This window comes from Hydrogenophaga sp. (assembly GCF_041913525.1).
Taxonomy (GTDB): domain Bacteria; phylum Pseudomonadota; class Gammaproteobacteria; order Burkholderiales; family Burkholderiaceae_C; genus Hydrogenophaga.
The window spans coordinates 56,024-113,694 of record NZ_JAYSFD010000005.1 but is presented as its reverse complement, the minus strand read 5'-3'; the positions used below and the strand labels follow the sequence as shown (position 1 = coordinate 113,694).

Genomic DNA, 57,671 nt, shown 5'->3' with positions numbered 1-57,671 from the left:
AAGTCGGACGACGACACCCGCGCGCGCATCGTCAACAGCACCCTGAAAGACCTGGCCGACCAGTCGGGCAGCCTGGTGGTGCAGGCGATCAAGTCGGGTGAGCGCACGTCGGTCGCCACGGGCATTTCGGCCAGCCTCTCCAAGGGCAGCACCAGCAACTGGTCGGTGGCGGGCTCGGCCTCGGTCACCACCAGCACCGACGACACCCGCGCCTTGCTGGAGAACACCGACGTCACCGGCGACGTGGCCACCCCCACGGCCATGGGCGTGCAGGTGGTGGCTTACGACCGCAGCGTGATGGGTGCCGGCGGCGGCGCGCTGTCGGTCTCCAACGGCAAGGGCGCGGCCGGCGTGGGCGCGGCCATTTCGGTGGTCAACGCCAAGGGCACCACCCAGGCCCTGGTGTACGACGGCTCCGTCCAGCAGGCGCATGACCTGGCCGTGCTGGCCCTGTCGGCGCAAAAGGTGGTGGGCGTGGCGGCGGTGGGCGGCGTGCAGACCGATGCCTCGTCCAAGGGCCAGCTCATGGGCTCTTTTGTCTACAACCACATCGGCAACACGCTCACGGCCGGTGTGCGGGGTGGCACCACGGTGAACCTCACGGGCGATCTGGCGCTGCAGGCCGGCGGTGCCCCCACCCAGGCCACGCTCGATGCCCTGGCAGCGGGCGCGACGCGCGCCTCGGCGGTCACCGACTACGAGATGGCCTCCACCAGCAACGGCTACACCAGCGAGTTCAAGAACGCGGTGGGTGGCGAGAGCATCGTGGGCGTGGCCGGCACGCTGAGCGTGACGCTGGGCAACAGCGCCACCAGTGCCGGCCTGTCTTATGTGCACAACGACATTCAGACCACCTACGACGCCGAGTTGAACGCCGACATCACGGCCACCGGCCAGGTGAGCGCGACGGCGCTCAGCCGCGCCGACATCGTGGGTGTGTCGGCCGGCGTGGGCGCCACCAAGGGCAAGTTCTCGGGCATGGGCTCGGCCTCGGTGAACCTGATCGGCCAGCGCACGCAGGCCCAGGTGACCGGCGGCAAGGTGAAGGCCGCCGGTCTGGCCCTGCAGTCCGACACGAAGGGCAACAGCTTCGCCCTGGCGGGCAACCTGAGCTTCGCCGTGGGCGGCGGCAATGGCAAAGCTGGCGGGGCGGCCGTGGCCGTCACCCAGACGGGCACGCGCACCTACGAATCGAACGGCAGCACCCTGGGCACCCGCGCGGCCGGCAACACGGCCAGCATCGAGTCCGCCACCGTCGACGTGGGCACTGGCACGGTGCAGCTGCAGGCCAACAACACCAGCAACACCCAGTCGGTGGCCGCCGCGGGCGTGGCGGCCGACGGCAACGTCGGCTTTGCCGGCACCGTCACGGCCAACGAGCTGGGCGACAACACCTCGGCCATCATCGACAACTCGCTGGTCACCGCCGGCACGGTGACGGTGCGCGCCGGCGAGGCCGCCGCGGGCCGCACCGCCAGCATCCAGTCGCTGGCGGGTGGCCTGTCGGCCTCCAAGGGCTATTCGGGTGCCCTGGCCTTTGGCGTGAACACCATCAACACGGTGCGCTCGGCCCAGATCACCGGCAGCAACCTGGTCGTGTCCAACGCGGTCACGGTGCAGGCCAATGCCGAGGGCTCGATCAAGACCATCTCGGCCACGCTGGCCGGTGGCCAGACCTATGCCGGCGCTGGCTCGTTCAGCGTGAACACGCTCAACGCCGACATCTATGCGCTGTACGACAGCACCAGCGACACGGGCGGCCAGAACAGCCTGCGCGGCACGGCCAGCAGCGTGAAGGTGCTGGCCAGCGGCACGGGCAAGATCGAATCCTTTGCCGGCGCCGTCTCGGGCGCGGGCACGGGCGCCATCGGCGGCGCGCTGGCCGTCAACCGCATGGGCGAGGGCAATGCGCGCCACCGCGTGCGCGCGTCTTTGCAAGACATTCAGCTGCTGGCCCCGGCCAGCGTGGAGGTGGACGCCTCGCTCACCAGCGCCATCGGCTCGGTGGCGGTGTCGGGCAGCGGCGCGGGCACGGTGGCCGCCAACGGCAGCGTCACCACCAACACCATCGAGGCGGAGGTGCAGGCGCAAATGCTGCAGGCCCACCAGACGGCCAACAGCGGCACCGTGACGGTGCGCGCCACCAACGACGCCGACATTTCTTCTCTGGCCGGCAGCGTCAGCGGTGCCGGCGAGACGGCCGTGGGCGTGGCGATTGCCACCAACTCGATTGGCGGGGAAGTGTCGTCCACCGTGACCGACAGCACCCTGGCCGGCTCGGGCGCGGTGGTGGTGGACGCCATCTCCTCGGGCACCAGCAAGGCGGCCGCAGCGGGCATGGCCGGCGGCGGCACGGCGGGCGTTTCGGCCTCGAACACCACCAACGCCGTCACCTCCACCGTGCTGGCGCAGATGACCCGGGTGACGCAGACGGCGGCCTCGGCCTCGGTGCGGGTGCAGGCGCTGGACAGCTCCACCATCCAGTCCTTCGCGGGCTCGGTTGGCGTGGGCTCGTCGGCCGGCGGTGGCGCGGCCTTTGCGCTGAACTTCCTGGGCCGCACCGCGCTGGACGAAGACAGCAGCAAGGTGGTGAAGGCCGAGGTGATCAACAGCTCGCTGCGCTCCAGCGGGGCGGTGCAGGTCAAGGGCCTGTCCACCTCGGTGATCGAGTCCATCGCCCTGGGCGTGGGCGGCAGCGGCACCACGGCGGGCTCGGGTTCGAGCACCACCAACTTGCTGGAAGACGAGATCACGGCCAGCTGGTCGGGCGGCTCGCTCAATGGCAGCGCCACCTCGCTGCTGGTGAAGGCCGATGACCTGGCCTCGGTCAGCTCGCTGGCGGGCAATGTGTCGGCCGGTGGCACGGCGGCTTTTGGCGCGGCGATTGCGGTCAACCAGGTGGGCAGCGTGGTGAAGGCCAACCTCTCGGGCATGACGCTGGCCAGCACGGGCACCGCCGTGACGGTGGACGCCGACCTGCGCGGCGAGATCGAGTCGGTGGCCGCCTCGGGCGGCGCCGGCGGCACGGGGGCCGCCACGGGCAGCTTCACCACCAACGAACTCACCGCCAGCGTCAAGGCCCAGGCCCTGAACGTCACCCAGAGCACCAACGGTGGGGCTTTCGCGGTGAGCGCCGACAACGACGCCGACATCCTCTCGGTGGCCGGCACCGTCAGCGGTGGCGGCACCGCAGCGGCCGGCGTGGCCGTGTCGGTGAACGAAATGGGCGGCGACGTGACGGCCAAGGTGGCCGACAGCACCTTGCGCGCCACGGGCGCGGTGACGGTGGACGCCACGTCTTCGGGTCTGGTGAAGTCGGTGGCCGCCGGTGTGGCCGGCGGTGGCACGGCGGCCCTGGCCGGCTCGAACACGACCAACGCCATCACCTCCACCGTGCTGGCGCAGATGAGCGCTGTCACGCAGTCGGCGGCCTCGTCGTCGCTGCGGGTGCAGGCGCTGGACAGCTCCACCATCCAGTCGTTCGCCGGCACGGTGACGGGTGGCGGCACGGCTTCCGGTGGCGCGGCCTTTGCGCTGAACTTCCTGGGCCGCACGGGCGACAACGCCGACAGCAGCAAGGTGGTGAAGGCCGAAGTGCTCAACAGCTCGCTCAACACCAGCGGCGCGGTGCAGGTCAAGGCGCTGTCGACCTCGACCATCGAGTCGATGGCGCTGGCCGTGGGCGGCGGCGGTTCGGCGGCCGTGACCGGCTCGAACACCACCAACCTGCTGGAAGACGAGATCGCGGCGACCTGGACGGGGGGCTCATTGAATGGGAGCGCCACGTCGCTGACGGTGCAGGCAGACGACGCGGCCACCGTGCGCACCCTGGCCGGCAATGTGTCGGGCGCTGGGGCGGCGGCCTTTGGCGCAGCCATTGCGGTGAACCAGGTGGGCAGCCTGGCGCACGCCACGCTGTCGGGCATCACGCTGGGCAGCACCGGCACGGCGGTGTCGGTGGACGCCGACCTGCGCGGCGAGATCCGGTCGGTGGCCGCCTCGGGGGCGGCCGCGGGGGGCGCGTCGGTGAACGGCAGCTTCACCACCAACGAGGTCAACGCCAGCGTGAAGGCGCAGGCGCTGAACCTCACGCAGAGCGCCAACGGCGCGGCCTTTGGCGTCACCGCCGACAACGACGCCGACATCTTCTCGCTGGCCGGCACCATCAGCGGCTCGGGGACGGCCGCGGCCGGCGTGGCGGTGGCGGTGAACGAGATTGGCGGGGACGTGACGGCCAAGCTGGCCGACAGCACGCTGCGCGCCACCGGCGCAGTGGCGGTGCAGGCCACCTCGTCAGGGGCCATCCAGTCGGTGGCCGCTGGCCTGGCGGGCGGTGGTTCGGCGGCCCTGGCGGGCTCCAACACCACCAACGCCATCACCTCCACCGTGCTGGCGCAGGTGGACGGCGTGGAGTTGGCGGTGAACGCGGCCTCGGTGCTGGTGCAGGCGCGTGACCTGTCTACCATCCAATCGTTCGCGGGCACGGTCACGGGGGGCGGCACCGCCAGCGGTGGCGCGGCCCTGGCGCTGAACTTCCTGGGTCGCACCGCTGACGACGCTGACAGCAGCAAGGTGGTGCGGGCCGAGGTACTGGACAGCCTGTTGCGCAGCAGCGGCGGTGCCCAGGTGAGCGCTTATTCCACCTCGACCATCGAGTCGGTGGGTGTGGCGGCGGGCGCCAGTGGTACGGCGGCCATCAACGGCTCCAATGCCACCAACGTGCTGGAAGACGAGATCAGCGCCTTGTGGGACGCCACCAGCCTGCTGGGGGGCGGCACCGTGACGGTGAGCGCCCGCCAAGCGGCCGAGATCGATTCCATGGCTGGCAACGTGTCGGGTGCCTTGGGCGCCGCGGTGGGCGCAGCCCTGGCGGTGAACCGCATCGGCTCTCGCACCACGGCCGATATGGTCGGCATCACGCTGGCCAATTTCTTCCTGGGCCAGGGTTACGGCACGCTCACCGCCGATGACGTGCTGCTCACGGCCGAGAGCGACAACCAGATCAACACCGTGGCCGTGGGCATGAGCGCATCGGCCGTGGCTGGCGTGCAGGGCTCGGTGGCAGTGAGCGTGATCGAGTCGCAGACCCACGCCACGATGGGCGGCGACAACTACGTCACCAATGTGATCGCCAACGACTCGGTGGCCGTGACGGCCAACAGCCGCGACCGCATTCGCTCACTGGCCGGTGCGGTGAGCCTGGGCGCGCTGGGGGTGGGCGCGGCCGGCGGCGTGGTGACCAACATCGTCACCAGCTCCACCACCGCGGGCATCATGGGCGCGGACAGCCACGTCAATGCCTTGGGCAAGGGCAGTGGCCTCACGGTGCGCGACGCCACGCTGGACAGCGCGCCCAACCTCATGAGCATCACCGAGTTGTCCGACTCGGTGCTGGGCGACGCCCAGTTTGACACGCGCACCGTCAAGGGCCTGGCGGTGCAGGCCACCGCCATCCAGCAGATCGGCGCGCTGACGGCAGTGGCCGGCGGTGGTGCCGCAGGGGCGGCTGGCGCGTCCATCAACGTGGACAAGATTGGCGGCACCACGCGCGCCTACATCGACAGCGCGCGCTTTGTGAACGACTGGACGACCAGCGCCGGGGCCGAGCAGGCGACCGACGTGATGGCCGCCAACCACGCCATGATCGCCAGCTCCGCCACGGCGCTGGCCATTGGCGGCACGGGGGTGTCGGGTGCCATGGGCACCGAGATCGTGGAGCGCAGCACCAAGGCCGAGGTGGTCGACGGCGCCCGGGTGTACGCGCAGGACGCGGCCTCGGTGAAGGCCGTTTCCACCAACGCGGTGGCGCAGATTGCCGCTGGCGCAGCCGGTGGCGAGCTGTACGGCGTGGCCGGCAGTGGCGACGTGGTGCTGCTCAAGGGCCTGACGCTGGCGCAGGTGGACAACTCGGCCGTTCGGGCCAACAGCGTGTCGGTGGTGGCCGATGGCACCAACGCCTCCAACCTGGTGGCCGGCTCGGCCAGCCGGGGCGGGGCGCTGCTGGGCTCAGGCGTTGGCCTGAGCTTCACGGTGAACGTCTCGGGCTCCACCGTGCGGGCGCTGGTCAACAACTCGACCGTGCGCGCCGATGGCGCGGTGGTGGTGGACGCGGACAACCGCACCACCTCGCTCTCGGCCAGTTCCTCGGCCGCCGTGGGCGGCTCCACCGGGGTGGCCGTGGGCGCTTCGGTGAGCGTGATGGAAGGCGCCACCGAGGCCGCTGTCACCGGCACCAGCACCATTGGCCGGCGCACGCTGGCCACCGGCGTGGTGGCCTCGGCGGGCGACGCACCCTTCACCCTCAACCTGGCCTCGCCCTACGACCTGGTGGACAGCACCGACCAGTCGGCGGTGCGCCTGGTGCTGAGCGACCTCAACGGGCAAGTCAGTTCGACCACCGCCGTGGTCACCCTGACCGATGGCGAAAACACCGTGACCGCGGTGCGCCAGTCCGATGGCAGCTACCTGGCCAACGCCTCCACGCTGAACGACGGTGTGCTGATGGCCCAGGTGGTCATCGCAGAGGGCGGCGTGAACAAGGTGGCCACCACCACGCTGAGCAAGTCCACCGGCATCAATGCCTCGGACACGGCCCCGGTGGCGGCCAGCCTGCCGGCGGCGCAGACGCGCATTGGCACGCTCTCCAGCTTCTCCAAGGTGGACGCGCGCAACCAGGACGCGGTGGTGTTCGTGCTCAAGGCAGACACCGGCCCCACGGCCAACAACGCCGCCAGCGTGATCGTCTCCGACGGCACGCGCCAGGTGACGGCGGTGCTGAACTCAGACGGCTCGTACACCGCCGACGTGAGCTCGCTGGGCGACGGCCTGCTCACGGCGGTGGTGTCGGTGCCGGGCACCACGGCGGCCCAGACCGCCCGCGTGACCTTCCAGAAGGAATCGGGCGCGGGGTCGCTGTCGGTCACGGCCGATGAAACCGTGACCCTGAACCACAACGCCGGCCAGGTGGGCGTGGGTGGGCTTAATGGCGTGGGCACCTCGGCCAACGTGGTCGTGGGCAAGAGCACGGTGGACGCGAAGGTGAGCGCCACCAGCGTGCGCGTGTCTGGCGCCTTGACAGTGGCGGCCGAGCGCTCGGCCGACATCGACATGATCACCGCCACCGCCGGCGGTGGCGGCAACGTGGGCGTGAGCGGGGCGGTGGGCGTGCTGCTGTTCGGCAGCGCCCCCGACAGCAACGCCAGCACCGAACTCAATGGCAATGGCGGCACCCTGAGCCAGGTGAGCGGGGCCACCAAGGCCGACCGCGCCCAGGGCACCGGCAGCGGCTTGAGCGCGGCCGAGACAAGTTCGCTCAACAGCGGCGGGCGCTACGACACCCAGGCCGCCTTCACCGGCGCCACGGGTGGGCACCGCACCTCGGCCACCGTTTCGTCACCCGCCATCGTGGCGGGCTCGCTGGCGGTGCGCAGCCTGGACCGCACGGCGGTGGACAACAACGCCGGTGCCGTGGGCGTGGGCGGCGCGGCAGGTGTGAGCGCGGGCGTGGCGGTGACGCTGCTGGGCGGCGCGAACAACGCGGCCGTGTCTTCCAGCGACCTGATCGTGGCCGATGGCGTGTCCATCGAATCGGGCATGCGCACGCCCACCAGCGGCAAGCCGGCCATCGAGAGCCGGGCCATTGCCGGCTCGGGCGGCTTTGTGGGCGTGGGGGCTGCCGTGTCGGTGGCGACCAACGCCACGGCCAGCAGCGCCTCGCTGTCTGGCGGCCTGCAGGCTGGGGGCGCGGTGAATGTGCGCGCCCTGGACCAGACCACCTTGCTCAGCGAGGCCTACGGCGCCTCGGTGGGTGCGCTGGCGGTGGGCGCGGTGGTGGCCACCGCCGAGCAGACCGGCAGCGTGACCACCTCGCTGGGCGGCACGCTCGGCGGCCAAGGCTTCAGCGCCACGGCCGAGCGCGACGCCAGCACCGTGGCCAAGGCCCGTGGCGGTGTGGCCGGGGTGGTGGCGGGATCGGGCGCGGCGGCCACGGCCACCGACGCCGGCACCGTGACCCTGAACCTGGCCAGCGGCACTGCGGTGGACGCGGGCAGCGGCAGCCTGAATTTGCTGGCCAAGTCCAACCCGTCTGCCCAGACCGAAGCCTTTGGGGTGTCGGTGGCGGCCGGTGCGGCCGTGGGCGTGTCGGTGGCGCTGTCCGAGGTGCAGACCGAGGTGAAGGTGCTGGCCGCCGGGCCGGTGAGCCTGAGCGGCGATGACTTGCTGGTCAGCGCGGTGCTGGGCAGCGGCAACGGCTCGGTCACGGCCGATGCCACCGCAGGCGGCGGCGGCCTGTTGCTGGGCCTGCAGGGCGCGGGGGCCAGCGCCACCAATGAGGGTCTTGCCATGGTGAGCCTGGGCAGCGTGACCCTGGCGGCCACCGGGGACGTGGGCATTTCGGCCAACGACGCCATGACCGCCAGCGCCGCTTCCACCGGCGTGGGCGTGGGCTTCGTGGGCGCCGGTGTGGCCGTGGCCACCACCCAGAGCACGTCCACCGTGACCAACCAGATCACCGCACTGGGCGGCCGCGTGGCGGGCAACCTGACGGTGAGTGCCCGTGGCGACGAGGTGGTGGACGCCGACGCCGTGGCCGGCACAGGTGGCGTGGTGGCCGGCGCGGGCGCCGAGGCCACGGTGACCCACCAGCAGGACGTGAGCGCGGTGGCCGGCACGGCCGCTGCGGGCCTGAGCGTGGCGGGCGCCACCACCATCAGCGCCGACCGCAAGGTGCGCTACGACAGCCAGACCGAAACCGCCAACGCTTCGGCCTTTGGCGGCTCGGGTGCGGTGACCAGCGCCAGCCTCACCGGCTCGACCCTGGCCAAGCTCAGCAACAACGCCAAGCTCACCGGCGCGCAGTTGCGCCTGCTGGCCACCAACGACGTGGAGCGCCGCGACCTGACGGCCGAGAGCGCGCGCGGCGGTGGCGGTGGCGTGATTTCGGGTGCGGGCGCCGACGCCAACACCGTGATCAACGGCACGGCCACGGCTGCGCTGGGCGACGACGTGACCCTGGTGCTGGGCGGCAGCACCACCGGCCTGCTGGAGCTGCGGGCCTACAACCAGTTGCGCGGCTCTTCGGTGGGCCGCCTGGACGTGGGCGGCGCGATCCCGATTGCCCTGGTGGACACCGAGATCCGCTCCACCGCCAACGCCAACGCCACCGTGGGCGCGCGCAACGACATTGAGGTGGCGGGCGAGGTGCACGTGAACGCGATGTCTTACGTGGACATCGAGGCCAACACCATCACCAAGACCTATGGCGCGGCGGCCGGTGCCCAGGGCGATGCCCTGGCCCACGCCACGGTGAACAACAACGTGACCGTGGGCGCGGATTCCGTGCTGGTGGCCGAGGGCGCGGTGTCGCTGCTGGCTGGCCAGGACCGCGACTACTGGCGCAACAAGAGCTTCGTGACCGCGCGAGCCGACCTGTTCAACCACGCGGCGGTGCCGGTGTCGATCAACCCCGACGCGGACGCGCAGCTCACGCTGAACAACAACGTGACCGTGCTGGGCGACGCGGTGCGCTCGGGCAGCACCATCCAGCTGGGTGGCATCGAAGGCACCTACGTGGTGGAGGGCAAGGGCAAGGTCTCCGACTGGACGCGCGACGTGGGCCAGCTGATGGGCATCAGCAGCGAATACGGCAGCACCAGCAAGACGCTCAACGCCAACACCTACCTCAGCGGTGAGTTCGAGGCGGGCTACGGCAACAAGCAGGTCATCGTGATCAAGCCCAACGGCCAGCTCGACACCACTCAGGCGCTGGGCAACATCCGCTACACCATTGGCTCTGAAGACCTGGCCGCCACCGGCGTGGCCTACCTGGACACGCTGTACGCCCAGCTCAAGAACTACGGCGACAACAACCCTGACGTCGACAACGAGGTGGAAACCTTCGTGAAGGCCGAGATTGCCTTCTACCTGGAAACCCTGGTGCGCGAGGGCTTTGCCACCCGCGAGGTGAACCCCGACACGGGCCAGACCCAGGTGGTGGCGCTGGAAAGCGTACCCGGCACCTTCCTGACGGTGCAGAACGTGCGCGCGGGCAGCGGCAACGTGGAGCTGTTCGGCAACAACGTGACCGGCAACGCCAACATCGTGGCGCGCGCCGACTCGGAGATCCGCATCGAGAACCAGAGCCCGATGAACATTCGGGTGAAGGACCTGATCGTCGACAGCTCGGGCGGCTTTGCCAAGTACAACGGCGTCTACCTGACCCAGAGCAATGGCTCTGACATCGCCACCTACAACCGCGACAGCAAGACCGGTGTGGCCTTCACGGTGGACAGCATCGACACCCGTGGGGGGGCCGCGACCGAGCAGCTGCCCAAGCTGCAGGTGATCAACAGCTACGTGCCCACCACGCAATCGACCGACGCGGTGCTGGTCACCGCGTCCAATGGCAGCCAGATCGACCTGCGCCAGGACCAGCTGCGCGCGCCGGAGATCCGCGTCAATGGCCTGCTGTACAACAAGCTCGGGCCCATCACCCTGTCCAACACCGCGGGCAGCATTTCGGTGACGCAGGAAGACCCGCTGTACGTGCCCCGCCTCGATGGCCTGGAGGTGCAGGTCAACGCGGGCAAGAACTTCGTGCTGTCGTCGCCCAGCGTGAGCCAGTCTATTGGGGGCTCGCCCGAGAACCTGTACGCGGTGGCCTACACCAACGACCAGCAGACCAAGCTCGACACGATGGGGGTGGTGCGCTGCGGTACCGCGCGTGCCGGCGTGGTCGGTTCCTTGAGCTACGACTCGAACTGCGTGAAGAACGGCTCGGGTGGCATTTACGCCACTGGCGGCATTTTCCTGGGCGCGCGCTACCTCAACGTGAACGGCACCATCCAGTCGGGCCAGGCCGATTACAAGGTCACGCTGACCAACGCGAAGGTGAACACCATCATCAGCGACTGGGAAAAGCAGTGGACGGCCAACCGCGGCACCTACCAGGCGCAGGGCCGTTCGTCGCTGGTGCAGGTGGCGGGCCGTCGGCCCACCGACAACGAGACCGAGATCCAGAAGCAGTTCGCCAACGGCACCATCACCCAGACCAGGCGCGACGAGCTGCTCGCGGAGATGGCCAACCGCCGCCTGGAGCCCATCGTCTATTACGACGCCGAGACCGACCGCCTGAAGGTGGCGGCCACCAACGTCACCGGCGGCCTGGTGGAGGTGGTGGGTTCCATCATCAACACCGGCGGCGGCGTGATTCGCGCGCTGGACGGCTACGCCCGCTTCGACATCGACAACCAGACCGGCTACGCCATGGACCTGCTGGGCCTGGACACCGGCGGTGATGCCGGCGTGGTGCGCATCACCGACCTGGGCCGCCCGGTGTACAACGGCGGCAACATCGTGGGCTATGAGGTCACCAGTTACCAGCGCGACGCCAACGGCGCGTTCAAGGCCACCACCACCGCCGGGCGCGGCGGCTCGGTGATCCGCACCAGCAATTCCACGCTGACCACACCCAACGCGTCGCGCCCCGAGCTTCGCGCCACCTTCAGCTACTCGCCGGTGACCAACAGCACCTACGTGTGGTCGGCTGGCTACGAGTACGGGCAGGAGAAGCGCTACTGGTACCAGAAGTCGTCGGCCCTGTGGGGCGCCATCAACCTGGGCACCATCACCTGGAACAGCGTCGACGTCATCAACAAGACGTCTTCTGCCATGCCCGAGGGCATCTACGTGACGACCGCCAACGCGCCGGCGCAGAAGTTCTCGATGGACATGCAGACCTACGCCACCAGCGGCGAGAAGGAGATCTATTACCGCAAGTGGAAGAAGTGCGGCTTCCTGTGTTTCAAGAAGACCTACTACGTGGACTACCGCACCGAGGTGGGCCAGCGCGATGTGTTCACCCAGCGCGTGCGCGCCGACAACCCCATCGCCATTGAACTGGTGGGCTACAACTCGGGCCTGATCGACATCACCAGCCTGGGCGACATCGGCATCTCGGGCGCCATCAAGAACGACAGCGGCCTGGTGAGCATTGACTCGGCCAACGGTGCGATCACGCAGTTCAGCGGCGGCACGTCCATCACGGGCGACGACCTGCGCTTCTACGCCGCCAAGGGCATTGGCGCCGAGGGCGCACCGGTGAACGTGATCACCGGCACCGGCTCGTTCACCGCGCAATCCGACAGCGGCAACGTGGCCTTCCAGAGCCTGGGCGGCGCCATGCGCATCAACCAGGTGTCCACCACCGGCAAGGTGTGGCTGCTGGGCGACCAGGACATCGTGGGCGTCAACCCCAACGCGGTGCACGTCTCGGGCAGCCGCATTGAACTGTCGGCCCCGCGCGGTGGCATCGGCGCCTTCAACGCCGACGGCAGCGTGAAATCGACGCTGAACATCCAGACCGAAGACTCGGCCGGTGGCGGCATCACCGCCCACGCCTCGGGTGGCATTGCGCTGAAGCAAGGCACGGGCAACCTGTGGGTGAACCAGGTGGCCTCCAGCGGTGGCGATGTGTACATCCAGACCGCCGGCGACCTGATCGACAACAACCGCAACGAGTCGCGCGACGTCCGCACCGAGCAAGAGCTGCTGGCCCTGTGGAACGCGGCCGCCTTGCAGGGCACGGGCGCGCAGAACAGCGTGGACCTGACCCTGCGCAACACGCGTTCGCAGTACCGCCAGTACTGGAGCCTGCGCAACGCCAGCGCCACGGCCATCAACCCCAGCACGGGGGCGGTCACGTCCTACACCGCCGACCCGGTGGACCCGTCTTACAAGTTCGAGTTCTCCAGCACCGAGCGCACCAACCTGAGCGCCAGCGGCCTGTCTGCCACGCAGATCAAGGCCATGGAAGACGCTCGCACCGCCGAGTTCCTCAACCTGCACGCGCTCTACGGCACCACCACCTACCAGGTGCGAGACGACCTGATCATCCAGGCGGTGAACGCCGCCAACGTGGCCGCTGGCAAGCCCACGGTGGACGCGCTGTCCACCTGGACCGACGCCGAGCTGCGCAGCCCGCTGCCCAAGGCCATCTTCTCCAAGTCGACCACCGACACGCAGACCCGCATCGAGGAGCCCAACGTGGTGGGCAACCGCGTGGTGCTGCGCCCGGGCGGCAAGATCGGTCGCGACGAAGGCGCGGTGACCATCGACCTGCTCAAGGCCGGTGGCCTGACGGTGGACGACCAGCTCACCATCATGTCGGCCGAGAGCGACGACATGGTGCTGGACCGCGACACCTGGAAGCTCACGGTGGTGAAGAAAGACACGTTCAACGTGTTGTCCAACCGCCTGAACGTGTCGTCCAACGGCTTCATCTACCTGGGTGCCGACACCACCGACGCCTACCCCACGGGTGGCAACGCCAACCTCGAGCAGGTCACGGGCGCAGGTGAGGTGCGCATCAAGGTAAGCGGCTCCATCCTGAACGCGTCCAACAGCACCGCCTCGGTCATTCAGGGCCACAAGGCCATTCTGGAGGCCGCTTCGGGCTCCATCGGCACCGCCGCCAAGCCCGTCACCATGACCCTCACCGGCGGTGGCACGCCCTCGGCCGCCACCCTGGTGGCCCGTGCCAACGACGGCATCTGGATTCGCCAGACCGGTGACATTCGCGCCGCCGACCTGTACTCGCCTGGCATGGTCTCGCTCACCGCCACCGGCTCCATCATCGATGCGCGCGGCAACGACCGCACCCGCTCGATCGAAGCCGGCGAAGCCGAGCTCGTGGCCCTGGGCGGCAGCGTGGGCACCGCCGCCAACCCGATGGTGCTCAAGATGAGCTCCACCGGTGGGGTGAACGCCACCACGCCGTCGGGCTATTCGATGTTCCTGCAAGGCGCCGAGACCGGGCTCACGGTGAAGAACCTCAGCTCGGGCCAGAACATCGACCTGTACTCGCCCACTGGCACGCTGCGCGCGCGCGGCACCGCCACGGCGATCGGCCGCATCGACGCCGAAGCCGCCGGCACCGGCGACATCGTGATGGAGACCGGCTCGAAGTTCACTGCCCTGGCCGGCGACGTGGCACTCAGCGCCAACGACATTGGCCTGGCCGCCGTGGACGCCTCGCGCACCGTGGTGGTGGTGGCCAGCGGCAACATCACCGACAGCAGCGACGCCGCCGCTGTCAACGCGGCGGGCCGCGGCGTCACCCTGCTGGCCACCGGTTCCATCGGCAGCAGCGAGAAGCCGGTCGACGTGTTCAACAAAGAGATCACCAAGACCGTGGCCGTGGGCGGTGGCGATGTGTGGCTGGACGCCTCGCTGGCCTCGCTGCGCATTGGCCAGGTGAGCGCCGGTGGCGACGCTGGCGTGAGCTCGAGCTACTCGCTCATCGACGACAAGGGCACCCTGGCCCAGGCCGTGGAAGGCCAGAACGTGGAGCTGCGCGCTGGTCAGGACATCGGCCAGGGCATCACGCCCATCTCGGTGAAAACCACCGCCGCCGACGGCCAGGTGCGCGTGGTGGAGGCCGGCGGCTCGGCCTACGTGCGCCCCGTCGACGGCGTGTTGCGCGTGGGCTCGGCCACGGCCACGCGCGGCCAGCTGGTCTTCAATGGCACGCTGGGCGGGCTGGAACTGCTGGGCCCGGTGAGTGCCGCCACCGGCGTGTCGCTGTCCGCTGGCACCCAGGCGCTGAACCTGGGCAAAGACGCCGACGTGAGCAACGGCACGGGCAGCGTGGTGCTGCAGGGCAGCACCATCACCATGGCCGAAGGCGCCACCGTGAACGGCGGTGCAGGCACCGTGGTGCTCACCGCCACCGGCAACATCGCGCTCACCGGCATCAGCTCGGCCAATGCGGGCTCGGGTGCCATCGTGGTCTCCACCACCGGCGGCGCCATCACCGACGGCGGCGACGCCGACACCGACCTCACCGTGCGCAGCGCCACCGGCGGCGTGGTGCTGTCGGCCCAGGGCGGCATTGGCGATGTGAACGCCGCGTCCAACGCGCGCACCCGCTCGATCGAGACCAATGTGCCCGTGATCGTGGCCACCAGCCGAACCGCCGGTGTGTCGCTGGCGCAGGGCGCCACCGACGCGCGCGACGTGGTGGTGTCCGCCGTCACGGCGGCCGAGGTGAGCGCCCAGGGCAACCTGGTGGGCACCCGGGTGGCCTCCAGCACCGGCGATGTGTCGGTCTCCAGCAGCCAGGGCGGCGTGACCATGGCCAACCTCAGCGCGGCGCGCGACCTCACCGTGCAGGCCGCCGGCCGCCTGGCCATCACCTCCGCCACCGCGACGCGCAACGCCACCTTGGGCAGCACCGGCACCGCCAGCGGCACGCTGGGCGCCTCCGTGTCCTCGGTGAGCGCAGGCGGGGCGGTGAGCATCGACGTGCAGGGCGCCACCGCCGACACCACCGTGACCAGCGCCACCGCCCGTGGCGGTGCGCTCACCGTGAGCAGCGGTCGCAACCTCACCCTCACCAGCGGCACCGCCACCGCGGCTGCCTCGGCCAATGCCGGCGGCGCGCTCACCGTGGGCTCGCTCACCAGCAGCGCCGGCAGCACCAGCGCCACGGCCGGCGGCACCCTGGGCTTCACCAGCCTGAGCGCGGCCACCGGGCTCACTGCGTCGGCAACCGGCACGGTGACGGGCAACACCGCCACCACCCGGGCGGGCATCGCTTCGGTGGAGAGCGAACAAGGCAATGTGCAGCTCAGTAGCGTCAGCGCACCGGGCGGCGTGACCCTGACGGCCGCTCAGGCCCTGACCGTTGGTGCCGCCGCGGCCAGCGCAGGTGCGCTCTCGGCCGTCGCCGGCACCAACGCCTCACTCACCAGCGGCACGGCCTCGGGCGCCGCGACGGTGACCGCCACCGGTGGCCGGGCCAGCGTGGGCACCCTGGTCAGCAGCGCGGGCACCGCCTCGGTGGTGGCGGGGCAGGGCATCGCCCTCACCAGCCTCACCAGCCAGGGCAACGCCACGTTGCGCACCACCGGTGGCACGCTGACGGCGGGTTCGGTGCTCTCGCGCGCTGGCACGGCCAGCGTGACCAACACCGCTGGCGCGGTGCAGCTCACCACCGTCAATGGCCTGACGGGCATCACCGCCAACGCACAGGGCGACCTGTCGCTGGGCACGGCCACCAGCACCAGCGGGGCGGTGGAGGCCACGGCCACTGGCGGTGGCCTGCGCTACACCACCGTCACGGCGCGCGGCGTCACGCTCAGCAGCACCGGGCTGCTGGCGGCCACCACGCCGTCCACCGGCGTGCAGGGTGGGGCGATCACCAGCTCGGCGGCCGACCCGGTGGATGCGATCCGGGTGAGCGCCGCGCAGGGCCAGGTCTCGCTGGGGGCGCTGACCGCCACCTCGGGCCGGGTCTTGCTGGACACCACGGCGGGCGCCTTGACCACGGGCAGCGTGACCGCGCAAGCCATGGCCCTGACCAGCGCCACCAGCCTGAGCACCGGCGCGCTGAGCGCCACGCTGGGCGACGTGCAGCTCACGGCCAACCACGGCAACATCGCCTACACCAGCGCCACCGCAGGTGGCCGGGTGTTGATGACGGCGCTGCGACCCGATGGCAGCACGGCCAGCACCGCCATCACGGGCGGCGCGATCACCGCGCGCGGCGTGACTGGCCTGGCCGGCGCGCCCTTCACGGTGGACCTGGCCACCGAGTTCGGCCCCATCACCACCGGCGCCATCGCGGCCACCACGGGCAACGCGCGGGTCAGTACCACCAGCGGTGCCTTCACCGGCAGCACGGTGGCCACGCGCACCGGCTTCGAGGCCACCACAGGCCAGGGCCTGACCCTGACCTCGTTCAGCGTGACGGCCGGCGGCGCCACCCTGAACGCAGGCACAGGCCTCACGCTCACCAGCGGCACGGCCTCGGGTGCCATTGGCCTGAGCACCGGTGGCCGGGCCAGCGTGGGCACCCTGGTCAGCAGCGCGGGCACCGCCTCGGTGGTGGCGGGGCAGGGCATCGCCCTCACCAGCCTCACCAGCCAGGGCAACGCCACGTTGCGCACCACCGGTGGCACGCTGACGGCGGGTTCGGTGCTCTCGCGCGCTGGCACGGCCAGCGTGACCAACACCGCTGGCGCGGTGCAGCTCACCACCGTCAATGGCCTGACGGGCATCACCGCCAACGCACAGGGCGACCTGTCGCTGGGCACGGCCACCAGCACCAGCGGGGCGGTGGAGGCCACGGCCACTGGCGGTGGCCTGCGCTACACCACCGTCACGGCGCGCGGCGTCACGCTCAGCAGCACCGGGCTGCTGGCGGCCACCACGCCGTCCACCGGCGTGCAGGGTGGGGCGATCACCAGCTCGGCGGCCGACCCGGTGGATGCGATCCGGGTGAGCGCCGCGCAGGGCCAGGTCTCGCTGGGGGCGCTGACCGCCACCTCGGGCCGGGTCTTGCTGGACACCACGGCGGGCGCCTTGACCACGGGCAGCGTGACCGCGCAAGCCATGGCCCTGACCAGCGCCACCAGCCTGAGCACCGGCGCGCTGAGCGCCACGCTGGGCGACGTGCAGCTCACGGCCAACCACGGCAACATCGCCTACACCAGCGCCACCGCAGGTGGCCGGGTGTTGATGACGGCGCTGCGACCCGATGGCAGCACGGCCAGCACCGCCATCACGGGCGGCGCGATCACCGCGCGCGGCGTGACTGGCCTGGCCGGCGCGCCCTTCACGGTGGACCTGGCCACTGCGGCAGGCCCCATTGCCACCGGCGCGATCACCGCCACCACGGGCAATGCGCGGGTGGTGGCGGCAGGCGGTGCCTTCACCGGCAGCACGGTGACCACGCGCACCGGCTTCGAGGCCACCACAGGCCTGGGCCTGACCCTGACTTCGTTCACCGTGACGGCCGGCGGCGCCACCCTGAACGCAGGCACGGGCCTCACGCTCACCACCGGCACCACCACGGGCAACCAGGTACTGACCGCTGGCGGCAATGGCAGCCTGGGCAACCTCACCGTGTCGGCCGGCAACCTCACGGCCAGCAGCACGGGGGGCGCTCTGTCGTTCGGCGCGCTGCGGGCCTCGGGGACCATTGGCCTGAGCGCCAAGTCGGCCTTTACCACGGGCGCCAACACCGGCTACGCCCTGATCGGCACCAGCCTGGACGGCAACCGCGTGAACGCGACGGCAGCCACGGGCAATGTGCAGGTGGGCACCCTCACCGCGCGCGACGCCGCCAGTGGCGTGGCGGCCACCACCGGTGGGCTGCGCATCACCACCATCAACCTGCTGCCCCGTACCTCGGGCAGCCAGCTCGTTGCTGGCCTGAGCGGTTCGCGCTTTGTGCCCACGGGATATTGAATGACCTTACCCATGACCACCTCACTTTCAGCTGGTGCACCGCACCCAAAGGCCAGGCTCGTAGGCCTGGGGCGGCTGGCCCGGCCGGCGGCGGCCCTGGCCGCCCTTTGCCTGGCCCTGGGCGCCGTGGGCTGCGCTGCGCCTTTGCAGGCGCCACCCACGCGTCCGCCCGAACAGGCCTTGGGTGCCTGGGTGGAGCTGGTGTCTGAGCACCACACCGAAATTCGCCCTGGGGTGGTGCTGGAGTTGCCCAAGGCGCCCTACCGGGTGCGCTTTGCCGACCAGAAGGGCACCTACTACGCGCCCAGCCAGCGGCTGGTGTTTCGCACCCAGCACGGGTTGACGCAAGAAAACGAGGGTGGGCTGTATGTGCGCCACGACCGCCCAGGCTGGGCGCAGGTGTGGCTGGCACCGGTGGCCGGGCTGCCGGCCATGCCCTTTGATGAGCACGTCTGGGCGGTACGCCAGCGCAGGCCATGAGCCGCCGGGCCGCGTGTCGCGGCTGGCGGGGGAAGAGGGCGGCGCGGTGCAATGCCGCGCACCCAGAGGCCTGACCTGCGCGGCGGGTCAGGCCCTGTGGGCCATCAGCTGATGTGCGTGAGCTCGCCGTCGATGCTGGCGCCTGCGCCAACGGTGAGGAAGCGGTAGCCGATCTTGCCATTGATGACGGCCGAGCTGGCCACCACCAATTCATCGCAAACGGCCGAGCCGGTGAAGCTGCCCTTGATGCTCAGGCTGGTGCAGCTCACCTCGCCCTGGACCTCGCCCGTGCCGCTGATGTGAATGCTCTGTGCCGCCAGGGTGCCGTTCACGCGGCCCTCGACGTGCAGCACGCCCTGGGGCGAGCGCAGTTCGCCCACCACCGAGAAGCCCTCGCTGATGATGGCTGGCTTGTCTGACGATTGCAGCGGGGCGATGGAGGGCGCGCGGCGCGATTCCGCCGTGGGCTTGCCTTCGGGCTGTGGAGCGGGTGATGCCGGGGCCTCGTTGCCGGTGCCCGGCAGGGGAAGGCCCGGGGCTTCAATGGCGCCCGACAGGGCGCCGTCACTGGTTTTTCGCTTGTTGAACATATTGCGCCGTGTTGATGACCTTCAGCGGATCGACCGGGTAGCCACCGACCGAGACTTCGAAATGCAGGTGTTTGCCGGTGGAGGTGCCGGTGTTGCCCACCAGGCCCAGCACCGTGTCCAGGTCCACCTCCTGGCCCTCGCGCACCTTGATCGAGGCGAGGTGGGCGTACAGCGTTTCCACGCCGCGCCCATGGCTGACGATGACCGTGTTGCCGTAATCGTTGTAGGGGCGCGCCAGCACCACCCGGCCGGCCTTGGCCGGGAACACGTTGTCGCTGAGGTCAGAAATCAGGTCGATGCCCGCGTGCAGCCGGGGCACGCCATGCACCGGGTGCTTGCGGATGCCGAACGACGAGGTGAGCTGGTGGTTGCGCAGCGGCAACTGGCTGGGCAGGGCGGACAGCACATCGCGCAACTCACGGTTGGCGGCGCTGTGCTCGGCAAATTCCTTGCGCAGCAGCGGGTCGATTTGCTGGTCGCGGCTGGGCGCGAAGCCGCCCATTGGCGTGCTGCTGTGAATGACCTTGATCGCTTTCTCCGTCAGGCCAGACGACTCCAGCCGCGAACGCAGCGAATCGTTCTGGGCCTGGATATCGGTGGTGGCGGAGTCCACGTAGCGGCGAATCTCCATGTCGCGCTCGCGGATCGTCTGGGCCAGGGTGAGCATCTCGGCCTGCACCGCATCACGGTCCATGCCCTCGGCACCGTCGGTGGAGCCCACCAAGGCCATGAAAATTTCCTGGTGCGAACGCTCCAGTTGGGACTTCTGCAAGTGAAGGTACACGGCCAGCGCACTCAGCGCCGTCACGATGGCCACGGCCGCCAGGCTGGCCACCATGAGGCTGCGCACCACCGCCCGCTGGAACTGGCGTTTGATCGAGAAATAGTGCAACTCGCCCTGTTGCTCCACGATGATCCGCACATCGTGGAACTCGCGATGCCAGAGCGCATAGAGCGACCTGCCCGCCTGTGCGGGCCACGCGCTCCAAGGTCCCACCGCCGCCGTTAACCGCATGGTGGCTCTCAACCCTCAACGCGGTTGTTGAGGACCGGGATCGAGGCCTTGTCGGGGGCGGGCTTGGTGGAAGCCTTGTCGGGGCTGGGCGACACCGAGCCGGTGATCAGGCCACCACGCTCGATTTCGATCTTGCCGTAGCTGGCCACGCCGTGGATCTGGCCGGTGCTGCGGATGATGAGGTACTCGGAGGCGGTGATGCTCTCGTGCGATTCGCCGTGCACATCGGCCTTGCGAACCTTCACCTTGCCCTGCACCTTGCCTTGCGGGCCGATGGTCATTTCATCGGCCACCAGCTCGCCCTGCAGAGAGCCATTGATCATGGCCTTGCCGGGCACGGTGAACGATCCGTTCACGGTGACGCCGTCGCCAATGATGATGTTGCCTTTTTGGTCGCTGTTGTCGTTCATGGCGCCTTCTTGGGAAATGAGGACGGCTGCCGGTGCGGCTCAAGTGGCCGGCAGGTCCGTGGGAAATGGGGTGTCCATCGCCGTGGCGGAGCAGGGTGTGATGAACAGGCTGATGGCAAGGCGCCCCTGGGTGGCACGGCCAGCGGGCAGGCCCGCCGCGCCCGGGCGTCAGCTCAAGAGCATGGTGCGCAGGGTGTTGAGCATGGCCACGGCGCCAAACACCGCAAACACGGTGGCCACGCCCGCCAGGAAGCTGCGGCGGTCGCGCGTGAGCTTGCGAGCAGGGGCCACACGGCCGCGCTGGCTGACGTCGTTGCTGGCGGCAGGGGCATCGGTCTCTTCGGGGTCACACGAGAAGCTGCACTCGATGCGCGCACCGCGGTGGATCACCAGCCGCTGGCAGCGCACCACGCCGGCGATGCGGGCGGTGGGGCGAACGATCACTTCGTCGCCGGCCACCAACTCCCCATCAAACACGCCGCTGATTTCGGCGCGGTGTACGTTGGCGCGGCCGCGCAGTTCGCCAATGTGGCTGACCACCAGGCGGTCTGCGTCGATATCGGCCTGGTCTACCCGGCCGTCCACGATCATCATGCCCAGGGTATTGAAGCCACCACTCAGGCGAGTCTGGGGGCCGACGTGGATGTCCTGACTGCCCAAGGGAACGATGGGCCGCACATTGGACTTGCCCTTGGCGTCCACATGGGACGGCATGGCTTGGGTCAGGGGCGTCACCACCTTGTTGTCGGCTTCTTTCATGTCATTAGTCTAGTTAGGTTTGTGATTTCATTATCGCAAAAATGACACATATAACTGTGACTGTCAAATGACGAATTGGACCTTGCGTGACGCACTGCACGTTCAGGCCATGCCACCCATCAGGCGCTCGATCACCGCGCGCTGCCCCGGCAGGGCGTGCTGGCGAAGATCGTGGCGCTCAACGGCCCACTCGCGGGCGCGCTGGCGAAGCGGCGCGTGGCGCTCAGGGTGGGACAGCGCCTCGACCACCTGAGCGGCCAGCGCATCGGGCTGGAAGAAGTCCACCAGCAGGCCGTTTTTTTGGTGCTCGATGAACTCTTGCACTGGCGCCGTGCGCGAGCCCACCACCAGGCAGCCGGCTGCCAAGGCCTCCACGCAGCTCCAGGAGAGCACGAAGGGGTAGGTGAGGTACACGTGGCAGGCGCTCACCTGCAGCAGTTGCAGATAGCGCTCGTATTCCACCTGCCCCAGAAAGAACACGCGCTCCATGTCCAGCTGTGGCTGCACCTCTTGCAGAAAGATGTCGCGCCAGCTTTGGCCGTTGGGGGCGGCTGGCCCATAACTCACCTTGGAGCCGCCCACGATCACCGCCACCGCCTGCGGCCGCGCCTTGAGCACCGCTGGCAGCGCCCGCATGAACTGGTGGTAGCCCCGGTAAGGCTCAAGCTGGCGCGAGACGAAGGTGAGCACCTCGTCGCCGGCCTTCAGGCGGCGCTCCTGCCCGCTGGCCGAACGCAGCACTACCTCGGCGGCGGCGTTGGGCCGCACGCGAGCGGTGTCGATGCCGTCAAACACCACCTCAATGTTGGCCTGGGCAGACCCCGGAAAGCTCGCGCGCTGCCACTGGGTGGGCGCCAGCCCAAGGTCCATGGCCTCCAGGGCCAGCAGGTGCACCGCGTTTTTCAGGCGCAACTGGCTGCGCACGCCCAGGTCGGGCTGGCCGAACTCAGGGTCGAACCCCACGTCGCGGCCCTCGCTGGCGTAAAAAAACTCCAGGTAGCACAGCAGCTTGGCGCGCGGCCAAAGGTCTTTCACGAACAGGGCCTCGCCCCACGAGGGGTGGGCCACCACCAGATCGGGGTGCCAGCCGTTCTGGTCCAGCGCCACCATTGCACCCAGCGCCGACGCCCCGCGCAACACCTTGCTCTCGAACTCTTTCAGCCAGGGCGCGCCACTGCCGCCGGAGGGCGGTGTCTGCGTCTGGTGGCGCGTCATGGGAATGGCGGGCAGCCCGGCACCCCCCATCGCCAGTGCCCGGACGTCGTGCCCATCGGCCTTGAGCGCCAAGGCCAGGTGACGAAATTGCCCTGGGAAGTTCTGGTGAATGAAGAGTATTCTCATAAATAACTCTGATATTGGTTTCATTATATAAAACACCAAAACTACCAAGGGTGCACCGTGAACCAAAAGTCTCGGCAAGCAAACGTGAGGGCCATGACGTGATCACCACGCTGCGCCCCACCGATCCGCTATACGCCAGCCAGTGGCACCTGGCCCAGATAGGCTCGCTTGGGCTGCTGGGCGCTGACAACGTGGGCATTGAGCGCGTGTGGTCGCAGTACACCGGCGCCGGCGTGCGCATCGGCCTGTGGGACGACGGCGTGCAGGCCAACCACTGGGACCTGGTGTCCAACCACTACGCTGCGTTGAACATCACGGTGCAGGGCCAGCTCAACGACGGCCTGCCCCTTGCTGGGGCGGCGCACGGCACCGCTGTGGGCGGCCTGATCGTGGCCGACAACAACAGCCGCGGGGGCGTGGGCGTGGCCTTTGATGCCTCGGTCACTGGGGTGCGCATTTTTGGCGGTCAGGACGACATCAACCTGCAATGGGCGCGTTACCTGATCACGCTCACGTCGCTCACGCGCTTTGACATCACCAACCACAGCTACGGCGCCTACCCCAGTTACGCCATGCAGGACGACGTGGCCCTGTTTGAGCTGGCCGCCCGCCTGGGGCGTGGCGGCCTTGGCACCATCACCGTGAAGTCGGCCGGCAACCACGGGGTGGACGGCAATGGCGATGCGCTGGACGCCTCGCGCCACACCATCAGCGTGGCGGCCACCGATGTCTCGGGTTTCTCGGCCTCGTATTCCGCCTATGGGGCGCACATCCTGATCAGCGCCCCGGCGGGCTCGGTCACCACCGACCTGATCGGCGCTGGCCAGGGCTACGACGGCCTGCTCAACGGCGACTACACCGCTAGCTTCGGTGGCACCTCGGCCTCGGCGCCCATCACCACCGGGGCGATTGCCCTGATGCTGCAGGCCAACGGCCAATTGGGCTGGCGCGACGTGCAAAGCATCCTGGTGCATTCCTCGGTGGGGGCCGGCAGTCTTTACGGCGGTGTGGCCAGCACATCGGACACGTTTGGCTGGCAGGCCAACCGCGACAACGACTGGAACGGCGGCGGCCTGTTCTACAGCCAGGACTACGGCTACGGCATGCTCAACGTGTACAACGCGGTGCGGATGGCCGAGGTGTGGAGCCTGCTGTACCCAGTGGCGGCCACCAGCGCCAATGAGCGCATGGCCCAGGTCAGTGCGCAGGGCCTGGACCTGCAGACCACCGACATGGGCAGTCTGGTGTGCCGCCTGGACATGGCGCAGAACATCGCCATCGAGCACGTGGCACTGAATGTGTCCCTCACCCACGACGACCTGCGCCAGGTCGAGGTGTGGCTGACCTCGCCACTGGGCACGGGGTACATGGTGTTCGACGGCTCATCGGCCAGCGCAGGCACGGCGGCGTTTGGCTTGCAGTACACGCTGGGCGTGGAAGGTTTCCGCTGCGAAACCTCGGCCGGCGTCTGGACGGTGGAGTTGCGCGACACCGTGGCCGGCGGCACCGGACTGCTATCGGGCCTGACGCTCACCGCCTATGGCGCCGACATCAGCCCCGACGACGTGTACCACTACACCGATGAGGTGTTCCTCGCCACGGCCCAGGCCGGGCAGGGCGCCCGGGCCACGCTGATCGACGCCAACGGCGGGGTGGACTGGCTCAACGCCGCGGCCATGTACGGCAACCTGGCCCTGGACTTGCGCCCTGGCCAGCGCAACACCCTGGACGCGCGCACTTTCACCACCGTGGCCGCCGGTACCTGGATCGAGCACGCCGTGGCCGGCGATGGTCTGGACCGGCTCACCGGCAACGAACTGGGCAACCACTTGCTGGGGATGCGCAGCGATGACACCCTCATTGGCGGCCTGGGCAACGACACGCTGGATGGCGGCGCCGGCGTGGACGTGGCCGTGTTCGCCGGCCTCGCCGCCCAATACCGCGTGCAAGTGGTCGGCCTTGAACTGGTGGTGCAGGGGGCCGACGGCACCGATGTGCTGCGGGGCATTGAGCGCCTGCAATTCGACGACCACACGATCGACAGCCCCCTGGTAGCCTCACCACCACCGCCGCCCCCACCGCCGCCCCCCCCTGCGCCCCCACCGCCACCGGCCGAGATCGTCGGCACCGCTGCCAACGACACCCTCACCGGCACCGCCGCCGCCGAGCGATTGCTCGGCCTGGCTGGCAACGACTCGCTGGTGGGCGGCGACGGCGACGACACCTTGATTGGAGGCTTGGGCAACGACAGCTTCGTGGGTGGCGCCGGCAGCGACACCATCAGCTTTGAAGACGCCAACGCCGCCATCACCTTCAGCCTGGCCATCACCACGGCGCAAGCCACCGGCGGCGCGGGCAGCGACCGTGTGCGCTCAGGCCACGGCGTAGAGCACCTGCTGGGCGGCGCCGGCAACGACACACTCACCGGCGATGCCGGAGCAAACCGAATCGACGGGTCCACGGGCGACGACACCCTCAGGGGCGGGGCGGGCAACGACACCCTGGTGGGCGGCACGGGCACTGATACCGCCGTGTTCAGCGGCAACCGATCGGCTTACACGCTGGTGCTCAGCGGCAGCGACTGGCTCGTGACCGGCACCGACGGCAGCGACACCCTGATTGGCATGGAGCTGGCCCGTTTCGCCGACCAGACCGTGGCACTTGATGGGTCTGCCCCGCCGCCGCCCCCGCCACCCGCGCCGCCGCCGCCGCCGCCGCCGTCAGGGGGAGGTGCCGACATCACCGGCACCGCCGGGGCCGACTCCCTTACCGGCACGGCCGCGTCCGAGCGCCTGCTCGGCCTGGCCGGCAACGACACGCTCAACGGCGGCGACGGAGACGACACGCTCATTGGCGGGGCCGGCAACGACACCTTTGTGGGCGGTGCCGGCATCGACACCATCAGCTACAGCGGCACCACCGGGGCTGTCACCTTCAGCCTGGCCTCCAACGCCAGCCAGAACACCCGGGGCGCGGGCTCTGATCGTGTGCAGGCCGGCCATGGCGTAGAAAACCTCGAAGGTGGCAGCGGTGCCGACCGCCTCACTGGCGACGCCGGCGCCAACCGCCTCAGTGGCGCCGCTGGCAACGACACCCTGGCGGGTGGCGCGGGCGCCGACACGCTGGTGGGTGGGGCAGGGCGCGACGTGCTGGTGTTCAACGCCGCCCTCGGGCCCACCAACATTGACCTCATCGAAGGCTTTGTGGTGGGCGAAGACCTCATTCACCTCGAAAACAACGCCATCTTCGCCGCGCTGCGCACCACCGGCGCCCTCACGGCCGGCGCCTTCAACACCGGCACCGCGGCCACCCAGGCCGACGACCGAATCCTCTTCGACCAGGGCACGGGCGACTTGCGTTACGACGCCGATGGCACGGGCGCGGCGGCCGCCATCCACTTCGCCACCCTCACCGGGCTCACCGGCTCCCTTGGTGCCGCGCAGTTTGTGGTGATTTGAGGGCCTGGCCGCTCACCAGCAGGGCGGCCATCGGCCAGCGACAGGCGACACAGGACGGGTCAGATGTCGTGCCGCCGTGTCTGGCGCGCTCTTCTCCCCCCGCGCGACACTTGCATTGATTGTCGCCATTCATATTCTTGGCAGATATTTTCGAGGCCAAATGGGCAGGGATTGGCACCCGTTTGGTGCGTCGAGCCGGTTTTTACACGTTTCTCTCAAAACTGATTTGACACATAAATATGTTACAAATATCATGAAAACGCGAAAACCATTTTCAATCTGAGGGCTTCAGCGTGCTACGGGAGTGGGCGCGTGTCCTTGGTTACGTCAACCGCCCGAGAAGAGACTGCTATGCAACTGAACCAGACCGACATTGACTTCCTGTTTGCCCAGCTCACGCTGCCCGGCAACGACCCGCGCAACGCCCCCCTGGGCACGGTGAACGACCCCACCGGCATTCGCGACGTGGCTGGTGTGGGCAACAACGTGCTCAACCCCACCTGGGGCAACACCTCGCTGGCCTTCCCGCGCGTGACGGGCAACGCTTCGGTGCCTGGTGACGTGCCCGACCTGGCTCCCGCTCCCGCACCGGCCATTGACCCCAACGCCTCCACGCCCAATTTCGCCAACGGCTTCACGCCCTCGAACCTCACGCCTCCCGGCTCCATCACCCCCCGCACGGGCATTTCCTATCCGGCGGGCAACGGCAACATCACCGACGCCGACGCCCGCGTGGTGAGCAACCTGATCGCCAACCAAGACGCTGACGCGCTGGCGGCCCTGGGCTACACCACCACTGGCCAGCAGAAGCTGGCCGTTCTGGATGACCCGTCCCTCACGCCGGGCGGTCGCCTGAACCCGTTCACTGGCAACGTGAACCCGCTGCCCTACAGCACGTTCACCACGATGTTCGGCCAGTTCTTCGACCACGGCCTGGACTTCGTGCACAAGGGCGCCAACGGCTCGATCATCGTGCCGCTCAAGCCCACCGATTCGCTGTACGCCGCCAACTCGCGCACCGGCAACGCCATCTACGCCTCGCGCACCAACACCATTCAGGTGGATGTTGACGTCACCTCCACCGACGACCTGCTCACCACCCTGGGCCTGACCGAAGCCCGCACCCCGGGCACGGTCACCGGTGCTGCCTTCGCCAACGTGGGCAACAACGGCGGCGTGCTGGTGTTGAACAACACCGTGATCACCATCGCCGACAACAGCACCATGGCGCAGGTGGTGGCTGCGATCAACGCCAAGTCGATCGAAACCGGCGTGACCGCCAGTGTGGGCACCGGCGCCGACGCCAACAAGCTGGTGCTGACCGCCCCGGTGAACGAGAGCGTCAACACCACCTCGCCCTTCATCGACCTGAGCCAGTCCTACGGCTCGCAGGCCAGCCACACCGTGTTCGTGCGCGAGTACGACGCCAATGGCGACATCACCGGTGCCCTGCTGAGCGGCGCTGATGGCGGCATGGCCACCTGGGCCGACGTGAAGGCCAATGCATTGCGCATCGGCATCACCCTCAACGACATCGACGTGCACGACATTCCCGAGGTGTTGCTGAACACCGATGGCACGCCCAAGATCATCGACGGCAGCGCCTGGCTGGTGGCGCGTCACGTGGTGACTGGCGAGGTCTATTACGTCAACAACAGCGACGCTGCCAACGCCTCGGCGGTGCTCGACGCCAATGAACGCGCGGTGACCTTGTCCGACGCCGACATGGGCAGCCTGCACCTCATGACCATCGGTGCGGCCTTCCTGGACGACATCGCCCACGGCGCCGCACCGGGTGCCGGCTTGGTGGCCGATGCGGATACCGTGGCCGCCGGTACCGGAGTGGGCGCTGCCGCCCGTGGCGTGTCGTACGACAACGAACTGCTCGACGCCCACTTCATCGCCGGCGACGGCCGCGCGAACGAGAACATCGGCCTGACCGCCATTCACGATGTGTTCCACGCTGAGCACAACCGTGTGCTGCAAGACATCAAGGCCATGGTGCTGGGTGGTGTGGACAGCCACGGCGTGACCCACGCGGGCCGCGCCGACATGGCCGGTCAGTGGACTGGCGAGATGTTCTTCCAGGCGGCCAAGCTGATCACCGAAATGGAATACCAGCACTTGGTGTTCGGTGAGTTCGTGCGCAAGCTCAGCCCCAACATCAACGCCTTCGCCGCTTACGACGCCACCATTGACCCGGCGGTCACCGCCGAGTTCGCCCACGCGGTGTACCGCTTTGGCCACTCCATGCTCACCGACACGGTGAACCTGACCGACGTGACGACCGGGGCCGACAAGTCCATGGGCCTGATCGAGGCCTTCCTGAACCCGCTGGCCTACGGCAGCACCACCGCTGGCGAATTCGCCATTGGCGGCTCGCAGGCCGTGGGCAACGGCATTGACGTGTGGGTGACCGACGCCCTGCGCAACAACCTGGTGGGCCTGCCGCTGGACCTGGCCACCCTGAACATCGTGCGTGGCCGTGACGCCGGCATCATGACCCTCAACCAGGTGCGTGCCGATCTGTACAACCAAGGTGTGTTGCACCTCAAGCCCTACACCAACTGGGAAGAGTTCGCCGCCGGCCTGACCCACCCCGAGGCCCTGCAGAACTTCATCATGGCGTACTCGCGCGACGCCATCCTGACCCAGTTCGCCAGCACCAAAACGCTGACGCAATGGACGGCCCTGCAAAACTCCGCCAACGCGGCCGAGGCCAAGGAATACGCAGACGCCCTGCTGGCGGCCGCGAAGGCGGCCATCGCCGACCCGACCTTCATGCTCTACGACCAGGGCTTCAACGCCGTGGACCTGTGGGTGGGCGGCCTGGCCGAGCGCCCGGTGACCGGTGGCATGCTGGGCAGCACCTTCGATTTCATCTTCGCCAAGCAGATGATCGAGTTGCAGAACGCCGACCGCTTCTACTACCTCAACCGCCTGGCTGGCACCAACATCCTGGCCGAGATCGAGGCGCAGCTGTTCTCTGACCTGGTGATGCGCAGCACCGGTGTGGAGAACCTCTACACCGACATCTTCTCCACGCCCGACAGCAGCGTGAACCTGGGCACCGCCACCGACCGCGTGTTCCTGTCGCTGTCGCAGCTCAGCGCCGCGGCCAATACCGTGAACGCCACCGATGTGCACGGCAACACCGTGAAGGTGAGCACCGCCGGCTGGGTGGGCTCCGCTGCCACCGGCTACACCTTCTACGGCAACCCGGGCGACTACCTGGACGCCCGTGGCGTGCTCAACCCCAACGGCAAAGGCAACGCCAGCGAAATCATTGCCGGCACCGACAGGAACGACCGCATCAACGGCCTGGGCGGCAATGACACCATCTGGGGCAAGGCCGGCAACGACACCATCGACGGTGGCCTGGGCAACGACTACCTGCACGGTGAAGACGGTGATGACGTGATCACCGACGCCGACGGCGATGACCTGATCTGGGGCGATGCCGGCAACGACCGCATCAACGCCGGCCTGGGCCTTGACCAGGTGTTCGGCGGCTCGGGCAACGACACCCTGTACGGTGGCGCTGGTGCCGACGTGATGGAAGGCGGTACGGGCAATGACCTGATGTACGGCGACAACGGCGTGGTCAACGCCGCGGGCGTGATGGACGCCATTGGTGACGCCGACCTGATGGCCGGCGGTGACGGCAACGACACCCTCTACGGCGGTGGTGGTGACGATGGCATCGACGGCGGCGACGGCGACGACGTGATCTACGGTGGCACTGGCCTGAACCTGCTCACCGGTGGCCTGGGCAACGACCAGTTCATCATGGAGGCCAGCAGCGAAGGCCTGGGCAACGCCATGGACGGCGGCCTGGGTTATGACGTGGTGGACTACTCTGCCAGCAACGGCACCGTGCCCGTGGCCGGCGGTGCCCGCACCGGCATCAACATCAACATGAGCGTGCCCAACCCGGCCGTGGTGGCGGTGCCGTTTGACACCTTCATCGACGTGGAAGGCCTGATCGGTACCCGCTACAACGACACGCTGGTGGGCGGTGCCACCATCGTCAACACCTACATCACCGATCCCCTGACCGGTCTGCCGATCCTGAGCAACGGGCTGCTTCAGCTTGACCTGCTGGCCAGCACGGGCGCCAGCGCCGGCTTCCAGATCGCCGACATCTTCGGCGCGCCCGTGATCGGCACCGATGCGCTGGGCAACCCGGTGCTGGTGGCCATCGACTTCAACATCGACGGTGGTGCCGGTAACGACATCGTCACTGGCGGTGACGGCAACGACACCCTCAACGGCGGCACCGGCAACGACACGCTCACTGGTGGCCTGGGCGATGACGTCTACGTGGTCGACAGCGCCAACGACGTGATCATCGAAGGCTGGGAGATCGACCCGGTGACCGGCTTGCTGGCGGTCGATCCGCTGACGGGCGCCAACATCCCCCTGTTGGTGCAGAGCACCGCCGACCGGGTGGAGACCACCCTGGGCACCTACAACCTGTCCACCCCGGCCCTGCGCCAGTTCCTTGAAGACCTGACCTACACCGGTGCTGGCAACTTCACCGGCACGGGCAACGCGCTGGACAACATCATCACCGGCGCGGGTGGCAACGACAACCTGTCGGGCCTGGACGGTCTGGACACCCTGCACGGCGGGGCTGGCAACGACACGCTCACCGGCGGCAATGGCGATGACGTGCTCAACGGCGATGCCGGCAACGACTCCCTGGTGGGTGGTGCAGGCAACGACCAGCTCAACGGTGGCGACGGTGTGGACCGCATCATCGGCGGCGCCGGGGCCGACACCCTGCGCGGTGGCGCTGGAGCCGACCGGTTTGTGTTCACCGCCGCGGCCGACACGGGCAACACCGTGGCCACCCGCGACACGATCCTCGACTTCGAGTCGGGTGTGGACCAGATCGACCTGAGCGCGATCGACGCCCGTCCGGGTGGCACCATCAACTCGTTTGCCTGGATCGCCGATGCTGCCTTCAGTGCGCAAGGTCAGCTGCGTTACCGCGTGGACCTGGGCACTGGTCAGGTGGTGGTGGAAGCCAACACCGACAACAACAACAACACGGTGGAATTCTCCATCGCGCTGACCATCAACTCCTTGCCGCCCACGCTTCTGGCGACCGACTTCATCGGCGTGACCGCTGGCGGTGGTGGCAACCAGCCGCAGAACCCCGGCACGGGCCCGACCATCAACGGCACCACGGGCCGCAACACCCTCAACGGCACCACGCAGTCCGAGGCCATCAACGGCCTGGCGGGCAACGACACCCTCAACGGTGGCCTGGGCAACGACACCCTCAGCGGTGGCACGGGCAACGATGTGTTCGTGTTCAACACCGCCCCGAGCGCGACGAACCTGGACACCATCACGGACTTCAGCCCGAACGTGAACGGCAACAACGACACCATCTGGCTGGCGGGCTCCGTGTTCACCGGTCTGGGTGCCACCAACGCCACGCTGAATGCCGCGGCTTTCCGCCAGGTCACCACGGCCACCCTGGGCCAGGTGGACGCCACCGATCGCATCATCTACAACAGCACCACCGGTGCCCTGTCGTGGGATGCGGACGGTAGCGGTGCCAACTTCCAGGCGGTGCAGTTCGCCCAGCTCAACCCGAACCTGAACCTCACCAACCAGGATTTCCGGGTGATCTGACGCCGCCCTTCCCGTGCTTCGCACAGGCCGCCTTCGGCGGTCCGTGCGAAGGCGGCCTTGGTTGGCGATCAACAGCAAAACGCCCCGCGTCAGCGGGGCGTTTTTTCTTGGTGGGTGCGGCTGCCGGGTTCAGCCGCTGGTCCGGGCGCTCAGACGATCAGGCGACAACTTCGATCTGGTCGGCGAAGGCGTAGCCGTGGCCGTGCACGGTCTCCAGGGGCAGCACCAGGTCAAACTGGGTCTTGACCTTGGTGCGCAGGCGGTGCACCAGAATTTCCAGGCGCTTGAGGTCGGCGGGGGTGGTGTCGTGGCCCAACGCCACCGCCAGGTCGGCCCGGCTCACGGCCTGCCCGGGCACCGCGGCCAGTTCGCCCAGCACCACCCGCTCCGAATGGGTCAGTCGCATGGACTTGCCGTCCGGGCTCTCCAGCGTCCAGTTGAGGGGGCTCAGCCGCCAGGGCTGTTGCACAGGTGCAGCCGTCAGCCGCTGCGCCAGGCGCTTGGCCAGGGCGGCCAGCTCGGCCAGCGGCACCGGTTTCACCAGGTACAGATCGGCGCCGGTCTCCACCCCTCGGATTCTCTCCTCCAGGGCGCCACGCGCGGTGGTGATGATCACGCCCTTGCCCTTGACGGCCGGGGTCTGGGCCAGCCACTGCATGCCATCGCCATCGGGCAGGCCAAGGTCCAGCACCACGATGTCCACTTTGCCTTTGTGCAGCCACTCCGTGGCGGCGGCCAGGTTGGCTACCCCCTCGGCGGCGAAGCCCTCCAGCGCCAGGTACTCCACCAGGCTGTCGCGCAGATCGTCTTCGTCCTCGACGACCAACACGGCAATGGGGGCAGGGGATTTGGTGTGAGTGTTCATCGGGGAATTGTCTCGTCACTCGGGGCGGCTGCCGGCAGCCAGCAACAGAAATCAGACCCTTGGCCGATGCGGCTGATCAGCTCCAGGCGGCCGTTGTGTGCGTCCACGATGTCCTTGGCGATCGACAGGCCCAGCCCGAGGCCGCGCACCGGGCCTTCCGGCGCAACGCGCAGGTACTCCTTGAACACCGAGTCGCGGTGGTGCTCGGCAATGCCTTGGCCCTGGTCGATCACGGCAATGCCCACCCAGCCATCGCGTGCACGGGTCTCGATGCGGATCTCGCTGCCCGGGCTTGAGTACTTGGCGGCGTTGTCCAGCAGATTGCCCAACGCGATCTCCAGCAGGTACTCGTCGGCCCACACGAGCAGTTGGGGGTGGTGCACGTCCAGCACGGGCTTGTGCGCCGACAGGCGAAAGGCGTTGGTCTGCATCTGGCGGTGCAGCCAAGGCACCAGGTCCAGCAGGCGGCGGTCCAGGTCTTTGGGTGAACGGTTCAGGCGGGTGCTCTCCAGCCAGCGGTCAAACATGGCGGTCAGGCGCCGCACGGCCCCCTCGATGATCGAGGCCCGCTTGTCCAGGCGATCAATGCCGCGCTCGTGCTCCTTGGTGAGCAGGGTGAGTTGCCCATCAATGATGGCCAGCGGGTTGCGGAACTCGTGCGAGATCATGGCAGCGAAGCGCACCTGCTGCTCGCGCAGCTGGGTTTCCTGATTCAGCGCGGTCTGAAGCTCCTTGGTGCGCTCTTGCACCGTGGCCTCCAGCCTGGACTCTGCCTGGCGCAGTTGCTCAATGGCCAGGCGCTGCTGCCGAATGCTGTGCTCGCGCTCCTCGCGAATCTGGTCGGCCAGCGCCAGCGCCAGCAGCATCATTTCGGCGGCAGAAGCGATCTGGATGGCGTTGGCGGTGAGCAGGTTCGACGGTAGCAGGCCAAAGGCATGGGCCACCGCCACCAGCACCCCCACGCCCAGCACACCCCACGAGAGCAGAAAGAACCGGATATCGGTGAAGCCCCGGCGCAACAGATGCACAGAGGCCGAAATCACCAGGCCCACCATGACCACCGACAAGATCAGGTGGCCCCGGATGATCGGCGTGACCGACCACGCCAGCGAGCCCGCCACCAGAAACAGCAGCGCAAAGACCAGCTGCGCGCCGACCATGAACTTCAACGACCTGTGCAGCCTCGGCAGGCGGGTCTGCAGGTTGAGAAACGCTGACGAGAACGCAACGGCCGATGCCCCCGCCAGGCTGAAAAACATATTCAGCGAGATTCGGTCAAAGCCCGCCCACCCGGGCCACAGGAACAGGCGGCCATAACCATTGGCCGCGATCATGGCCGCGCACAGCGACAGGCTGTAGGCCGAATACAAAAGGTAGCGCCGGTCGCGCAGCGTCAGGTAGACAAGAAAGTTGTAGGTGAGGATGGTGAGCAGCCCGCCCTGGTACAGCCCCTGCAGCAGGGTGGAGATGATGTTGGACTGGCCAAAGGGAATGGGCCGCCACAGCGTCAGCGGAATGGCCAGGGCGCCCGATGAGCGCACACGGATGAACACCGTCTGCTCGGTGGTGGGCACCTTCAAGGGGAACAGAAAGTGTCGATTGAACACCGGCCGTTGGGTGATGGGCCGCGCTGCCCCCGAGAAGATCGGCGGCTGGCCGGGCATGAAAAGGTCGATCTCGTCGATCAGCGAATTCGCCACCACGAGCAGCCAGTAGTCCACCGAATCGGCGCTGCGCCACAACGGCAACTTGATCCAGAAGGTGGAGGATGAAAACCCCAGGTTGAGTTCGCCGCCGGAGGCAACTGGGCGCTTGAACAGGGCCTTTTGCTCGGGGGCGCTCACCTGCTCAAGCGTCATCAGGCCCGATCGGTCCTCCAGAATTTCGATCTCGTTGAACAGGTTGATGCGGTGCGGGCTGGTTTCATTGAGCGCCAACGCCCAGGCTTGAGCTGGCATCCAGGTGGCCCACGCCAGCGCCAGTGCCATCCAGACCCGCAGGGCTTGCCGCGCCAGTCGCGCAGTTGGGGGCAGCGCGTCGACACCTTTGGCGCCACCGCCTGATGGCGGGACAGGAAAACCAAACTGCTGAGACATTGTTCTCACTTTTGTGTCTTTTTAACCACGGGTGACGGCCATTTCGCCAGGGAGGGTGTGATGGCCTGGCGCCCGCACCGAGGCGCTGCTCCCACCCTCTCTGTTCCCCCTGACGCCCGCCACGGCAGGGCGGGGCGGCAGGTCAGGGCGCATGGTGCCACGTGACTGAAATGCGCAAATAAACACTAATATCAGATTTGAGATTGATTTATCATTTAAAGCAACCAATCCGGTAGCCGAACAGTTTAAGGTCAGATGTCACCGCAAGCCCTGGACGCGATGGTCGCACGGGCAGACCCCGAGTCTGTTCGCACCCCCTTGGACCTTGATGCCTGGTTGCAGCCGGTGGATGCCGCGCCAGGCGCCCGCACCCTCTACCAACACGGCCTTTTGTTCGCCGCCCGCACCTTGCCCGCCTTGCCCGCGGGGCGGTGGGCCAGTTGCGAGGATGTGGAGTTTCGTGCCACCGAGTTCCTGCCAGGAGAAGACGTGGCGCAGGCCGTTTTTCTCTTGACGGGCGGCGCGCTCGGGCCGTCGGGCACCTGGGCAATGTCGACAGTGGGCGACCGCTGTTTCGGCTACTCCTTGCGCACACCCTCTGTGATTTGGGTGGCCAGATACCAACAAATCGCTAGAAAAGCGGCATAAGTGTCAGTTGTACCCATTAAAAGTGACGCGCTGTTAGTTTTGTGCTAACCTCAATCGGAAGAGACCCCTGTGTGTGGGTCGTGTCGCGCAATTCCACTGAGGATTTTCTTGATGAGGCTGCCGTCTTCTTTTTCCGGCTGGGTACCCGCTGATCGCCAGGCATCGCCGGCTCGCCCGACCTTCAGCGGCAGGCTCACCAACGTGGCGATCGCTGCTGTGCTGACCTTGTTGCCCGCGCACCAGGCGTTGGCGCAGGAGCGGGCCCTCAGCCTCGCCGACGCACTCAAGACGGCGGCCTACGAGCACCCAAGCGTGTCGGCTCGTGTGAAGGAGCGCACCGCGGCCGAGGTGCGTCTTGAAATGGCCGAGCAGCAGAAGCTGCCCGCGCTGGTGGGGCAGTCGGGCGTGGACGGACTGGGCAACCGCACCGCCACGCTGCGTGTTGAGCAGGCGCTGTGGACGGGCGGGCGCATCACCGGTGAGGTGGCCAGTGCACAGGCTGCCATCCGGCGGGCGGACCACACCATCGGCTCGGCACAGTCCGACATCATGTTGAAGGTCCTCAACGCTTTTACCGAGTTGGCCCGAGTGCAGGCGCGCCAGGAGGTGGCCAGGGCCAACGTCGACGAGCACCTGCGTCTGGCGCAGATGATTCAGCGCCGGGTGGACAGCAACATCAGCCCGGCCAGCGATGGCGTGCTGGCCAACGCCCGCTTCGTTCAGGCTCGCGCTGAGCTGAACCAACTGGAATCTCTGGCCATTCGCGCCCGCTCCACCCTTGGCCAGGCGGTGGGCCGCCCGGTGAGCGCCATTGCGTTGCCCGAGCAACGCGACATGGAGCAGTACAGCCTGGAGGCATTGCTCAAGGCCGCCATGGACCACTCGCCCTCGCTGCTCCAGCTCGGCGCCGAGCTGGATGTGGCCCGTGCGGACATTGACATCAAGAAGAGCGCCACCTTGCCGCAGGTGAAGCTGCGCGTCGATCGCACCGTGGGCGGTACCTTCCCGAATACGCAGGCCTACGTGGCCCTCGAGTACCAGACCGGCGCGGGCCTGTCGTCGTACACGGCCATCAGCGAGGCGCAGGCGCGGGCCGATGCCTTGACCCTGCAGGTGGAAAGCGCACGCCGCGAACTGATCGACCAGATCAGCGCCGACTGGGCCGATCACAAGTCCTACGCCATTCAGGCGCGAGACCTGGAGAAGCAGGTTCAAAGCACCACCGAGGTGTTTGACTCTTTCGTTCGCCAATACGCCGTGGGACGCAAAGGGTGGACAGATGTGCTCAACGCCCAACGCGAGGTGGCGCAGGCACGTTACCAGCTGGCCGATGCCACCTGGGGGCAGTTGCGTGCGGCGGTGCGACTGCAAATACTGACCGGCATGGTGTCGCCAGAGAACACCATGCTGGTGCAGTCGCGCGACCAGACCCGCTCGTTCGCCCTCACTGACAAGCCCGCAGAGACCGAGGCGCCCGCGCCCGTGGCCGAGGCTTCCCCTGTTGCGCCGGTTCCTCAACTGACGTCCGCCCCTTTGCCGCGATCGGGCTGGTGATTTCATGAGCGAGCAGCAACCCATGGTCGCGCGCGGCCAGGACGTGGCGTGGCGCGACCAATTGCCTCGCCTCTTGTCCCGTCTGGCCACCCTGCAAGGCCACGCGGTGCCCTGGCACCGGTTTGCCATGGTCTCGCAGGCCGCCGGCGGCGCCCCGCTGGACCACCTGGGGCCGCTTGAGCTGGCCTGCGAACTGTGGCGCAGCCGTTTCCCGGCCGGCGACATCCAGCTGATCGACGGCGCCCTGCCGCCCGGCCTGGCGCCGGCGATCTGGGTGAACGAAGATGCCAAGGCGCCTGCCGTGTACCTGGTGCGAGGCCTGCTGTCATCGGGTGCCCTGAGCTGCCTGGACGCGGCAGGCCAGGCCATTGACATTCCCGCCGAGCGTGCGGCAAAGGGCAGGGTGGTGAGCCTGCGCCCCGACTCGGCCGCCGCCATGGATGCCGATGGCCGTGACGGCGCAGCCACCAGCGACACCCCCGCCAAGCCCAACCGGTCGGCCTCGCAATGGTTTCGCTTCGCCATTCGCAAGCGCTGGAGCGTGTTCCTGGAATGCGCGGTGGCCACCATCACGCTCAACTTGGTGGCCCTGGCCACTTCGTTTTACAGCATGCAGGTCTACGACCGCGTCGTGCCCACTGGCGGTTACTCGACCCTCTGGGTGCTGACCATCGGCGTGGCCATTGCCATGTTTGTGGAACTGGTGATGCGCCAGGTGCGCGGGCGCATGCTCGACCGTGCCTGCAAGGCCATCGACGAGGAGTTGTCGGGGGTGTTCTTCGGCCATGCCCTGGCCATCCGCATGGACAGGCGCCCCCGCACCGTGGGCACGTTCGCGGCGCAGATCCGGCATTTCGAGATGGTGCGCAACTTCATGACCTCGACCACGCTGTACGTGTTCGCGGACGCACCGTTTGCGCTGTTGTTCGTGGGCGTGATCGGTTTCATTGCCGGTCCGGTCGCCCTTGTGCCCCTGGCCTTCATCCCACTGGCGGTGTTGGTGGGCGTGATGTTCAAGCGTCGCCTGGCGCGCCTGACCGAAGTGCACATGGAGGAGTCCAACCGCAAGAACGGTCTGCTCATCGAGGCGGTGGACGGCATCGAGTCCATCAAGGCCGCTGGTGCCGACTGGAAGATGCTTGACCGCTGGCAGCAGCTCACGCGAACCCTGGCGCGCGACGAGATGGCGATTCGCGATCTGACCAGCCTCTCCAGCAACCTCACCCAGACGCTGCAGCAGCTCTGCTACGTCGCTCTGGTGGCCGCAGGCGCCTTCGCCATCGGGGCAGGGCACCTGACGGTGGGCGGGCTGATTGCCTGCACCATCATCAGTGGCCGCGCGCTTTCACCCATCGGCCAGGTGGTGGGCCTGTTTGTGCAGTGGCAGCAGGCCAGTACGGCCTTGCGAGGCCTGGACGCCATCATGGCTTTGCCGGCCGATGCTGCCATCGGCGAGCGGCGCACCGTGCCGGACGCCTGCCACGGCCGCCTGGCAGTGGACGGCGCGGCCTTTTCATATGGGCCCGATCAGGTGTCTCTGCAGGTGGGGGCATTGCAATTCGCGCCCGGCGACCGCGTGGCGGTGCTGGGGGCGGTGGGATCGGGCAAGTCGACCCTGATCAAGCTGCTGTCGGGGCTGTACCGTCCGTCCAGCGGGCGGGTGCTGCTCGATGGCATGGACATGGCCCACCTGGCGCCTGATTTCGTGCGTGAGCATGTCGGCTACCTCCCGCAGGACGTGCGTCTTTTCCAAGGCACCCTGCGCGAAAACCTGGCCTTGGGATTGCCCTCGCCCAGTGACGACCAGATCTTGGCCGCTGCGCGCCAGACGGGCCTGGACCGCGTGATCGGCTCACACCCCAAAGGCCTGGGCATCGAAATCAGCGAAGGCGGCCGCGGCTTGTCGGGCGGACAGAGGCAACTGGTGGGCCTGACTCGTCTGGTGCTGGCCCAGCCGCGCGTGATGCTGCTCGACGAACCCACCGCCTCGATGGATCCGCAGATGGAAGAGTTGATCGCGGCCCAAGTGTTTGGTGCGCGCCCGGCCGACACCACTTTGGTGGTGGTCACCCACAAGTTCAGCATGCTCAGGCACTTCAATCGCGTGGTGGTGGTGGACCGCGGTCGCGTGGTGGCCGATGGCCCGCGCGATGACGTGCTGCGCCGCCTGCGCGAACCAGCGCCCGCTGCCGCCGCAGCCGCAGCCGTTTCGGTACCCGTGACCAACCGCCCCGCCGCGCCGGCCCGAGCCGAGCCCAAACCCGTAGCCACATGATGCGTCGCTCCTCGTCCAAGTCTTCCTACTCGCCCGACCATCACGAAGGGCGCAGCAGCCGCTGGAGCTTGTGGGCCACCATCGTGGTCATTGCCTTGTTCGGGGGGTGGGCCCACTACGCCGAGATCGACCAGATCACCCGTGGGCAGGGCCAGATCATCGCCAGCTCACGCACGCAGATCATCCAGTCGCCCGACGGTGGTGTGCTGGAGGCGCTGCTGGTGCGCGAAGGGGCCCAGGTGCAGAAAGGTGAGGTGCTCGCTCGCCTGGAGAGAACCAAGGTGGAGTCGGCCTACCGCGAATCGGAGGCCAAGGTGGCTGCGCTCAGCGCCACCGTCAGCCGCCTGCGCGCCGAGGTGTTTGGTGGCCAGCCCCGATTCGAGCCCGAATCGCAGGCCTTCCCCGAATTCCGCGAGAACCAACTCAGCTTGCTCAAGAAGCGGCGCGACTCCCTCACGCAAGAGGTCGGTGCCATCGAGCGCATGCGGGCGCTGGCGCAGAAAGAGCTCACCATGACCGAGCCCTTGCAGGCCACGGGCGACGTCAGCGCGGCCGACCTGCTGCGCCTGCAGCGCCAGGTGGCCGATCTGGAAGGCCAGATGACCAACCGCCGCAACAAGTACCTGCAGGAGGTCCAGGCTGAGCTCAACAAGGCAGAGGAAGACCTGTCCGCCGCGCGTGAATTGATGATCCAGCGCAAGGACCAACTGTCCAACACCGTGCTCACGGCGCCGGTCAACGGCACCGTCAAGAACGTGCGCGTGACCACCGTGGGCGGGGTACTGCGCCCTGGCGACGAGATCATGCAGATCGTTCCAGTGGAGGACGTTCTCATTGTGGAGGCCAAGGTCAAGCCGGCCGATGTGGCCTTCCTCAAGCCCGGGCTGGACGTGAGCGTGAAGATCGACGCTTACGACTACACGATCTACGGCAGCCTGCCGGGCAAGCTGTCCTTCATCAGCGCAGACACCATGAGCGACGACACCAAGCGCGATGACGTGTTCTATCGCATTCAGGTCAAGACCACCTCAATGCAGTTCGATCGGCGCCCCGACGAGAACCTCGCCCTGCAAGTGGGCATGACCGCCACCGTGGAAGTGAAAACTGGCCAGAACACCGTGCTGAACTACCTGCTCAAGCCGGTGGTGAAGACGATGAGCGAGTCGCTGGGCGAGCGTTGAAATGTTGAAAGTATCAGTTAATGTGTTTAAACTGTCGTAACTGACATATGTAAGGAGATCCTATGCTAGCTCGCCACGCCGTTTTGTTCTGTGCTGCCCTGGCTTTGACCGGGTGCGCGGTGTATCCCTCCGCCGGTTCGGCCGAAGCCGATACCCCGCCCCAGATCGTCGTTCGTGGTGACGTGCGCGTGTGGGACAACCCGGGCAACTTCGGCCCGGTGACGGCTGAGCGCGCTGAGAGCGGCGCCAAGGTGTGTGCTTCCCTGGACAACGACAAGGTTCGCCACGAGGCCCGCGGCTACCACTCGCGCGCCCTTGACCTGGAAGGCAAGCCCTTTGTGGGCGGCGGCTACTACTGCGTTCCCGCCCGTCGCTCCTGATCGGCCCGTTTTCTTGCCCTTCACAGGCCAACTCACTTGACCCTTGCTCACTGAGCCGAACTGACATGAAACCAGTTGCACCAGCCAAACCCCTGCCCAACACCGGGCTCCTCCCCAACAACTTCGAGCATCCTGCTGGTCGCGTTGGTCTCTCCACCGATGTTCAGGGCGCCGACCCCAAGAACCTGGAGAAATTCAACCAGTCCCTGCCCAAGAGCAAGGCCGCCCCGAGCAAGCCGGTGGCTCGCAAGCTGCCGTGGGAGGAAGACATCATGGCCGCGCGCGATCAGGTGGCTGTCGATGCCGAGCAGTGGCAGGTGGCCCAGGCGGAGGTGACTGGCGCGGCTGGCGGCGGCGGTGCCGCGGCCGGTGCTGCCGAAGCCGGTGCTGCAGCCGGTGGTGCGGGTGCTGGTGGCGCGGGTGCGGGCGCAGGTGGTGCCGCTGGCGCCGCCGGTGCGGTGGCGGGCATCAGCCCCCTGGCCTTCGCCCCGGCGCTGGCCCTTGGCGGCGGTGGTAGTTTTGTCAACACCGCGCCCACGCTCAAACTGCCCGCCGAGGCTCGCCTGCCGATCAACGCTGGCACGGGACCTGTGGCTTGTGCCAAGGCCGTTGGCAGCGATGTCGACGCCTTCCAGACCCTGAGCTACTACTTCCTCGACGGTAATGGCAAGCGCGTCTCGGAACTGCCTGCCATGTCCAGCGGCGAGGCTGGTGGCCTGCCGGTGCAGGTGGGCACCTACACGATCGATCGAGTGACCGGCCAGATTTCCTTCACGGCCAACGGCACCGACGCCCACATCTGCGACAGCGACGTGCTGACCGTGGTGGTCTTTGACGGCGCCGCACAGAGCGCTCCTCAGTCGATCACCATCGAGCGCTCGCTCGTGGTGGACAACGAATTGGTGCTCGGCGCCGAACTCATGTCCGGTGCCACCGACTACTTCTACGGTGAAACCCTGGACGAGTCGCCCCTGGTCAACGAAGACTACGCAAAGTTCAAGCAGTTCCGCGAGCTCGTCGTGTCCACCGAGGCGGGTGCCCAGGACATTGATCTGCTGAACATCACCTCGCTGGCCGGCTGGAAAGCGGGCGAGTTCGACGATTGGCTGGTTGAGCCTACCGAACTCAAGCACCTGGAAGCGTATCGCGAGGGTGGCAAGCTGGAGATCGAATTCGAGTACTGCTTGCCCGTGGAGGGCGGCGAGCCCGACCACTTCGGCTACCAGATCTATGTCGACGGCCAGTTCGACGGCAGCGGCCAGGGCGTGGAGTTCATCCACTTCGAGAAGGGCACCACCTATGCTGGCTACGACCTGGGTGAGTCTCTCGTCGCCGATGACGCCTACGTGCCCTGCGATGTTGATCCCAATGCGGGCCCCTCGTTCTTCCAAGAGCATGGCGTGTACCGTGTGAGCAACGCCGCGGCCACCGCAGATGGCGATGCACTCAATGGCACCAACTGCAAGGACCTGATCGTGGGCTCCGAGCTGTTCGCCGAGTTGATCAACGGTGGCGCCGGCAACGACCTGCTGTTTGCAAAGTCCGACGACAGCTGCCTGAAGGGCGGCGGCGACACCGTCGTGGGCGGCGCGGGCGATGACCTCATCATCCTGCAAGGCAGCGGCCACACCGTGGTGCTGCAAGCGGACCTCAGCACCAACGGTGTCGACACCATCGTGGGCTTTGACGAGGATTCCGTTCTGATGGTGGGCGAAAACCTCCTGTCTCTGGATTCGCTGTCTGAAGGCTTCGTGCTCCAGTCCGTCGAAGATGGCCTGTCGAATCTTTTGTACAACGACGTACTGATCGCGCGTTTCGTCGATCCTTCCTTGTATCACCAGGCGACGATGCCGGTCTAAAAAGGATCAGGCTGTGAATCCACAGAACCCTCCCAGTTGCACGACCGGGAGGGTTCTGTGTTTTCTGGCTGCCTCCTCATCCGGTTAAACCCTCATTGGCGCTCTCGATCGGCGATTGGCGGCAATTTTCGAAGAGCTTACGGTTTGAACTGTTAGCGAATTTGGGGGACACTTGAACCTCAGGCGCATGCCTACAATTGACATTTGACTTTGAACTGACAAAAGCCCATGAATTCACCAGCCTTGGACAACTCTTCCACCGCCGTTTGCGGTACGTTCAGCGCGGCGAAGATGCTGGGCATGTCTGTCGGAACCGTGCAGTCGTTGGTGGAAAGAGGCGAGTTGCAGGCCTGGAAAACCAAAGGCGGGCACCGCCGAATCTCACTCGATTCGATCAGGAAGTACCAGCGTGATCACGGACTGACCGCCATCAGCCGACCCTCTGGCGAGTTGGTTCGGATGCTGGTGGTGGACGACGATCCCGTGTTCCTCACCCTGGTTGAAGACGCCGTGAAGAGCTGGAACTTGAGCGTCCAGTGCTCGACCATGTCATCGGCCATCGAGGCGCTGATGACCATCAGTTCCCTGAACCCCCATGTTCTGGTCACTGATTTGCGCATGCCCGAGGTCGACGGTTTCGACTTCATCATTAAGCTGCGCTCCAATCCTCAGTTCGACTCGCTTCACATCATTGCCGTGACGGCGATGACGCCGGAGGAGATTCAAAAGCGCGGTGGCTTGCCCAGGAATGTCGTGCTGATGTCCAAGCCTCTGGACATCCGTTGGTTGCATGGTTTCACCTCTGCGCTTTGGTCGGTGGCGGTGAACGCCAGCTCCAAGGACTTGCAAGCCTGAAGCCGCGGCCCCCCGGGCGCGCCACGCGACCACCTTGGGCGCCCATTGACGCGCCGACTTCCTTCAAGCGCCGACAACCGCCGCAGCGTTTGCAGGCCGACCGTCCCGCGCCGTCCGCCACCCATTGACCATCTTCTGAGCCACGCGCTTTGACCCCCTCGTCGTGGGTCGGTGGCCCACCCAATCCGCTCAGCGCATCGTGCCCCGCTGGCTTCACGCCACTCGTGGCAGAACCGCCCCGCGACGCCACCTTGAAGGGTGCGTTTGCTGTCAACCTTCCAGCCGTTGGACAGATGCGTGGAAAAGTCGCCCAAAGTCTTACACCAGGAATAGTCACCTTTGACATGGCGTTCGACTATCTTGATAACATTGCAGGGAAATCAAAAATACCAAGTTGAACTGAATTTGGTAGATTTTCCGAGAAAAATGTAGGGTCGGCAAGGTGTGGCCAGGTCGTCCCGCTCGGGTCGTGACGCCCGCAAGAACCACAGGCTTTGGCGCCGGCCGGGCGGTCTGGCCTCTTCGATAGGCGGTTGCACCAGGTGAGGGCGTGACGTGATGTGGACCGTGGAAGGACTGAGTTCGCTCTCCCGATCCTTTGAACGAAAACTGGCCAATGGTAAAGCTCACGATCATCGCGTTTTCATTCATGGGGCATAAGGTTGCCGACACTTGGTTGCGCTCGATCAAAGCGCAGCGTTACCGGTGGTGGGAGGCCATCCTGATTGAGTCCCGCGGTGACATCGGAAGAATCTCGACTTGGCATGGCGACAAGCGCAAACCCCATGTCAAAGAGGTTAAGCCCCCATCGTCCCGCAACGACGCCTTGAACATGGGCCTGGCAATGGCCACAGGCGATGTCATCTGCCTGCTGCCTATCAACTTTGCGTTGAAGACTGCTGACGTGTTCGGCAGAGTCGCGGAAATCATGGAAGACCCCGAAGTAGATCTGGTCTGTGGCGATATAGAAGTCAACAAAACCGACGGCAAAACTGGGTTGAAGACGCCATTGGCTGCATCAGGGCACCTGCGCATGGCAAAGGAGATGCTTCCCCAAGCGGGGTGTCTTTTTGTTCGTGCGGACTGGTGGCATTATTTCGGTGGCCTCGAAACGTGTTACCGAAGAAGCGCGGAATTCGCTCGCATGATCGATCTGATTTCCCAGCCAGGAATTGAAATCCGGTATGCGAACGAGGTGCTCGTCACGCAACTTCAGGAAGAGCCCAGTCAAGAGTCCCACACGCTGCTGAAATCGCTCGAGGAAATTCGCGTTGCCTCGTCAAAGGGGCGCTTCTGGTCTTATGTCAAATCGAGGCGCGCCATCAAAGCAAGCCAGCACGGGGCAGGTGTATTGCGATCTGAGTTGCCATGGCCAAATTAAGGCTCGGCTGCGCCAATCGTCGGGTACAAGCGCCGTGGTGGTCGTCTAAATCGATGGTTAGTGATTCCGGCAAACTCAAGCCGTGATAAAGCGCAGGGCGCGGTTTGGTTTGACAGGCAAAGCCAGGTGTTTGCAGCGGACATCTGGCATGGAAATGAAGCACTAAGAATTAGAAGCTGGTACCGCCCTGTGGTGGCGTTGCATCGTCTGCGTGACCTCATGCACAGAAGGAGGTGTGGTCTCACATTCCAGCGACAAGCGGGACTCTCGGTTTGAACGCCGAGCCTATACTCGGTCAAACAGCCAGTGCATTGGGTTCTAAAGTTGCACTGGGTTGGCCAGTGATTATCCGTCTTAAATCTCGTGGTCACCCATCCGACGCGTGGCCTGATGGGCCGGGGACGTTGTGTGAATGCCCAGGGCTGTGAGGCCCTTTGCGGATGCGGACCCTTGTTCCGCCATGAAAAGCCACGGCCAACTGGAAAAGGTGTCTCTGATTGTGAAGATTTCTACAATGCTGACAATATTTGGCAAGCGCTTCGACAAACTGAAAGTTCGTGTGCTGGTGGCCACCGTGATGGTAATCGCGGGCAGTGGGTTCATGCTGTTTGACTCGGTTCTGGTGGCCAAGCAACGAATCAACGAGTCTGTCGAACGTGATTTGGTGTCGCACAGTCAGTCCACCCTCGTCAGTCTCGTCGAAGCCTTCAATCTGGTCGATTACACGGTCAAACGAGGCCGGCAGGAATGGTTGGAAACCGGTAACCTCAGGCCTCATGGCGAGTTCATTCAGGATTTCCCCAATTTCAAAGAGTTGATCGTTCAGGTGGCCGTCATTGGGGCAGACGGCTACTTGGAGGACTCGTCCATCACCGATACACCAACCAAAGTATATCTGGGTGACCGCGAACATTTCAAGGTACACCAAAACAGCAAGAGGGATGCGGTTTTCATCAGCAAACCACTGATCGGGAAAGTGTCTGGCGTAAAAAGCATCCAGGTGACGCGCCCTATTTTCAAAGGCGGGGGCGAATTCGCCGGAGTGATTGTGGCTAGCCTGAATCCCTACTACCTCAGTCAAGTCACATTCGATTCGATCGCCACGGCAGGTTTGGTGGCCAGCCTTGTGGGTGAGGACGGTTACGTTCGAGTGGCCAGTCGAGGCGCGGATGAAGAGTCTATTCAATCTCAGTTGAAGGACTACGAATTTAATGCCAGCATCGCTCCAGAAAGGAACAAAGGCCCGTACCTCTGGAGACGATCCGCCGTTGCCGGTCTCGATATATCGCTGTTCGTTGGGTACCCTGTTGAAAAGATTGGCGACCGCCTGTTTTACGTGACTTGGGCCAATGGCTTGGCTTTTTTTGTCATGATGTTTTTGATCGTGTGGTACACGACTGGCATTTTTCGCCTGATCTCGACACGAACAAACCTGTTGCTGGAGTTGGAAGAGAGTAACGTCAAGGCCAATTCGGCTAATGCCATGAAATCCAAGTTTGTGGCTGGTATCTCGCATGAGTTAAGAACGCCGCTCAATGGCATCCTCGGCTTCGCCGAACTGGTGGAAATGAGCGGCTCACTTGATGAAGCCAAGAAATACGGCAAGGTGATTCGTGGCAGTGCTGATCACCTGCATCAACTTGTGAACGCGCTTCTTGATTTGGCCAAAATCGAGGCTGGCCAAATGTCGTTGGTGTACACCGAATCGAAGACCTGGGAGTTGTTCGATTCTGTGGTGAGCCTTCATCGGTATGAGGCTGAAAAGAAGGGCTTGCTGCTTAGCTTGAATATTGCGCAGGAAGCGCCTAAGCTCATCACGACCGACCGAATTAAACTGATGCAGGTCATGAACAACCTGATCAACAATGCCGTCAAATTCACGGAAAATGGTGCGATTTTCGTGAATGTCAACGCGGGACCGACCCACTGGGAGATCTCCGTTGTGGACACTGGTGTTGGCATTTCGCCGCAGCAAATGTCTGGTATCTTTGACCGCTTCAACAACATCAAGCTTGAAAATATCAATACATCTGAAAAGCAAGGGGCGGGGCTCGGGATGGCATTGTGCAAGGAGTTGATCGAGCTGATGAATGGCACCATCAAACTGCAGTCAGAAGTGAATGTAGGTACTTCCGTGAAGATTGAGCTTCCGCGAGGCGTTGATGAAAACAAAGTCTGACGGCTTGGTCTTGGTGGTGGATGACATCGCTGAAAACCGTGCACTCGCCACCGCCTTTCTGCGAAAACTGGGGTGGAATGTTCTTGAGGCCGCTTCAGGGCTGGCTGCCGTGGAGATGCTGGAAAAAGTGGTGCCTTCGCACATCTTGCTGGACGTCAGAATGCCCGGCTTCGACGGTCTCTCTGTGGCCCGATACGTCAGGGAGGCGATGAACGATCACAAGGTGCGCATCGTAGGCTACACCGCGCATGCCTTGCCGGATGAAATTCAGACCTTCTTGCGGTCGGGGTTTGACGCCGTTTTGATCAAACCCATTACCTACGCTGATATCTCTTCCGAGTTTGGTCCTGCCAATACCGAATTTTGCTGATGACCCAGGTCTCTTGTGGGCTGTACCTCAAGTCGGAATATTTGTTCCGCTGTGCGGTCTTGTCGCTTGGATAATGGACGCATTCAGGATGATTGATGTTTGAACCGCATTACATCGACACATACTTGTTCAAGCAGCAGGTGGGCACGCTGGCTGTTTTTGATCGTGCTGCGCTGGTGTTTGTACGGTCAATACCAGCTTGGAAGGCCCGTTTATTAGCCGCGGTTCACGAGAATAATTTTGACTTGGCGTCGGATCTGATCCATCAGATGAAGGGGACCTCGGCCATGATGTGCGCCATACCCTTGCGGGACCATCTGATGGAGATGGAGCGCAAGCTGCGCAGCGGCCAATCAGGCACCTTGTCTGAGGCGTTGGGGCCATTGTCAGAGTTGCTGGCCGAAACCGAGAGCGAGTTGCGCCTGTACTGGATCGGAGGACAGGCACCCTAAGGGTGCTGATCGCTATTCAATCGACGTGGTGCCGCTGGTTATTGAAGCAGGGCATTGGTCAGAGCAGCTCGAATCTGGACGAGGGTGACCGGCTTGGAAACATAGCCGTTCATCCCCGCGTCCATGGCCCTAGAGGGGGTGTCCTCTTGGGTGTCGGCGGTCAATGCAATGATCGGAATCGGGTGAATGCCGTTAGCTGCTTCCCACGCTCGAATTAGTTTGGTGGCTTCAAATCCATTGCAATTTGGCATTCTGATGTCCATGAAGATAACTGTGGGTCGGAGTCCCTCAGTCAGTAAAGTCATGGCACCTGCGGCCGAGTCTGCTTCGACAACTTGCCAACCATCCTTTGATAGCATCGATTGGATCAAAAGCCGATTGATTGGGTGGTCGTCCACTACCAATACGATGTCCATCTAAGTATTCCCGTTGTGTGGTGACATGGTCATGTTTCTTGATCTGCATCAATTTTGTTGTTGTTAGGATTGATTTGATTTGTCGCTGATCAGCAAGAGGTTTTCTGTTAACTCTTTTCAGCTTGCAACGCTTAGGTGGAGCACGCAAAGACATTGATCAATGAACTGGGCGTTAAGGGCTTACTGCCTTGGAGGAGCATAACCACATGTCGGCCATACCGCTACGGGTTTGACGGAGGGGTTCGATTGAAGGGGGCCTCGTGCCAGGAGGCCCGGTGGGCGTTTCTCTGTCATCGGATCACCCTGCATCCGGTCAGGATCGGTCCCTCTTGATGGTGCCGGTGTCGCAAGGGATCGCACGTCCCTGGAGTTTGGTCTGACAGCATTCACGCATTGCAGTGTGCTGCGTTCTGGCAGGTAGATGGGCTTGTCTTGCGATAACGGCTTATTGGCCTATGGGGCACGGTGCTTGCGCATTGTGTCCTTGGGTCACTGTGGGTCACGCGTTGCTTCTGTGTCGCCGCAGTGCTCGCAAGGCTGAGGTCGCGAGTGCCAGCACGTTCATCACGAGGGGAGGTGACCGAGGGCATTGGTCCCCAAGGCAAAGCGGGCAAGGGTGCTGTACCAGCCGGGCACCTGGCGCCTTGGTCAATCAGACGTGCTTGGGCCCTGGGTCGGGTGAGTTATTGGCCTGCCCGGAGGGACTCGAACCCCCGACCTGCTGCTTAGAAGGCAGCTGCTCTATCCAGTTGAGCTACGGGCAGACAAGCTGACGCCATTGGGCCGCGGATGGAAAAATGGCCCACGCTGTGGGCCATTTTTCTGTGGGGTGGTCGGAGCGGCGGGATTCGAACTCGCGACCCTCTGCTCCCAAAGCAGATGCGCTACCAGGCTGCGCTACGCTCCGACTGAAGGCGCGATTGTAGCCGCAGAAGTGGGCCGGTTTTGTGCGCTGCGCAAAAGATGATGTCTTTGCCCTAGCTGCCTGCCTGTCGCCTTAGCGCTTTTGGTACTGCGTGTTGCCAAACAGGGTTTCTTTGGCCTTGTCGTCTTGCAAGGGCTTGCGCGCATCGGCCAGCACGGCCACGCCGCGCTGCACCGCGGGGCGGGCGGCAATTCGGTCAAACCATTGCTTGAGGTGGGGGTGGTCGGCCCAGTCGATCCCCTGGTTCTGCCAGCTGCGCAGCCAGGGAAAGACCGCGATGTCGGCGATGGAGTACTGCTTGCCGCCCAGGAAGGGGCTGCTGGCCAGTCGCTTGTCCATCACGCCATACAGGCGCTTGGCCTCGTTGGTGTAGCGCTTGATGGCGTAATCGATCTTCTCGGGCGCGTAGATGCGGAAGTGATGGGCTTGCCCCAGCATCGGGCCCACGCCACCCATCTGGAACATGAGCCATTGCAGCACCTCGAACTTGGCGCGGTCGGACTTGGGCAGCAGTTTCCCGGTCTTGCTGGCCAAGTACAACAGGATGGCGCCGGACTCAAACAGGCTGATGGGCTTGCCATCGGGCCCGTTGCTGTCCACGATGGCGGGGATCTTGTTGTTGGGGCTGATGTCCAGAAATTCGGGCTTGAACTGGTCGCCGGCCCCGATGTCCACGGCGTGAATGCGCCAGTCGCGGCCCAGCTTCAGGCCACATTCCTCCAGCATGATGTGGACCTTGTGTCCGTTGGGGGTGGGCCAGGAATAAACGTCGATCATGTTCGGCTTGCCCGAGGGCGAATGTCAGCTACAAGCGAGGCACTTTACGTGAAAATAATCGGCCATGTGGCGAGCATTGCTTGATGCGATCAGAAGGCGCCAGCGGCCTGCCGGCCCCGGTGGACCGGTGCGCCGCTGGGCCAGCGCCAACGGCTTGGTGTTTCGTGCCGAGCCGGGGCGCGGCTTCACGCTGGCGGGGCTGTGGCAGCGCCGTCACGTGCGCGTGGAGTGTGGCGATGCGCTTCGTCCCTACATCGAAGGCCAGGAGCTGTCGGCCAGAGCGGCCCTGGAGCTGCAGACCGAGGCCTCCGTGGTGCTGATGAACCGGGCGCTGCGGCGCCAGCTCGATCATCGGGTGCAGGTGTTGCGTGCTGAGGGCGTGCCCGCTTCCGCCATGCCGGAAGAGGCGCAATGGCTCTCCACCTTTCACGAAGCGGGCTGGGTAGGGCCGAGCGCCGAGTTCTGGGGGCGCTACGCCGTGCTGACCGATGCGCCTGAACTGGCGCGCGAATGGCTTCAACAAGAGGTGATCGACCGCCTGATGCACTGGCCGCTGGGCGGCGTCAGGCCAGAGACGCCCCTGTTGTTCATGCTGTTGCGAGGCAAGGTCTACCTGCGCATGCAAATGGACCTGCTGCCGGATCCCGACACGGCGGTCCATGCGCTGGACCTGTTTCATCGCCTGGCCCACCGGGCGCTGGTGTTGCAGCCCGGTGGTGGTCTGGACGGCCTCAGCAGCCGCGGGTGACGGGCATCTCCACGTCGTTCTTCACGGCCATGTGCTTGGCCAGTTCCAGCTTGGCGATGGACTGGCGGTGCACCTCGTCAGGCCCGTCGGCCAGGCGCAGCGTGCGCTGGTTGGCATAGCTGTAGGCCAGCGGGAAATCGTCGCTCACGCCGCCGCCGCCATGGGCCTGGATGGCCATGTCGATGATCTCGGCCGCGATATTGGGTGCCACCACCTTGATCATGGCGATCTCGGCCTTGGCCACCTTGTTGCCCACCGTGTCCATCATGTAAGCGGCCTTGAGCGTGAGCAGGCGAGCCATCTCGATCTTGCAACGCGCATCGGCAATGCGCTCGTGCCACACCGACTGGGCCGACACCGGCTTGCCAAAGGCCACGCGGCTGTTTAGGCGCTTGCACATCAGTTCCAGCGCGCGCTCGGCGGCGCCGATGGAGCGCATGCAGTGGTGGATGCGACCCGGGCCCAGGCGACCCTGGGCGATTTCGAAACCGCGGCCTTCGCCCAGCAAGATGTTGCCCGCCGGCACGCGCACGTTCTTCAGCAGCACCTCCATGTGGCCGTGCGGTGCATCGTCGTAGCCGAACACCGACAGCGGGCGCACCACCGTGATGCCCGGGCTGTTGGCCGGCACCACGATCATCGACTGCTGCGAATGGCGCGCGGCTTCGGGGTTGGTCTTGCCCATCACGATGTACACGGCGCAGCGTGGGTCACCGGCGCCCGACGACCACCACTTGCGGCCGTTGATGACGTACTCATCGCCTTCGCGGCGAATCTCGCACTGGATGTTGGTGGCGTCGCTGGAGGCCACCTCAGGCTCGGTCATCAGAAACGCCGAGCGAATCTCGCCTTTGAGCAGCGGCTCCAGCCAGCGGTCTTTGAGCTCTTCGCTGGCGTAGCGCTCCAGCGTTTCCATGTTGCCAGTGTCCGGCGCCGAGCAGTTGAACACCTCGGCGGCGAAGGGCACGCGGCCCATGATTTCGCACATGGGGGCGTATTCCAGGTTGGACAGACCTTCAGGCGCGCGGTGGCTGCGCGGCAGGAAGAGGTTCCACAGACCGGCGGCGCGCGCCTTGGGCTTGAGTTCTTCGATGATCTTGGTGGGCAGCCAGGCATTGCCGGCCGCGCGGTTGGCGGCAATCTCGCCAAAGAAGCGGGCCTCGTTGGGGTAGATGTGCTCGTCCATGAAGGCGAGCAGGCGCTCGCGCATGGCCTTGACCTTGTCGGTGTATTCGAAATCCATGGTGGGCTCCTTGGTTGTGTGTGTTGCGGGGTAGGGGTCAGGCCTGGCTGGCAAAGCGCCAGGCCATCTCGGCCATCGGGCGGGCACCGGCGGCGGATTTCACCGCCTCGGCGTTGGAGGCGGTGCCGTCTTCCACCCGCTTGGCGATGCCTTGCAGGATGGCGGCGAGCCGGAACATGTTGTAGGCGAGGTAGAAGTTCCAGTCGGCCTTCAGGTCGGCCGGCTTGGTGAAGCCGGTGCGCTCGCAATAGCGGGCGATGTAGCTGGCTTCGTCAGGAATCCCCAGTGAGGGCAGGTCCAGACCGGCAATGCCGCGGAACAGGCCGGGGGGGATGTGCCACGACATGCAGTGGTAGCTGAAATCGGCCAAGGGATGGCCCAGGGTGGACAGCTCCCAGTCGAGCACGGCCAGCACGCGCGGCTCGGTGGGGTGGAACATGAGGTTGTCCAGGCGGTAGTCGCCGTGCACCACCGACACCAGCGACTCGTCGCGCGCCATGGCCGGGATGTTCTTCGGCAGCCACTCGATCAGCCTGTCCATCTCGGGAATGGGCTGGGTGATCGAGGCCACGTATTGCTTGCTCCAGCGGCCGATCTGGCGCTCGAAGTAGTTGCCCGGCTTGCCGTAGTCGGCCAGGCCCACGTCAGCGGGCTTGACGTTGTGCAGCGCGGCCATCACGCGGTTCATCTCGTCGTAGATGGCGGCGCGCTCGGCCGGCGCCATGCCCGGCAGCGACTGTTCCCACAGCACGCGGCCGTTCACGTGCTCCATCACGTAGAAGGCGCGGCCGATCACCGATTCGTCGTCGCACAGCACGTGCATCTGCGCCACTGGCACGTCGGTCTTGGCCAGTGCGCTCATCACGCGGAACTCGCGCTCAATGGCGTGGGCCGAGGGCAGCAGCTTGGCCACCGGGCCCGGCTTGGCGCGCATCACATACGCCTTCTTGGGCGTGATGAGCTTGTAGGTCGGGTTGGACTGGCCGCCCTTGAACATTTGCACGCTCAAGGGGCCTTCGAAGCCGGGCAGCCGAGTGGAGAGCCAGTGGGAAAGCGCCTCGGTGTCGAAGGCGTGCTGCTCGGCCACCGGGCGGGTGCCGGAGAAGGTGTCGTTATCGCTCATGCATGGCAGGGGTTGATGACCGCCCGCCACGCGGGGCGATCAGGTTTCGAATTCGGCGATGCGCATGAGCATCGGCCGGCTGCGCACCACGAGCCCACCGGGCTCGATGCGAATGGCTTCCTCGCGCTCCATGGACTTCAGTTCCTGGTTCACGCGCTGGCGTGACGCTCCCAGTAACTGCGCCAGCTCTTCCTGAGCGAGTTGAAGACCGATGCGGATCTCGGTGCTCTCGTTCAGGCTGGGCACGCCGTAGCTGCGCGAGAGGTGCAGCAACTGCTTGGCCAGGCGCGAGCGCAAGGGCAGGGTGTTGAGGTCTTCCACCAGACCGAACAGGATGCGGATGCGCTTGGCCTGCAAGCGCATCAGCGCCTCGTACAGCTCGACGTGCACCGAGAGAATCTTCTGAAAATCCGAGCGCGAGACACACAGCAAGGTGGTGGGCCCGTGGGCGTAGGCGTCGTGCGTGCGCTGGTCCCCGTCGAACATCGCCACATCGCCGAACCACACACCTGGCTCCACGTACGTCAGCGTGATCTGCTTGCCCGACAGCGACGTCGAACTCACCCGCACCGCGCCCTTGGCCACCGCCGACCATTCGGAAGGCGGATCGCCGCGGGCAACGATCAGGTCGCTGTCCTTGTAACGTTTGACGTAGGCGCATCGAAGAATGTCGTGGCGAAGGGAAGGCGAGAGGCTTTGGAACCAGCGGCCACCGTTGATGGCCTCGCGTTCTTCCATTGTCAGAATCGGTTCATCCATGGAGTGTCTTTTGAGTGACTGGGGGTGGGGCAGGCTGTCGCCGTCGGGACCGTGTGCTCAGCGAGATGCCTGGAGCGGTGGCTGCGAAAGGGCAGCCAGCCGCGCGCCGGTCTCTGGGTGATGCAGGTTGCGAACGAAGTGTGATCGCTCGGCTGCCAGCTGCTGGTGCAGCGATGTCTCTTGGGCGTCGTTCACCAGTTCCTTGATGCTGGCCAGTGCGTGGCCGGCGCGCCGTTGCAGGTGCTCTGCAATCGATAGCGATTGTGACAACACCTGGCCCGGCTCGCACAGCGCATTCACCACGCCCAGCTCCAAGAGGCGGGTGGCCGAGATTTTGTCGCCCGCCATGAGCCATTGCATCACGGTGGCCCGCGGCAAGCTTCGGGCGAACGCCCACGTCAACCCGCCAGTGGGTGAGAGACCATGCGCGCTCTGGCTCAGCGAGAAGGCGCTGTCGCGCGCCGCGACGACGAAGTCGCACGCCAGTGCCAGCGACAGCCCGGTGCCCGAGCACACGCCGCTCACCGCCGCGATGACCGGCTTCGGGAAGGCGCGAATCGTCTCGATCCAACTGTGCAGGGCGTCAACGCCAACGGCCCCGGCCTCGGTCGGGCCCTGGCGACTGGCCAGCAACCCTGGCAGTTGTTCGCCCGCACTGAAAGCGGGGCCCGCGCCAGTGATCACCACGCAGCGCACCTCCGGATTGCTCTCCGCCACATTGAGCGCCTCGATGCCGGCTGCGCACACCTCGGGTGTCAGCGCATGGCGGTGGTCGGCGCTGTCGATGGTGAGCAGCAGGCAGTTGCCTTCGGTGCTGCTGTGCAGACGGGTGCCACTCATGTCAGATCTCCTCGTGTTTGAGGCTCAGGCCCAGTGCGCCGCGCCGGCGCAGCCAGGGCGACGGGCGATAGCGTGGGTCACCGTAGACCGTTTGCAGGTTGAACAGGATCTCGAGCACGTTGGTGGGGCCAATCGAGTCGCCCAAGGCCAGCGGCCCAAGAGGGTAGCCCAGGCCGAGTGTCACGGCTGTGTCCAGATCGCCCGGTGTGCAGATGCCTTGCTGGCACATGTCGGCCGCGATGTTCACGATGGTGGCGGCCACGCGTTGCGACACGAAGCCGCCGCTGTCGCGAATCACGCTCACGGCCTTTCCGTCCTTGGCGAACACGGCATGTGCCGCGTCGCGCATGTCGGCCCGGGTGGCCGGGTTGGTGGCCAGCACGCGGCGCTTCACCGCGGCATCGGGCAGCATCATGTCGATGCCGATCGTGCGGGTGGCGTCCAGTCGCTCGACCGCCGCCAGCGTGGTCACGTCCAGCCCCAGCGGCGCCACCACAATCAACGCCTGCTGCGACGGCGCCGCGCCGGTTTCGATGCTGGCGCCAACGTCCTTCAGGTATTGGTACAGCTCAGCCCGTCTGGCCGCCTTGGGTGATACCCACACTGGCGGTTGCGCCGCATTGACTGGCGCCGGAGCCTCCGGTGCGGCCACAGCACCCTCGGGACCGTAGACGTAAAAGCCCTCGCCACTCTTGCGCCCCAGCAGTCCGCCAGCCAGGCGCTGCGCCGTGATGATGCTGGGCCGGTAGCGAGGCTCTTCAAAGTACTGGTGGTAGATCGACTCCATCACCGGCTGCGACACATCAAGCCCGGTCAGGTCCAGCAGCTCAAACGGTCCCAGCTTGAAACCCAGTTGGTCCTTCAAGATGCGGTCAATGGTGGGCACGTCGCTGACTTTTTCGCTGAGCACGCGCAGGGCTTCCGTGCCGTAACCCCGCCCCGCGTGGTTGACGATGAAGCCCGGCGTGTCCAGCGCGCGAACCGGGGTGTGGCCCAGCGCCTTCACCCAGCCCGCCAGGTCGTCGCAAACGGTCGTGGCCGTGCGGGCGCCAGGCACCACCTCCACCACTTTCATCAGCGGCACCGGGTTGAAGAAGTGAAGCCCCGCAAAGCGCTCGGGGCGCCGCAACCCGGCGCCGATCGCGGTCACGGACAACGATGACGTGTTGGTGGCCAGCAGAGTGGCATCGGGCACGAGTCGCTCCACCTCTGCCATCAGTTCCTGCTTGGCGCTGAGATTCTCGGTAATGGCCTCCACCACCAGATCGCAATCGGTGAGCTGCTGTAGCGATGACGCAACGTTCAATCGCGTGCTGGCCAGTTGAACGTCACTTCTTTGCAAGCGACCTTTGGCGACAAGCCTTGCCCAAATCTCTTCAATGGATTGCTTGGCCTCCATGCACGCTTCAGGGCGACTGTCATAAAGCCACACACGGCTACCGGACTGGGCTGCCAGCTGTGCGATCCCTCGCCCCATGGCGCCGGACCCCACGACGCCAATATTCGTTAATTTAGATTGCATTAGTGTGTTGAAGTTGCGATATCAGCCGCGTCACGTATGACAGAATGTTTCAAATCGGGATCGAAGGAAGACGGACGTGCGCCAGTTCTGGACAGCTAGTATTTTGCTATCAACCGCCCTGAGCACTTCAGCGGCCACCTTGGGTCGACACAGCGGTGCTGTCGTGGTGGGTCGACCGCTTGATGTGCAAGTCCAGGTTTTGCTCGCGCCGGGCGAAGACCTTGCCAATCTGTGCATGGCGGCAGACGTCTTCTATGGCGACACGCGCTTGCCGGCCGGGCTTGTCGACATCACGCCCATCAGCGGTTCTGCGGAGCCCATGGTGCGCATTCGTTCGCGGCAGCCGGTGAACGAGCCTTTCGTGACTTTGACGGTCAAGGTGGGTTGCAGTGCTGGGTTCAGCCGCCGTTACACCATGCTGTCCGACATGGTGTCAGAGCCGGTGCTGGCCGCCACGCCTGCACCAGTTCCACCGACTCAGCCGGCAGTTTCCACGGCCGTGCCTGCCTCCGCCGATAGGCCATCGACTGCACCGCCGGCCGCCGCGGGCCAGTCGGCGCCGTCTCGTCCAAAAGGTCCGGCGCCCTCTGCCCAAAGCGCTGCAAAAGAGGCCAGGACACCGGCATCGGCGGTGCGCTCGACCTCTCGACGCGCTCCCAATTCCACGCCGCCCAGCAATGCCCCCCAGCTCAAGCTTGAACCGCTGGACGTCGCCATCGACCGCGATCCCATCCTGCGCTTGTCCTCCGAGATCACGAGCGTTCAGGCCGAAGGTGACGAGGCCCGTGCGCAGGCCAGGGCGCTTTGGCAGGCCATCAACGCCTCTCCGGAAGAGGTGCTCAGAGGCGCCCAAGCGCTCGGCGCCCTTGATGCCGAGGTCAAGCAATTGCGCGAGGACCAGGCGGTTGCCCAAGCCCGCCAAGCCGATCTGGTCAAAGAACTGCAAGAGGCTCAGAAGGCCCGCTACCAAAATCCTCTGGTCTTTGGCTTGGTGGGAGCACTGGCCGCTGCATTGCTGGGTATCTGGTACGTCAGGCGCCGGACTTCGGCTGAGGGCGTGTCGAAGAACTGGTGGAGCACAGGCGATGCAGCATTGCGCGGACCCAGGACATCGACCTGGGGCAAGCTGGTGGCAGAGCCCACTCCGCCAAAGGATCGTACTGAAACAGGGCCTGCCACTTCGGCCGATGCCGAGGAGGCGTTCCATGCCTCGGCAACACGCAAGGTTATCGCGCCCGTACAGTCGACCTCTGCACCATTCGAGCGCCG

Annotated in this window: 31 protein-coding genes and 2 tRNA genes (2 of these 33 running past the window's edge); 17 read left to right on the top strand and 16 right to left on the bottom strand. The window is 66.0% G+C overall.

The genetic code is table 11. The features are described 5' to 3' along the window. On the top strand, positions 1–18,252 hold the 3' portion of the coding sequence (locus tag ACE3RQ_RS08475) for a leukotoxin LktA family filamentous adhesin (protein ID WP_374521530.1). 4,503 nt of this gene lie to the left of the window's left edge; the window shows 18,252 of its 22,755 coding nt (coding positions 4,504–22,755); its start codon lies beyond the left edge, outside the window; it ends in the stop codon at positions 18,250–18,252. Between the two features lie 12 nt (positions 18,253–18,264). Next, a complete protein-coding gene (locus ACE3RQ_RS08470; RefSeq protein WP_374521529.1) occupies positions 18,265–18,732 on the top strand; it encodes a hypothetical protein in 468 nt (155 codons plus the stop codon). A gap of 104 nt (positions 18,733–18,836) precedes the next feature. Here the strand turns inward: ACE3RQ_RS08470 and ACE3RQ_RS08465 are convergent, their stop codons facing one another. The 5 genes from ACE3RQ_RS08465 to ACE3RQ_RS08445 all read right to left on the bottom strand — a co-directional run bounded on the left by ACE3RQ_RS08465 (position 18,837) and on the right by ACE3RQ_RS08445 (position 22,847). Continuing rightward, the gene (locus ACE3RQ_RS08465; protein WP_374521528.1) at positions 18,837–19,322 is read right to left on the bottom strand and encodes a polymer-forming cytoskeletal protein; all 486 of its coding nucleotides are present in this window, start codon (positions 19,320–19,322) and stop codon (positions 18,837–18,839) included. Continuing rightward, the gene (locus ACE3RQ_RS08460; RefSeq protein ID WP_374521527.1) at positions 19,297–20,244 is read right to left on the bottom strand and encodes a M23 family metallopeptidase; all 948 of its coding nucleotides are present in this window, start codon (positions 20,242–20,244) and stop codon (positions 19,297–19,299) included. Before ACE3RQ_RS08460 ends, ACE3RQ_RS08465 begins: the two co-directional genes overlap by 26 nt. Positions 20,245–20,345: 101 nt before the next feature. Further along, positions 20,346–20,747, bottom strand: coding sequence for a polymer-forming cytoskeletal protein (locus ACE3RQ_RS08455; RefSeq protein ID WP_374521526.1), 402 nt, complete (start codon positions 20,745–20,747; stop codon positions 20,346–20,348). A 168-nt stretch (positions 20,748–20,915) separates the two neighbouring features. Continuing rightward, a complete protein-coding gene (locus ACE3RQ_RS08450) occupies positions 20,916–21,506 on the bottom strand; it encodes a polymer-forming cytoskeletal protein (RefSeq protein WP_374521525.1) in 591 nt (196 codons plus the stop codon). A gap of 102 nt (positions 21,507–21,608) precedes the next feature. Beyond that, positions 21,609–22,847: a glycosyltransferase gene (locus ACE3RQ_RS08445; RefSeq protein WP_374521524.1), complete on the bottom strand. Its 1,239-nt coding sequence runs from the start codon at positions 22,845–22,847 to the stop codon at positions 21,609–21,611. A gap of 98 nt (positions 22,848–22,945) precedes the next feature. Here ACE3RQ_RS08445 and ACE3RQ_RS08440 point away from each other — a divergent pair, with 98 nt between their 5' ends. Together ACE3RQ_RS08440 and ACE3RQ_RS08435 are read left to right on the top strand one after the other, a co-directional pair. Further along, entirely contained in the window at positions 22,946–26,305 is a 3,360-nt protein-coding gene (locus ACE3RQ_RS08440; RefSeq protein WP_374521523.1) for a S8 family serine peptidase, read from the top strand. A 351-nt stretch (positions 26,306–26,656) separates the two neighbouring features. Further along, positions 26,657–31,954 (top strand): peroxidase family protein, encoded by a 5,298-nt coding sequence (locus ACE3RQ_RS08435; RefSeq protein WP_374521522.1) that lies wholly within the window; start codon positions 26,657–26,659, stop codon positions 31,952–31,954. 157 nt (positions 31,955–32,111) lie between these two features. Here ACE3RQ_RS08435 and ACE3RQ_RS08430 read toward each other — a convergent pair whose 3' ends face one another. Both ACE3RQ_RS08430 and ACE3RQ_RS08425 read right to left on the bottom strand, forming a co-directional pair. After that, entirely contained in the window at positions 32,112–32,819 is a 708-nt protein-coding gene (locus ACE3RQ_RS08430) for a response regulator transcription factor (protein WP_374521521.1), read from the bottom strand. Further along, entirely contained in the window at positions 32,816–34,807 is a 1,992-nt protein-coding gene (locus ACE3RQ_RS08425) for a 7TM diverse intracellular signaling domain-containing protein (protein WP_374521520.1), read from the bottom strand. Before ACE3RQ_RS08425 ends, ACE3RQ_RS08430 begins: the two co-directional genes overlap by 4 nt. 426 nt (positions 34,808–35,233) lie before the next feature. On the opposite strand from ACE3RQ_RS08425, the gene ACE3RQ_RS08420 reads away from it, so the two are divergent. The 11 genes from ACE3RQ_RS08420 (at position 35,234) to ACE3RQ_RS08370 (ending at position 48,049) form a co-directional block, all read left to right on the top strand. Beyond that, on the top strand, positions 35,234–35,563 hold the full coding sequence (locus ACE3RQ_RS08420; RefSeq protein ID WP_374521519.1) for a hypothetical protein: 330 nt from the start codon (positions 35,234–35,236) through the stop codon (positions 35,561–35,563). A 111-nt stretch (positions 35,564–35,674) separates the two neighbouring features. After that, positions 35,675–37,117 (top strand): TolC family protein, encoded by a 1,443-nt coding sequence (locus ACE3RQ_RS08415; protein WP_374521518.1) that lies wholly within the window; start codon positions 35,675–35,677, stop codon positions 37,115–37,117. A gap of 4 nt (positions 37,118–37,121) precedes the next feature. After that, positions 37,122–39,392, top strand: coding sequence for an ATP-binding cassette domain-containing protein (locus ACE3RQ_RS08410; protein WP_374521517.1), 2,271 nt, complete (start codon positions 37,122–37,124; stop codon positions 39,390–39,392). Then, complete coding sequence (locus tag ACE3RQ_RS08405) at positions 39,389–40,573, top strand: HlyD family type I secretion periplasmic adaptor subunit (protein ID WP_374521516.1); 1,185 nt, start codon at positions 39,389–39,391, stop codon at positions 40,571–40,573. The genes ACE3RQ_RS08410 and ACE3RQ_RS08405 overlap by 4 nt, the downstream gene beginning before the upstream one ends. Before the next feature lie 62 nt (positions 40,574–40,635). Further along, on the top strand, positions 40,636–40,953 hold the full coding sequence (locus ACE3RQ_RS08400) for a hypothetical protein (protein WP_374521515.1): 318 nt from the start codon (positions 40,636–40,638) through the stop codon (positions 40,951–40,953). Positions 40,954–41,018: 65 nt separating this feature from the next. Continuing rightward, a complete protein-coding gene (locus ACE3RQ_RS08395) occupies positions 41,019–42,812 on the top strand; it encodes a hypothetical protein (RefSeq protein WP_374521514.1) in 1,794 nt (597 codons plus the stop codon). Positions 42,813–43,055: 243 nt separating this feature from the next. Then, entirely contained in the window at positions 43,056–43,667 is a 612-nt protein-coding gene (locus ACE3RQ_RS08390) for a response regulator (RefSeq protein ID WP_374521513.1), read from the top strand. 616 nt (positions 43,668–44,283) lie between these two features. Beyond that, the gene (locus ACE3RQ_RS08385) at positions 44,284–45,048 is read left to right on the top strand and encodes a hypothetical protein (RefSeq protein ID WP_374521512.1); all 765 of its coding nucleotides are present in this window, start codon (positions 44,284–44,286) and stop codon (positions 45,046–45,048) included. Between the two features lie 460 nt (positions 45,049–45,508). Then, on the top strand, positions 45,509–47,227 hold the full coding sequence (locus tag ACE3RQ_RS08380; protein WP_374521511.1) for an ATP-binding protein: 1,719 nt from the start codon (positions 45,509–45,511) through the stop codon (positions 47,225–47,227). Continuing rightward, positions 47,211–47,597 carry a response regulator gene (locus ACE3RQ_RS08375; RefSeq protein WP_374521510.1) on the top strand — a complete coding sequence of 129 codons (387 nt, stop codon included), beginning with the start codon at positions 47,211–47,213 and terminating at the stop codon, positions 47,595–47,597. Before ACE3RQ_RS08380 ends, ACE3RQ_RS08375 begins: the two co-directional genes overlap by 17 nt. A 95-nt stretch (positions 47,598–47,692) precedes the next feature. Beyond that, a complete protein-coding gene (locus ACE3RQ_RS08370; RefSeq protein WP_374521509.1) occupies positions 47,693–48,049 on the top strand; it encodes an Hpt domain-containing protein in 357 nt (118 codons plus the stop codon). Between the two features lie 38 nt (positions 48,050–48,087). Here ACE3RQ_RS08370 and ACE3RQ_RS08365 read toward each other — a convergent pair whose 3' ends face one another. The 4 genes from ACE3RQ_RS08365 to ACE3RQ_RS08350 form a co-directional block, all read right to left on the bottom strand. Further along, a complete protein-coding gene (locus tag ACE3RQ_RS08365; protein WP_374521508.1) occupies positions 48,088–48,465 on the bottom strand; it encodes a response regulator in 378 nt (125 codons plus the stop codon). A 687-nt stretch (positions 48,466–49,152) separates the two neighbouring features. Beyond that, positions 49,153–49,229 (bottom strand) — tRNA-Arg (locus tag ACE3RQ_RS08360). 66 nt (positions 49,230–49,295) lie between these two features. Continuing rightward, positions 49,296–49,372 (bottom strand) — tRNA-Pro (locus ACE3RQ_RS08355). A 90-nt stretch (positions 49,373–49,462) separates the two neighbouring features. Continuing rightward, positions 49,463–50,167 carry a glutathione binding-like protein gene (locus ACE3RQ_RS08350; protein WP_374521507.1) on the bottom strand — a complete coding sequence of 235 codons (705 nt, stop codon included), beginning with the start codon at positions 50,165–50,167 and terminating at the stop codon, positions 49,463–49,465. Between the two features lie 64 nt (positions 50,168–50,231). Between ACE3RQ_RS08350 and ACE3RQ_RS08345 the strand changes: the two genes are divergently transcribed. After that, positions 50,232–50,915, top strand: a complete 684-nt coding sequence (locus ACE3RQ_RS08345; protein ID WP_374521506.1) for a hypothetical protein — start codon at positions 50,232–50,234, stop codon at positions 50,913–50,915. Here ACE3RQ_RS08345 and ACE3RQ_RS08340 read toward each other — a convergent pair. From ACE3RQ_RS08340 to ACE3RQ_RS08320, 5 genes are read right to left on the bottom strand one after another with little or no spacing between them, the layout of a single operon-like run. Next, entirely contained in the window at positions 50,899–52,158 is a 1,260-nt protein-coding gene (locus ACE3RQ_RS08340) for an acyl-CoA dehydrogenase family protein (protein ID WP_374521505.1), read from the bottom strand. The genes ACE3RQ_RS08345 and ACE3RQ_RS08340 overlap by 17 nt on opposite strands. A 37-nt stretch (positions 52,159–52,195) precedes the next feature. After that, positions 52,196–53,281 (bottom strand): phosphotransferase, encoded by a 1,086-nt coding sequence (locus tag ACE3RQ_RS08335; protein WP_374521504.1) that lies wholly within the window; start codon positions 53,279–53,281, stop codon positions 52,196–52,198. Between the two features lie 39 nt (positions 53,282–53,320). Next, on the bottom strand, positions 53,321–54,040 hold the full coding sequence (locus tag ACE3RQ_RS08330; RefSeq protein ID WP_374521503.1) for a Crp/Fnr family transcriptional regulator: 720 nt from the start codon (positions 54,038–54,040) through the stop codon (positions 53,321–53,323). Between the two features lie 57 nt (positions 54,041–54,097). Continuing rightward, positions 54,098–54,880 carry an enoyl-CoA hydratase-related protein gene (locus ACE3RQ_RS08325; protein WP_374521502.1) on the bottom strand — a complete coding sequence of 261 codons (783 nt, stop codon included), beginning with the start codon at positions 54,878–54,880 and terminating at the stop codon, positions 54,098–54,100. 1 nt (position 54,881) lies between these two features. Further along, entirely contained in the window at positions 54,882–56,402 is a 1,521-nt protein-coding gene (locus ACE3RQ_RS08320; protein WP_374521501.1) for a 3-hydroxyacyl-CoA dehydrogenase, read from the bottom strand. 76 nt (positions 56,403–56,478) lie between these two features. Here ACE3RQ_RS08320 and ACE3RQ_RS08315 point away from each other — a divergent pair, with 76 nt between their 5' ends. Next, on the top strand, positions 56,479–57,671 hold the 5' portion of the coding sequence (locus tag ACE3RQ_RS08315) for a FimV family protein (protein WP_374521500.1). Its footprint extends 850 nt past the window's final position; 1,193 of the gene's 2,043 nt are visible here — the first part of the coding sequence; its start codon is at positions 56,479–56,481; the stop codon falls past the right edge of the window.

Coding starts and splice junctions, on each gene's coding strand:
- ACE3RQ_RS08370 (WP_374521509.1), top strand. CDS start 47,693: ATGTTTGAACCGCATTACATCGACACATACTTGTTCAAGCAGCAGGTG.
- ACE3RQ_RS08375 (WP_374521510.1), top strand. CDS start 47,211: ATGAAAACAAAGTCTGACGGCTTGGTCTTGGTGGTGGATGACATCGCT.
- ACE3RQ_RS08410 (WP_374521517.1), top strand. CDS start 37,122: ATGAGCGAGCAGCAACCCATGGTCGCGCGCGGCCAGGACGTGGCGTGG.
- ACE3RQ_RS08380 (WP_374521511.1), top strand. CDS start 45,509: ATGAAAAGCCACGGCCAACTGGAAAAGGTGTCTCTGATTGTGAAGATT.
- ACE3RQ_RS08455 (WP_374521526.1), bottom strand. CDS start 20,747: ATGAACGACAACAGCGACCAAAAAGGCAACATCATCATTGGCGACGGC.
- ACE3RQ_RS08340 (WP_374521505.1), bottom strand. CDS start 52,158: ATGGATTTCGAATACACCGACAAGGTCAAGGCCATGCGCGAGCGCCTG.
- ACE3RQ_RS08445 (WP_374521524.1), bottom strand. CDS start 22,847: ATGAGAATACTCTTCATTCACCAGAACTTCCCAGGGCAATTTCGTCAC.
- ACE3RQ_RS08415 (WP_374521518.1), top strand. CDS start 35,675: ATGAGGCTGCCGTCTTCTTTTTCCGGCTGGGTACCCGCTGATCGCCAG.
- ACE3RQ_RS08335 (WP_374521504.1), bottom strand. CDS start 53,281: ATGAGCGATAACGACACCTTCTCCGGCACCCGCCCGGTGGCCGAGCAG.
- ACE3RQ_RS08430 (WP_374521521.1), bottom strand. CDS start 32,819: ATGAACACTCACACCAAATCCCCTGCCCCCATTGCCGTGTTGGTCGTC.
- ACE3RQ_RS08345 (WP_374521506.1), top strand. CDS start 50,232: ATGTGGCGAGCATTGCTTGATGCGATCAGAAGGCGCCAGCGGCCTGCC.
- ACE3RQ_RS08465 (WP_374521528.1), bottom strand. CDS start 19,322: ATGTTCAACAAGCGAAAAACCAGTGACGGCGCCCTGTCGGGCGCCATT.
- ACE3RQ_RS08405 (WP_374521516.1), top strand. CDS start 39,389: ATGATGCGTCGCTCCTCGTCCAAGTCTTCCTACTCGCCCGACCATCAC.
- ACE3RQ_RS08320 (WP_374521501.1), bottom strand. CDS start 56,402: ATGCAATCTAAATTAACGAATATTGGCGTCGTGGGGTCCGGCGCCATG.
- ACE3RQ_RS08400 (WP_374521515.1), top strand. CDS start 40,636: ATGCTAGCTCGCCACGCCGTTTTGTTCTGTGCTGCCCTGGCTTTGACC.
- ACE3RQ_RS08350 (WP_374521507.1), bottom strand. CDS start 50,167: ATGATCGACGTTTATTCCTGGCCCACCCCCAACGGACACAAGGTCCAC.
- ACE3RQ_RS08470 (WP_374521529.1), top strand. CDS start 18,265: ATGACCACCTCACTTTCAGCTGGTGCACCGCACCCAAAGGCCAGGCTC.
- ACE3RQ_RS08385 (WP_374521512.1), top strand. CDS start 44,284: ATGGTAAAGCTCACGATCATCGCGTTTTCATTCATGGGGCATAAGGTT.
- ACE3RQ_RS08450 (WP_374521525.1), bottom strand. CDS start 21,506: ATGAAAGAAGCCGACAACAAGGTGGTGACGCCCCTGACCCAAGCCATG.
- ACE3RQ_RS08435 (WP_374521522.1), top strand. CDS start 26,657: ATGCAACTGAACCAGACCGACATTGACTTCCTGTTTGCCCAGCTCACG.
- ACE3RQ_RS08330 (WP_374521503.1), bottom strand. CDS start 54,040: ATGGATGAACCGATTCTGACAATGGAAGAACGCGAGGCCATCAACGGT.
- ACE3RQ_RS08365 (WP_374521508.1), bottom strand. CDS start 48,465: ATGGACATCGTATTGGTAGTGGACGACCACCCAATCAATCGGCTTTTG.
- ACE3RQ_RS08395 (WP_374521514.1), top strand. CDS start 41,019: ATGAAACCAGTTGCACCAGCCAAACCCCTGCCCAACACCGGGCTCCTC.
- ACE3RQ_RS08325 (WP_374521502.1), bottom strand. CDS start 54,880: ATGAGTGGCACCCGTCTGCACAGCAGCACCGAAGGCAACTGCCTGCTG.
- ACE3RQ_RS08425 (WP_374521520.1), bottom strand. CDS start 34,807: ATGGCACTGGCGCTGGCGTGGGCCACCTGGATGCCAGCTCAAGCCTGG.